The 57,671-nt window shown below is 42.6% G+C and carries 45 protein-coding genes; 11 read left to right on the forward strand and 34 right to left on the reverse strand.

Annotated elements, in window-relative coordinates; translation table 11 throughout:
- Positions 1-372: 372 nt before the first annotated feature.
- A complete protein-coding gene (locus tag DRB05_RS01925; RefSeq protein ID WP_128725437.1) occupies positions 373-819 on the reverse strand; it encodes an Hsp20 family protein in 447 nt (148 codons plus the stop codon).
- Positions 820-1,782: 963 nt separating this feature from the next.
- On the opposite strand from DRB05_RS01925, the gene DRB05_RS22710 reads away from it, so the two are divergent.
- Both DRB05_RS22710 and DRB05_RS01935 read left to right on the forward strand, forming a co-directional pair.
- On the forward strand, positions 1,783-1,941 hold the full coding sequence (locus DRB05_RS22710; RefSeq protein WP_162847776.1) for a hypothetical protein: 159 nt from the start codon (positions 1,783-1,785) through the stop codon (positions 1,939-1,941).
- 55 nt (positions 1,942-1,996) lie between these two features.
- A complete protein-coding gene (locus DRB05_RS01935) occupies positions 1,997-2,248 on the forward strand; it encodes a TIGR03643 family protein (RefSeq protein WP_128725483.1) in 252 nt (83 codons plus the stop codon).
- Between the two features lie 27 nt (positions 2,249-2,275).
- Here the strand turns inward: DRB05_RS01935 and DRB05_RS01940 are convergent, their stop codons facing one another.
- The 3 genes from DRB05_RS01940 to DRB05_RS01950 form a co-directional block, all read right to left on the reverse strand.
- A complete protein-coding gene (locus DRB05_RS01940; protein WP_128725438.1) occupies positions 2,276-2,821 on the reverse strand; it encodes a GNAT family N-acetyltransferase in 546 nt (181 codons plus the stop codon).
- 64 nt (positions 2,822-2,885) lie between these two features.
- Positions 2,886-4,940, reverse strand: coding sequence for a S9 family peptidase (locus DRB05_RS01945; RefSeq protein ID WP_128725439.1), 2,055 nt, complete (start codon positions 4,938-4,940; stop codon positions 2,886-2,888).
- A 134-nt stretch (positions 4,941-5,074) separates the two neighbouring features.
- Complete coding sequence (locus DRB05_RS01950) at positions 5,075-5,380, reverse strand: hypothetical protein (RefSeq protein ID WP_128725440.1); 306 nt, start codon at positions 5,378-5,380, stop codon at positions 5,075-5,077.
- A gap of 96 nt (positions 5,381-5,476) precedes the next feature.
- Between DRB05_RS01950 and DRB05_RS01955 the strand changes: the two genes are divergently transcribed.
- Positions 5,477-6,382 carry a LysR family transcriptional regulator gene (locus DRB05_RS01955; RefSeq protein ID WP_128725441.1) on the forward strand — a complete coding sequence of 302 codons (906 nt, stop codon included), beginning with the start codon at positions 5,477-5,479 and terminating at the stop codon, positions 6,380-6,382.
- Here the strand turns inward: DRB05_RS01955 and DRB05_RS01960 are convergent.
- Positions 6,365-8,965 (reverse strand): TonB-dependent receptor, encoded by a 2,601-nt coding sequence (locus tag DRB05_RS01960; RefSeq protein ID WP_128725442.1) that lies wholly within the window; start codon positions 8,963-8,965, stop codon positions 6,365-6,367. The two genes, DRB05_RS01955 and DRB05_RS01960, sit on opposite strands and share 18 nt — an antisense overlap.
- Before the next feature lie 99 nt (positions 8,966-9,064).
- On the opposite strand from DRB05_RS01960, the gene DRB05_RS01965 reads away from it, so the two are divergent.
- Entirely contained in the window at positions 9,065-11,170 is a 2,106-nt protein-coding gene (locus DRB05_RS01965) for a winged helix-turn-helix domain-containing protein (protein WP_128725443.1), read from the forward strand.
- Positions 11,171-11,207: 37 nt separating this feature from the next.
- Here the strand turns inward: DRB05_RS01965 and DRB05_RS01970 are convergent, their stop codons facing one another.
- From DRB05_RS01970 to DRB05_RS01985, 4 genes are all read right to left on the reverse strand, one after another.
- On the reverse strand, positions 11,208-12,488 hold the full coding sequence (locus DRB05_RS01970) for a TonB family protein (RefSeq protein WP_240036187.1): 1,281 nt from the start codon (positions 12,486-12,488) through the stop codon (positions 11,208-11,210).
- Between the two features lie 306 nt (positions 12,489-12,794).
- Entirely contained in the window at positions 12,795-15,371 is a 2,577-nt protein-coding gene (locus DRB05_RS01975) for a TonB-dependent receptor (RefSeq protein WP_128725445.1), read from the reverse strand.
- A gap of 443 nt (positions 15,372-15,814) precedes the next feature.
- Positions 15,815-17,041 carry a threonine/serine exporter family protein gene (locus DRB05_RS01980; RefSeq protein ID WP_128725446.1) on the reverse strand — a complete coding sequence of 409 codons (1,227 nt, stop codon included), beginning with the start codon at positions 17,039-17,041 and terminating at the stop codon, positions 15,815-15,817.
- Positions 17,042-17,373: 332 nt separating this feature from the next.
- On the reverse strand, positions 17,374-18,384 hold the full coding sequence (locus DRB05_RS01985; protein ID WP_128725447.1) for a LacI family DNA-binding transcriptional regulator: 1,011 nt from the start codon (positions 18,382-18,384) through the stop codon (positions 17,374-17,376).
- Between the two features lie 173 nt (positions 18,385-18,557).
- Here DRB05_RS01985 and DRB05_RS01990 point away from each other — a divergent pair, with 173 nt between their 5' ends.
- Entirely contained in the window at positions 18,558-21,005 is a 2,448-nt protein-coding gene (locus DRB05_RS01990) for a prolyl oligopeptidase family serine peptidase (RefSeq protein ID WP_209319229.1), read from the forward strand.
- Positions 21,006-21,341: 336 nt separating this feature from the next.
- Positions 21,342-21,950 carry a MarC family protein gene (locus DRB05_RS01995; RefSeq protein ID WP_128725449.1) on the forward strand — a complete coding sequence of 203 codons (609 nt, stop codon included), beginning with the start codon at positions 21,342-21,344 and terminating at the stop codon, positions 21,948-21,950.
- A gap of 82 nt (positions 21,951-22,032) precedes the next feature.
- On the opposite strand, the gene DRB05_RS02000 is transcribed toward DRB05_RS01995, so the two are convergent.
- Complete coding sequence (locus DRB05_RS02000; RefSeq protein ID WP_128725450.1) at positions 22,033-22,881, reverse strand: DMT family transporter; 849 nt, start codon at positions 22,879-22,881, stop codon at positions 22,033-22,035.
- Positions 22,882-23,066: 185 nt separating this feature from the next.
- A complete protein-coding gene (locus DRB05_RS02005; protein WP_128725451.1) occupies positions 23,067-23,849 on the reverse strand; it encodes a Rossmann-like fold-containing protein in 783 nt (260 codons plus the stop codon).
- On the opposite strand from DRB05_RS02005, the gene DRB05_RS22875 reads away from it, so the two are divergent.
- Complete coding sequence (locus tag DRB05_RS22875; protein WP_240036188.1) at positions 23,848-24,111, forward strand: hypothetical protein; 264 nt, start codon at positions 23,848-23,850, stop codon at positions 24,109-24,111. The two genes, DRB05_RS02005 and DRB05_RS22875, sit on opposite strands and share 2 nt — an antisense overlap.
- Before the next feature lie 79 nt (positions 24,112-24,190).
- Here the strand turns inward: DRB05_RS22875 and DRB05_RS22880 are convergent, their stop codons facing one another.
- From DRB05_RS22880 to DRB05_RS02025, 4 genes are all read right to left on the reverse strand, one after another.
- Entirely contained in the window at positions 24,191-24,361 is a 171-nt protein-coding gene (locus DRB05_RS22880; protein ID WP_239966246.1) for a hypothetical protein, read from the reverse strand.
- A 52-nt stretch (positions 24,362-24,413) separates the two neighbouring features.
- Complete coding sequence (locus DRB05_RS02015; protein WP_128725452.1) at positions 24,414-25,496, reverse strand: methyl-accepting chemotaxis protein; 1,083 nt, start codon at positions 25,494-25,496, stop codon at positions 24,414-24,416.
- 174 nt (positions 25,497-25,670) lie between these two features.
- Entirely contained in the window at positions 25,671-26,477 is an 807-nt protein-coding gene (locus DRB05_RS02020; RefSeq protein ID WP_240036189.1) for a GGDEF domain-containing protein, read from the reverse strand.
- Positions 26,478-26,578: 101 nt separating this feature from the next.
- Complete coding sequence (locus tag DRB05_RS02025) at positions 26,579-27,001, reverse strand: DUF3429 domain-containing protein (protein WP_128725453.1); 423 nt, start codon at positions 26,999-27,001, stop codon at positions 26,579-26,581.
- A 229-nt stretch (positions 27,002-27,230) separates the two neighbouring features.
- On the opposite strand from DRB05_RS02025, the gene ahpC reads away from it, so the two are divergent.
- The 3 genes from ahpC to DRB05_RS02040 all read left to right on the forward strand — a co-directional run bounded on the left by ahpC (position 27,231) and on the right by DRB05_RS02040 (position 30,686).
- Positions 27,231-27,800, forward strand: a complete 570-nt coding sequence (gene ahpC / locus DRB05_RS02030; protein ID WP_128725454.1) for an alkyl hydroperoxide reductase subunit C — start codon at positions 27,231-27,233, stop codon at positions 27,798-27,800.
- A gap of 106 nt (positions 27,801-27,906) precedes the next feature.
- Positions 27,907-29,475, forward strand: a complete 1,569-nt coding sequence (gene ahpF / locus DRB05_RS02035) for an alkyl hydroperoxide reductase subunit F (protein ID WP_128725455.1) — start codon at positions 27,907-27,909, stop codon at positions 29,473-29,475.
- Positions 29,476-30,287: 812 nt separating this feature from the next.
- Positions 30,288-30,686, forward strand: a complete 399-nt coding sequence (locus tag DRB05_RS02040; protein WP_128725456.1) for a DUF4177 domain-containing protein — start codon at positions 30,288-30,290, stop codon at positions 30,684-30,686.
- A gap of 50 nt (positions 30,687-30,736) precedes the next feature.
- Here DRB05_RS02040 and DRB05_RS02045 read toward each other — a convergent pair whose 3' ends face one another.
- On the reverse strand, positions 30,737-31,225 hold the full coding sequence (locus tag DRB05_RS02045; protein ID WP_128725457.1) for a DM13 domain-containing protein: 489 nt from the start codon (positions 31,223-31,225) through the stop codon (positions 30,737-30,739).
- A gap of 641 nt (positions 31,226-31,866) precedes the next feature.
- Between DRB05_RS02045 and DRB05_RS02050 the strand changes: the two genes are divergently transcribed.
- Positions 31,867-33,441, forward strand: a complete 1,575-nt coding sequence (locus tag DRB05_RS02050; RefSeq protein WP_128725458.1) for a lytic polysaccharide monooxygenase — start codon at positions 31,867-31,869, stop codon at positions 33,439-33,441.
- 91 nt (positions 33,442-33,532) lie between these two features.
- Here DRB05_RS02050 and DRB05_RS02055 read toward each other — a convergent pair whose 3' ends face one another.
- The 18 genes from DRB05_RS02055 to DRB05_RS02140 form a co-directional block, all read right to left on the reverse strand.
- Positions 33,533-34,069: a YaeQ family protein gene (locus DRB05_RS02055; protein ID WP_128725459.1), complete on the reverse strand. Its 537-nt coding sequence runs from the start codon at positions 34,067-34,069 to the stop codon at positions 33,533-33,535.
- A 133-nt stretch (positions 34,070-34,202) separates the two neighbouring features.
- The gene (locus tag DRB05_RS02060) at positions 34,203-36,884 is read right to left on the reverse strand and encodes a leucine-rich repeat domain-containing protein (RefSeq protein ID WP_128725460.1); all 2,682 of its coding nucleotides are present in this window, start codon (positions 36,882-36,884) and stop codon (positions 34,203-34,205) included.
- A 278-nt stretch (positions 36,885-37,162) separates the two neighbouring features.
- Positions 37,163-38,299 (reverse strand): hypothetical protein, encoded by a 1,137-nt coding sequence (locus DRB05_RS02065; protein WP_128725461.1) that lies wholly within the window; start codon positions 38,297-38,299, stop codon positions 37,163-37,165.
- A gap of 108 nt (positions 38,300-38,407) precedes the next feature.
- Positions 38,408-39,916: a hypothetical protein gene (locus DRB05_RS02070; RefSeq protein WP_128725462.1), complete on the reverse strand. Its 1,509-nt coding sequence runs from the start codon at positions 39,914-39,916 to the stop codon at positions 38,408-38,410.
- 11 nt (positions 39,917-39,927) lie between these two features.
- Positions 39,928-40,767, reverse strand: coding sequence for a GEVED domain-containing protein (locus DRB05_RS02075; RefSeq protein WP_128725463.1), 840 nt, complete (start codon positions 40,765-40,767; stop codon positions 39,928-39,930).
- Positions 40,768-40,778: 11 nt separating this feature from the next.
- On the reverse strand, positions 40,779-42,026 hold the full coding sequence (locus DRB05_RS02080; protein WP_128725464.1) for an internalin: 1,248 nt from the start codon (positions 42,024-42,026) through the stop codon (positions 40,779-40,781).
- A 57-nt stretch (positions 42,027-42,083) separates the two neighbouring features.
- Positions 42,084-44,030, reverse strand: coding sequence for a Hint domain-containing protein (locus DRB05_RS02085; protein ID WP_128725465.1), 1,947 nt, complete (start codon positions 44,028-44,030; stop codon positions 42,084-42,086).
- Positions 44,031-44,040: 10 nt separating this feature from the next.
- Positions 44,041-47,718, reverse strand: a complete 3,678-nt coding sequence (locus tag DRB05_RS02090) for a PKD domain-containing protein (RefSeq protein WP_128725466.1) — start codon at positions 47,716-47,718, stop codon at positions 44,041-44,043.
- Positions 47,719-48,222: 504 nt separating this feature from the next.
- The gene (locus DRB05_RS02095; protein ID WP_128725467.1) at positions 48,223-48,759 is read right to left on the reverse strand and encodes a hypothetical protein; all 537 of its coding nucleotides are present in this window, start codon (positions 48,757-48,759) and stop codon (positions 48,223-48,225) included.
- 291 nt (positions 48,760-49,050) lie between these two features.
- A complete protein-coding gene (locus tag DRB05_RS02100) occupies positions 49,051-50,286 on the reverse strand; it encodes an ABC transporter permease (RefSeq protein ID WP_128725468.1) in 1,236 nt (411 codons plus the stop codon).
- Complete coding sequence (locus DRB05_RS02105; protein WP_128725469.1) at positions 50,286-51,476, reverse strand: HlyD family efflux transporter periplasmic adaptor subunit; 1,191 nt, start codon at positions 51,474-51,476, stop codon at positions 50,286-50,288. Before DRB05_RS02105 ends, DRB05_RS02100 begins: the two co-directional genes overlap by 1 nt.
- Positions 51,473-52,627, reverse strand: a complete 1,155-nt coding sequence (locus DRB05_RS02110; RefSeq protein WP_128725470.1) for an HlyD family efflux transporter periplasmic adaptor subunit — start codon at positions 52,625-52,627, stop codon at positions 51,473-51,475. Before DRB05_RS02110 ends, DRB05_RS02105 begins: the two co-directional genes overlap by 4 nt.
- Positions 52,617-53,567 (reverse strand): HlyD family efflux transporter periplasmic adaptor subunit, encoded by a 951-nt coding sequence (locus tag DRB05_RS02115; protein WP_128725471.1) that lies wholly within the window; start codon positions 53,565-53,567, stop codon positions 52,617-52,619. The genes DRB05_RS02110 and DRB05_RS02115 overlap by 11 nt, the downstream gene beginning before the upstream one ends.
- Positions 53,549-54,235, reverse strand: a complete 687-nt coding sequence (locus DRB05_RS02120; protein WP_128725472.1) for an ABC transporter ATP-binding protein — start codon at positions 54,233-54,235, stop codon at positions 53,549-53,551. Before DRB05_RS02120 ends, DRB05_RS02115 begins: the two co-directional genes overlap by 19 nt.
- A 274-nt stretch (positions 54,236-54,509) precedes the next feature.
- On the reverse strand, positions 54,510-54,938 hold the full coding sequence (locus tag DRB05_RS02125) for an arsenate reductase family protein (protein WP_128725473.1): 429 nt from the start codon (positions 54,936-54,938) through the stop codon (positions 54,510-54,512).
- 96 nt (positions 54,939-55,034) lie between these two features.
- Entirely contained in the window at positions 55,035-56,054 is a 1,020-nt protein-coding gene (gene arsB / locus DRB05_RS02130) for an ACR3 family arsenite efflux transporter (RefSeq protein ID WP_128725474.1), read from the reverse strand.
- A gap of 9 nt (positions 56,055-56,063) precedes the next feature.
- Positions 56,064-56,780 carry an arsenical resistance protein ArsH gene (arsH, locus tag DRB05_RS02135; protein ID WP_193554550.1) on the reverse strand — a complete coding sequence of 239 codons (717 nt, stop codon included), beginning with the start codon at positions 56,778-56,780 and terminating at the stop codon, positions 56,064-56,066.
- Between the two features lie 169 nt (positions 56,781-56,949).
- A complete protein-coding gene (locus tag DRB05_RS02140) occupies positions 56,950-57,282 on the reverse strand; it encodes a metalloregulator ArsR/SmtB family transcription factor (RefSeq protein ID WP_128725476.1) in 333 nt (110 codons plus the stop codon).
- Positions 57,283-57,671: the final 389 nt, after the last annotated feature.

A 57,671-nucleotide genomic window follows, 5' to 3' on the forward strand; every position in this document is an offset into this window, starting at 1 on the left:
CTCGGCAACATTGATAGTGTGATTACGTCAAAATCGCTTGGTACTTATACCGTCAGTATCCCTTGGTAATCACACTAATTTAGCTAATTTAGCTAATTTAGCTAATTCATGTTTTTAAACTCATCTTAAATTATTCCCTTATCTAGCCAGAGCGTTTTGGAGATAACTGCGTTTCCTGCTCGCACTAAGATGCCTACACTTTTTAGGCAAGGCGAATTGAGCTGGCGATTGGAACTGAGCTTAACACAGCTAGCTCAAAACGTACTCAACACTATAAAATGGGTAAACTAGCAACTCAAAACAAAAAAGTCGCCCGAAGGCGACTTGGAAACGTGACATCATGTAAAAACAGGGGGAAGTGACCTCAATCGATTATTTATTTTCGATGAGATTGCTTTTGCCAATTTCAATCTTTCTTGGCTTAAGTGCTTCTGGAATTTCGCGCTCAAGGTCAATGACTAACAGGCCGTTTTCAAGTCCTGCGGCAATCACCTTGACGTGATCGCCAAGCTGGAATTTGCGCTCAAAGTTACGCTCTGCGATACCTTGATGGATAAATTTACGCTCAGCTTTGTCTTCTTTGTTTTGCTTTTCGCCTTTGACTGTCAGAGTATTGTTTTCTGACTCAAGGCTCAGCTCTTGCTCGGTAAATCCAGCAACAGCCATGGTAATTTGGTATTTGTCTTCACCGGTGGCTTCGATGTTATATGGCGGAAAGCTTGGCTGCTTTTCGTTGCGTGATGCCGCATCCATTAACTGTGCTAAATGGTCAAAACCGATGAATGAACGATAAAGTGGAGATAGGTCTACTGTACGCATAATTTGTATCCTCATAAAGCGATAATTAAGCTATTTATTGCTTCATAAGAAGCCAATAAATAGCATATAAAACATTTACTTAGTTTGGGTTGGGACCCTGTCGGCGTCCTCACAATACTATCTATGGACGAGGCAAATCTTTTTCAAGAAACTTTTTTAAAAAAGTTTTTATTTACCTGAATTTTATAAGATTCTTTTTCAAGAAAATTGTCTTTGTAGGTAAAGAAGCACCATCTGATATCTCTCTTTTAGTGCATTAATGATCCACTGTTCAGGTTATTTAGCGCTTCAGTTTTGCGGTCGCAACATAGATTTTTTGATAAAATCCTATGCCTCAGTTTCAGCTTCCTCGATGACAACAAAAGTATCTTGCGGCGCTTTATAAGAATGCCCACCACAAGCTGAGTTGCATTCTTTGTTAAGTGTCGAGAGTAAACCAAATCTAGCTACTATGATTTAGTGTGCCTCATACTTGGAGCTTTGAGCACTGTATTAGCGTGGAAAATCGCATCCAACTTTTTAGTATTTCTTTTATATAGTCCTTCAAAACATTGTTGAATAACCGCTGCTAACGTTTTGCTGGCCTTTCTGGAGTGACAATTTTGACTGAAAAATAGGCGCGCCAACGTGTATATACAGCCAGTATAATCCGCTGAGAAAATCTGATAGTCGCCTTAAAATGCTTGATGCGCTAACTTTTTCTCGACTAATTTCCATAATTCGTTGATGGCAACGGCTGCCGCTTCTAAAAACGGCTGGCATGTGTGCTCATTAGCAATTGCACCTGTCGCGAAAAAAGTGGGCGTATTGTGGCGTTGGCAAACAAGATGTTTTCTACCACTTTTGCAGACCTAGTTTAGACAACAAGGCCAGTAGTTGAACAACATGTTTTATTTTCAAGACTATTTACTTTATCTCGTTACATTGTCACATTAAAAATTGATTTAGATGAAGGTGCAGCTAATGAAATATGATAAGAAAAGTACTAATCGAAAAGTTGGTTTAGGGATTGCTGTCGGGGTTGGGATTGGCACAGCCGTGGGCGTTGCATCTGGGCAAATCATGTATGCTTTGCCTATCGGCATTGCCATAGGAATAGTTGTCGGCCGTAAGTATTTTTAATCGAACGAGCTACTCGCTACGTATCTTTGCTTTTAATCAATACAAGATAAAGCAAGTGCAATTTAGTGACTCAGAAATTTCCAGGATCATAGAAATGGCGTGGGAAGATAGAACGCCATTTGAAGCTATCGAGCGACAGTTTGAACTGAGTGAGCCAGAAGTGATCAAATTGATGCGTAGTAGCCTAAAGCCCAGTAGTTTTAGACTATGGAGGCAACGAGTAAGTGGGCGCAACACAAAGCATATTAAACTTAGAAGCAAAGCGGTTAATCGCGGGTATTGCAAAACCCAATACAAACACAGGTAACGCTTTATCTAGACCCTCGTCTTTGCTTTATTGAAGGTCGCTAGCGAGTAAGCCGTAGAGTACTGAGTCTGAAATTTCACCAGCGATTTCCCAGCGAGCGCGTAAGTGGCCTTCTTTAGTAAATCCAAGCTTTGTGAGTACTTTGGTTGAGCCAATATTAGCGGGATCAATCTCTGCTTCAATACGCCTCAACTTCAGTGTTGAGAAAGCACAGTCAATGAGCGCGGAGCCCGCTTCTTGAATGACACCTTGCCCCCAGTGAGATTTGGCAATACCAAAGCCAATTTCGGCGCGACGTGACTCTTTATCCCAGCTAAACAGTAAACATTTACCAATTACTGTTTCATCACTTTTTGAAACAATGGCCAGTGCGATCGCTTGTTGCGTAGTTAAATCTTCGCGTGATTGCTTGATAAATTGCGTTGCATCGTCAAGGCTATCCCAAGGTGGTGTGTTCCAATAGCGCATGACGTCTGCGTCTGAAAATATGGCAAATAGCGCTTCGGCGTCTTCTGAGTTTAAGGGTCTAAGTGTGAATCGCTCGGTGTCGAGTTGGATTGTAGTTAATTGCAATATCTTTTTTCCTTGATAAAAAGGGCGCAAATTCGCGCCCTCAAACAATAAGCCGCTTGCTTACTTATTTATTTGCGTCTTTAACGGCTTTTAGCTTCGCCGCGTGGTCAATTTCATAATCTGGCATGTCTTTTTTGCCTTCGATTAGGTAGTTGTCCATCCAGCGCATTAAGCGCAGGCTGTAATCGTATTGAGCCGCTGCTTTGCGGTTACCGTGACCTTCGCCTGGATAGTAAACTAGACGTACGTCTTTACCTTGCACTTTCATGTAGCGATATAGCTCCATAGATTGCGCTGGGTGTACACGCGGGTCATCTTTACCATGCATAATTAGTAATGGCGTCTTCGATTGACCAGCCCAGTAAATCGGACTGCGCTCTAAGTACCACTGCCACTTATCCCAAGGGTAAGAGCGAGCGTGGACTAAGTACATTTCGTTTGAGATATCGGTAGTACCAAACTTAGAAAGTTGGTTAGTTACGCCAACAAACATCACGCTTGCTGCGAAGTGCTCAGTGAGTTTTGTAGCACCCCAAGCAGAGGCATAACCGCCGTAAGAGCCACCGGTAATACCAACACGTTTAGTGTCTACTAAACCTGTGTTGACTAAGTATTCTTTCATATCTACCAAGTCGTCAAATTCTTTACCTGCGTAGTCGCCTTGGCCAAGTTTTGAGTAATCAACGCCTTTACCTGTCGAACCACGGTAGTTTGGATAGAATACCGCATAGCCACGTGCCGCACCCATTTGACCTGGATCTGAATAACTTGTTAGCCAACCATTTTTATCGTGGCTTTCTGGGCCACCGTGCACTGACATGATCAGTGGGTAACGTGTACCTTCTTGATAATCAAGTGGATAAATTAATACGCCACCAATTTCAACGCCATCACGGGCTTTGAAGTTAACTGCCTCTTGCTTTGCAAAACGTTTGTTATCCAACCATGGGTTAGAATTCGATAGACGAGTCGCTTTACTCGAGCGGATCATAAACACCTCATTTGGGTGCTTAGCGGTGTTTGCACGTAGGGCAATGGTTTTGTCTGAATCAGAGATAGATAGATTCGATGCAATAAACTTACCTTCTTTGATAAGTTTCTTGTATTTGTTCGAGCCAACTTTAATTTGGCCAACAAAACTTTCAGTGCCGACGTTTGCGACAAAAGTCAGCTGGTTTTTCCGGTTTGACCACTCAAAGTCAGCGATGTGACCCATAAAGTTCGGGATCCACTCTTCTACTTTGCCACTTTGTGCATCGGCAAGGTATAAGCGACCAGTTGCAGGGTCATGCTTATCTTCAGCGCCTAAAATCGCGATGTATTTACCATCGTGTGAAAACTCTGCAGTACCAAGCTTACCTTCTGTTTTGAATGAAGTGGTAATTTGTTGTGTTTTCGCATCAAGTACATGCCATTGTGACTTCATATACTTGTCATCAATGAGCGCTGTTGGCTGCGTTTTTACAAGTAATTTAGAGGCATCGTCAGCCCAGTTGATTTCACTCACATAGGCTTCGATGTCCAGTATCGCAGGGGTCAGCGGTTTTTCTGATGCTGCAAGATCAATGATATGAAGCTGTTTGTTTTTTAAACCCAGTTCATACACTTCAGCCATAAAGCCAAGCTTTTTCAGCTCTTTTTCTGACTTATCAGCAGCTGGCATTGCAAGGATTGCAACCTGTTTACCGTCAGGGCTTAGGCTATAAGCCGAGATCCCAGTTCCTTTTAGTGAAAGCACTTTCTGTGCTTCCCCACCGTTTACCGCGATGCGATAAAGAGCGCGTTGCTTGTCTTCTTTTTTCTTGGTAAGGAAATAAATAAATTGACCGTCGGATGACCAAGAGATGCTTGAGATACTCACTTTGCCTGTGATAAATGGGCGCTCTACACCTTCGTCGTCAACCACATAAAGTTCACTGTAATTGGAACCATTTTGGTCAATGTAAAGCTCACGTGGTACCGAGCGGGTAAAAGCAACGAGTTCGCCGTCAGGACTCACCGACGTTGAGCTTACCGATTGGATCTTTGGGATGTCTTCAATGGTGATGGTATCGCTTGCGAGGCTCGCAGCACTGGTGAAGCCCATTGCTAAAGCCAAAGCAGACTTAAGTAGTTTCATTATTTATCCTAAATTTTCATTCACTTGTTGTAACTTCAAGATGAAGTTTTTAGGCATTCTACTTGTCACTAGAATAAAAACCAATGTTTGCGATTAATTGTCGGTTAAGCCTGATAAAGCGAAGAAGCTATCTTTTATAGGCCAAAATTCAGCGCGCCTGAATAATCAGTCTGAAACGACATAAGGTGATTAAGTGCATACGAAATGTTGCCTTTGTCATCCATAATGTAGATAGAAGCACCGCAGTGTTTGCAAAAACCATGCTCTTGGATGGTTTGATCTTTCGAATGTGGCACCACAAATCGTTCGAGAGATTTACAAGGGTTTTCGATAAGACCGTGAGCCTGAATAAACTGCACACCAGTGCATATTTCGTTGACTGTTGTTGTAGTGAAAATACGATAGTGGATCTGAGCGCAGTGGCACGATGTGGTGATCATGTTGATGTCCTTAATTTTCTTTTGAGGTAAGTTTACTTTTTATTTGTAGTTAATATATATTCATTTGGTGTAAAGACTTTTTCCTAAGAGGAAAGAATGAGAAAGGAATACGATAAACTTCACCTACTTAAAATATTGTGTTGTGTCGCTGAGCTGCGCTCCTTTAGTCGAGCAGCAGAACAGCTCGGTACCACGACATCAGCGGTGAGCAAATCGATAGCACAGCTAGAATCGTCATACGGACAAGTACTTCTAAATCGAACAACTCGCAGACTCGCATTGTCTGATGCCGGTAAGTTGGTTTATGAAAAAGGGAAAAAGATCCTTCGCGCGCTACGCGATTTGGAAGAAGAAGTCGAACAGGTTGGTGTGCATCAATCCGGGCATCTAAAAATTACCTTTCCGAATACGATAGGTCGTATGCTATTGAGCCAAATCTGTATCGATTTTCAAAAGCGCTATCCACAAATAAAACTTGAGCTGATGTTTACCGCAGCAAATCAGGATTTAATCGAAGACGAGATTGATGTGGCTTTTAGGCTGTCTGCTGCACTCAAAGATAGTCAATTTTATGTCTTGAAATTAATCAATATAAACTCGACTTTTGTTGCTGCTCCCAGTTATTTGGCGGCACACGGGAAACCCGAGCAGTTGGACGAACTGAGTAGGCATAACATGTTGTTATCAAAGCTTAATCATGTTGAAGATAGTTGGCATGACGGAACCCGGAGTTACGCTTTGCAAGGTAATTTGATAGCGAATAGTCGCTTTCACATTCGAGAGGCGGTGTTGGCAGGATTGGGGATTGCCATGCTACCGTCTTATTTCTGTCAACGAGATATCGATTCGGGCGCTTTGGTTGAGCTGTTTCCCGATCAAAAAAGGCCCGAAGTTACTTTGCATGCCATATATAAAGTGAAACGAGAGCACTCTGCCAAGCTGGACCTATTCTTAGGGTTTTTACAGGCGCAGTTATCATGCAAATCAGAATTGGTATCTTAGCCCCACGTAGTAGCGCCGACCGTTCACATATACCCCTGTTGGTGCATACTCGTTGCGATCATAGGTGTATATTTGTTCGTCGGTTAAATTAATAAACTCAAATTGCGCATCGAGGTTATCACTCAATTTCACCGTGAGGCTACCGTCTAATTGGCCGTAATTATCCATCATGGTCTCGCCTACACCGGTGGCAAACTGGGTTCGATAATTATAGCTAAGCCGTGCGCTAAATTGGTGGTTCTCGTAGTAAGCGGTAAGGTTAGCGCTGTGTTTTGAGGTGCCAGGCACTTTGTCCTGTAAGCCAACGTCAGCGTTGTCACGTTCGCCATCAACGTAGGTGTAATTGGCGATTAGCCCAAATCCGTACGCAAGTGTTTGCTGGTAACTTAGTTCAACGCCACGGATGCTGCCGCCAGCGCCATTACTGGGCCTATCGATAGACATCAAAATGCCTTCATGACGTTCAAGTTTTCTCTCAAATTCAATAAAAGACTCCACATCCTTGTTAAATAAGGCGATTGAGGCGAGTCCTGCATCGTCAAAGTACCACTCAAGGCTGGCATCAAACTGCGCCGCTCTATATGGATCTAGACTGGCGTTACCACCTTGTCCTTGAGCTTGGGTCACGTTGTAATTGGTTGAGGGCATAAGGTGATGAAATTGCGCTCGTGACATGACGCGCGCAACGGAAAAACGGCCAACCAGACTTTCGCTTAAATCAAACTTGATATTGGCGCTGGGTAGAATATCGATGTAATCCCGAGATTCTTCATGCCAAACATAGCTGTCGGGCGCTTCGATGGGGGAGGCGACACGTTTAAATGCGGCAGAGTCTTGAAAGGTTTTGACCACCCGTACCCCAATGTTGGCTGCATGGGATTCACCAGCGAGTTGCATTTGACCGTAAGCGGCGGCGGTTTTTTCTGTAATATGAAAACGACTGGCTTTTTCTATCTCTTGTTCAAAATTGAGCGTATCGAAGTCTTTGGCGAGCAGCGTAATATCGGCATAACTGTAGTTTTTTAAGGTGTTTGCACTACCTACGCCGCGCAAATAATCAACTACAAAAGTGCCCGGATAGGCGGCCAGTGTAGTGCCAAGCTCGCCGGCTAGACCATCAAGCCCTCCATCTTTGGAGCGATAGCGCAAAAAGTCCCGTTGATGGTCCTTGAGTTTAATGCCAAATTTAATCGCGTCGACCTGTTTAAAGTCGATATCGTACGCAAAATCGGCTTGCGCGAAGTATGATTTATCTTTGCCATCTTGGCTGTCATTTCGAGCTTCGGTGATAAACCAGCTCGGTGCATCTAACGGTGAAATCCCATAACTTGCGACGATGTTCTTTCGCATTGACGTATCAACATGAAAGCGGGTGTTAGCAGAAAACTGTGACGTGATGTCTTCTGTAGTGCCACCTGAGCCGTGGCTTAGACCTACTTGAAATTGGCTCGACCAATAAATACCGTTATAGACTAAGTCTAGATGAGCACTTTTAGTGCTGATCTGCGAGTCTCGCCAAATGGCTTCCATGCTGGTATTGAACGGCGCAGCTGTGGGTAAATAGTGGGCGCCCACCAAAGTATCATCTTGTACGTGTAAATCGGTTACCCCGCCGCCTAGGTCAATAGACTTTGCACTTTGCCAGAGAAAGTTTTGATTGTTGTTGTCTGCGTTTAGATGAGAATAAAGTAAGTGGCTATTTAACCTAAGCCGTGGGGAAAGCTGGAACGCGGCATTGACTGTATAAGCCTGCAATTCTCTTTGCTGCTGAAAAATTGCCGAACCCCCACCTCCTGGAAACCACAACGTCTGGCTTTTATCTTGTGGGGTCTGCTGGGTGGCATACCAAGTATCACCTTCACCTAGGTATAATGTCCTATCGTGCCATCCCCACGATTCTAGGCCGTCGCGTCTGAGGCTGCGATCTCGTCGTGTTGCGGTAAAAAGCACAGCATAGTCGCCAGTTTCGCTATGGTAGTTATAAATTGCAGATAATTGTGGGTCGAGTTTATCGCTCAAGTCACTGTATTGGAACTGGGCTGTAATAACGCCATAGCCTGAAGGCGTAAGCAGAGGGTCGCGGGTTTTTATATTGATTGCACCACCTAACGAACCTTCATCCTGCATAGCTTGTGGTGTTTTGAACACCTCAAGACTAGAGACGATTTCACTGGGTAATAAGGTAAAATTAAAACCTCGGCTTGGCTGACTTGAGATCCACCAATCAGCGGAGGCGAGATATTGACCATTCAAATAGGTTCTATTTTGCTCGGGGGTTGTGCCTCGCACGCCGATCCGCTCACCCTCACCTTGTGCTCGAGAGAGTGAGATACCGGTGATCCGTTGCAGCGCCTCTGCGACGTTTTTATCTGGAAACTTACCTATGTCTTCAGCACTGATCGTATCTGAAACTTGTTGATTGTGGCGTTTATTACTGAGAGACTTGACAACGCTGTCATGGAAGGCACGGATTTCGATGCGTTCTATGGTATTTTCAGCTGTCTGATTTTGCTCAACGGCATCACTTGCAGCTGTGATAAAGAATGCGCTACAAGAAACTGTTCGGATGAGAAATTCTGACATTGTGCTCAACTTATAATACGAGTAAGTTACCTTTAGTTGATACTCATAATACGCTTTTATTACGAGCCTAACCATAGTTTTACAAATTTTTAGTAGTTGATGGTTGAAAACTTAGATAAACGTTTTTTAATCAATGAGATACTTGTCGACCTAAGCAATTTATCTGTGTGTGTTGACGGTTCTTGGAGAAGCATCGAAGCGAAGCATGCGGCATTATTGCGTCTATTGATTGCTAACAAGGGACAGGTTGTTACCAGAGACGCCATCTTAGATATCGTATGGCCCGGTACTATCGTCAGTGATAACTCTGTTAGCCAGCTGGTAGTACAGCTACGTAAGCTGCTTGGTGACAGTTCAAACGAGCCAAAAATAATTAAAACGGTACCACGTCTAGGTTATCAATGTATTGCACAAATAAAAAAAGCCCCGACGCTACTTGAGCAAGTAGAGGAGCTGTCTCGCGGGCGTGGCGCGCAATTTGCGCTGCTCGGTTTTTTTATGGGTCTTGTGGTGACTTTGCTTGGCGTTTTTATTGCCAAGCAATGGCAAAGTGAATTGCAACAGCAGCCCATCACCGCAACTCGGATCACGTCCTCACCGGGTGCTGAAGTCTTTGTGCGCTTTTCTCCAAATGGTAACTATTTAGCCTACAGTTATTTAGCTGAGGGAGCCGATCAATTTGATTTGGCGGTCTATGATCTTGAGACTAAAACAACCCATACGATAAAAAGCAGCGGTTATAGTGAAGAGTCAGCAAGTTGGTCTTTAGATGGTAACTGGCTGATTTATTCGCGCTCGGATCCGGTTTCCTGTGAAGTACGGGCGTTACACGTTAAAGGTCCAATAGAAATGTGGCGACTAGCGCGCGATAGCGTGCTTGGCAGCTGTAATAGTGCACAAGACTCAGCGCCTTGGCTAGAATATCGAGCGGGCCATTTTATCACTAAGTCTTGGGATAAAGCTGGGGCCTATTTGCAATCTGTAGCGGTCACTTTCGCGGATAATCATCCTAAAGTGCTCAACACCACGGCCTTGCCTATTCGCGACGTAACACATTATCAAGTTAACCAACAAGCGCTGTTGTATCAGGTAAAAGAGCAAGGCGTTTATCGCCTAAATCTGGGGCAACTTGGGGACTCTGAAAGTCAAACCACCACACTCTCCAAGCAGTCTTTTTCGGCATTAAGCCATGGTTATCAAGACGATACGGTTATTATCGCCAAACAAAATTTGAGTGTTCTTAAAGGTCGTGAGCAACAGTTGTTATACGCCGGATTTGGTGCGATATCTGAGATTGATGTCAATACGCGCTTGCGTGCTTCGGCGCACACTGAGGGCGTGGCTGAAATTAACTTTTATCGGCTTGCTGTAGATGCACAAGGCGAAGCGCTGCAAAAGCAGTTAACGTCGCCCGCTAGAATGGACCTACTTGCCGCTTTATCTGATGATGGCGCACATTTTGTTTATACCTCGGTGACAGCCAAAAATAATGATGCACCACAATTTGAGCTGTGGCACAAACATGCTTTTCGGCCAACGTCGAGTTTGCTTGGTACGATGCCGATGGGAGAAGTGCCTATTTTGCTATTGCTGTCACCAAATAACGAATATCTCGCCGTGTTATCAAAGTCGCACAAAGTGTATCTAATAAGCTCGTTTACTAAAGAGGTGAAAAAGGTAGTTGATAACTTTGCCGAAATTGCCGACTTGCATTGGTCACAGGATGGCAGAGACCTGTATTATCGAGCGAAGCTCTCAACTGAAGCCAAGTGGCAGGCGTGGCAATTTACCGTATCTCAAGGGCGTAGTGAGCAACAGCCTTTTGTGACTCATTCGTCTGATTTACCCCTGACTCAGAAGAACGCAAGCTTTGTGGGGTACAAAGAACAAGTTAGGGAATACCTAGTTGCTGCGCTGGCTGAAACAATTGATGTAGAGCAGTTACGTGGGTCTTTATCTCTTTACCAGCCAGCAGTATACCGAGACGGGGTCTACTTTGTACTGAAAAGAGGCCACCAATTGGTGCTTTATCGCTATTTAAGTAGTGAAAACAAGGTCGAAGAAATTCAACCAATTGGGTTACACCTTTATGCGGGGTTTACCGAGTTACAGGTATTATCAAGCTTTGATGGCAGTCAGGTAGTATTCAATCGGATCAACAACTATGAAAGTGACATTGTATTACTGGAGTACGGTGACCGATGAAGACAGTAATGTTACGAAGCTCAGTGTAGATAAAAAGTTAGTTAGCTAGCTTTTGCTGGAATGAGCGTATTGCTTTACTACTCCAATTTCGCTGTGATGCCGACTTCAATGCTTGTGAGGCAAGCTTTTTGGCTTCTATCTGATTGTCTGTAAGCTTGGCAGACAGTAGAAGCAGTTCAGGGTGTTCGGGATCGATGGTGAGACCATGACGCAGCCAAGTTTTGGCCTGAGTTTTGTCCTTGAGACGAGTTAGATAAGTGTTTGCTAATAAAAGTGTGGAGCGCAAATGGCCATTATTCGAGGCCTCGGTAAGTACTTTTAGCGCACGTGGAGTATCTTGCTGCTCTTCGTTTGTGAGCAGTGATCTTGCTAAGCGATATTTTGCGATATCCATGGTTTGTGCTGCATGTTCTAGCCAAAGTACACTAAGTCGATGTTCTCCCACATTGATAAGCTGAGTCGCTAAGCGATATTGTGCCAAGTCCAAGCCATTTTTGGCTGCGGCTAAATATAATTCATTTTGTGGCTCTTCAGATCGCCAGTGATAGCGCAGTAGCTGATACGCGTTGTAATCTTTCATACTCAACCAGTTAGCAATATAGTATTGTACTTGCGCCACACCACGCTCTGCCGCATCGATATTCTGCTTAAGCTGTTTTTCGTAGGCCTTTTTTTGAATGGCTAAGGTTTCGCGGTATTGCTCGCCTTTATACGTCGCAAAATGGTAAATCAAGGTGTGTGCTTGCTTTGGACCCGTATATCGCCACTTCTCTACCGCATTTAACAGGCTAGCGGTGAATATATGCTTGGGGTAGCTATCTACGACCTCAATATTGATTGCCTTACCGCTTTGGTCGATATCAAACTCTAACCAAACCCAGCCCTCAATTCCTTGTCGTACGGCCTCATCAGGGTAGTCAGGCAATACATCGTGAGTTTTACTCGGCGTAGAAATGATATTGGGTTGTTTGAGTCGGGCAAGCGTTGAGTCAAGTAAGTAGGTATCTGCCAAACGGTTTTTTTGAAGTGTTACGAAATCCTTTAGACCACTCTGGTCATCGGACTGCTGCAAAACGAGTTGCGCAGTTTGAAAGGCTTCTGCAATACCGAATTCTTTAGCCAATGAAAACCAAGCAAAGGCATTTGCGGCACTTTGCTGGGTTCCTTGACCGTACAAATACATCACCCCAAGATTATACATGGCGTCTGCATTACCTAATTGAGCTAGGCGATTGAATTCAGAAAATGCATGCGTGAACTCTTCATTCTGATAGGCGAGGGTAGCATCGTAAAGATCGGCTTTTGTCAGCCAGCTCATGCTTAGAAAAAATGAAAAAATAAGCCCAGAAATGAGATTGTTGCGCATTTTATTGATTACTCATCCTCGGACTGCTCTTTGGGGTTGCTATGGTCATTTTGAAAAGGCTATATAACCACAATATAAGGGAAATTTAAATAATAAAAGCTGATAGCAAACGCTATCAGCTTTTTGGAACTCCGGGCAGGGAGTTTACTAAGTCGAACCTGTGTTAGCTTGGAAGCGACTTAATTCGAGTCATGAAACTATTTCTTTACAGCTAATAAGACCAGATTTAGCAGCAAAAGTTTCATTCGCTATTCGGTGTTAGAAGTTAAATCTAACCCCCGCGCTAAAGCGCCTTCCATCGGCATAGACACCTGTTAGTGCCTGCTCAACTCCCTTTTCCTGATAGCTAAATGTATGTTCATCCGTCAAGTTGATGGCCTCAAGAATAAATGCCACATTCTCATTGTAGTTATAGGTGAGGTTGGCATCTACTTGACCATAATCGTCAATGTATCCTGGCCAGTCGCGACCTGTATCATACCCTGTTCTGAAGTTGTATGAGATACGGGCACTAATGAATTCGTTTTCATAATAAGAACTCAAGTTAACGGTATGCTCAGAGTTGCCTGGGATAGTGATGTCGTTACCTTCATCATCTTTGGCTTCACCGTCTACATAGGTATAGTTAGCTGCAACGCCAAAACCTTCGTATAGCTCTTGTTGATAACCCACTTCTAGGCCTTGAATGCGGCCTGCTTTCCCATTAACAGGGCGGCTGATCAGCACTTCTTTACCTTCGTGAGTTTCAAGTGCTGGTTGGCTCTCGATAAACGACTGAATGTCTTTGTAGAAAAATACCGCAGAAAACAGACCTGCGTCACTAAAGTACCACTCGATACCGGTATCAAACTGCGTCGCTCGATATGGGTCGATGTCAGGATTACCACCAGTGCCAGTTTGTGTTTCTAGGTTGTATGAAGTTGATGCCGTCATATCGGCGTAATCTGGGCGAGACATAACTCGTGCGGCAGAAAAACGCATTAATAAATCGTCATCTAAGTCAATCGCCAAGTTAATGCTCGGAAGAATGTCGAAGTAGTCCTTTTCTTCCGTTGTCCATACCTCAGCACCGGACTCACCTGCAAACGCGGATGAGGTTTGCTTGGTATTTACAAGTCTTACACCTAAATTACCGCGTAGGCCATCTGCATCCAGGTTCGCTTTAATGTAGCCTGCGGTAATTTTTTCATTGATATCGAAAGTACTGGCCTTCAACACTCGGTAATTCCAACCCAGCGCATCACCTTCTTGGCGTATTTTATCTGAATCAGTAATTGCATAGCTGCGCGTTGTGCCCGATGAGCCTATGCCTGATAGGTAATCAGATGGCATGGCTTTAGAGTAGTCAGCTAGACTCCAGTTTAAGTCGGTACGATTGTCCGTTGTGTGCTTAGTATTAAAACGACTGTGATCACGGTATTTAAAGCCGACTTTTATCTGGCTGAAGATAGCAACATCAATTGGACGCTTAAAATCGGCTTGAAAGTAAGTTTCATCATCTTTCGCGTCATTGCTGTCATAGCGTAAAAAGCCTAAATTCCATTTATCACCATCGTTTGGATCGGCAGTGTAACTGGTCTTTACGTCTTCCTCTTGTGACGCATCAAAGCTGTGAATATAGTTACCTTCCCAACCAACGGAGCGATCCGCTTGTGAACCCCCCGAACCTTCTGTGTAACCTAAGTGATATGAAGATTCCCAAAGTTGCCCTTGATGCTCAACTTTTAAGTCGTACGATTTGGTTTTGAGCTCAGAGTTACGTACTTTGGTCTCATCCAGAATGTTATTCCCATCTGGAGATAATCCAAGTGTACCGCCGACGGCCATCTTTCCAACTACGGGGTGGTCGATAACGGTAATGTCAGTGTATTGTGAGCCGCCGTAACCGGGTAACCAGAGGAAGTTTTGGTTTTCATTATCGGCTTCAAGCGTAGAGTCTAACGCATTGAATACAATGTCCATATTTTCACTTGGACGATATTGCAAGGCGAGGTTTATACCCGTGCGCACGCGCTGCTGTGAGAACATAGCTGAGCCACCACCGCCAGGGCTGTAGACATTGTCGACGACGGTACCGTCTTCAAGTGTGATATCACGATAGGTCCAAGACCATGCTTCAATACCATCACGGCGTAAGTTACGCTCTTGGCGCACAACGGAAAGTAAGGCGCCAAAAGACTCATCATCGGTCTTAAAGTTGTACATAGCAGAAAGTTGCGGGTCGGTTTCACCTGATACTTCGCTGTGCTGTGCGATAATTGAACCTGCAATCTTATTTGCTTCTAAATCAAGCGGCTTACGAGTTCTCACAATCACGGTTCCACCAATAGAGCCTTCGTCAATATCGGCTTCGGGTGATTTGTAAACTTCAAGCCCAGAAATGATTTCAGAGGGTAACATCGTATAGTTAAAACCACGGCTCGCCGCTGAGTTGGTCCACCAATCCGCAGAACCAACGGCTTGACCATTCAATAAGGTCCGGTTTTGGCTTTCACCTGTGCCTCGAATACTAACGCGTTCACCTTCACCAAAACTACGGGTGATTGAAACACCAGTAATTCGTTGTAGTGATTCGGCAACGTTTTGATCTGGAAATTTGCCAATGTCCTCGGCTGTTACTGCATCGACAATGGCGTCAGAGTATCTTTTTGTATTGAGTGATTGAACAACGCTACCACGGATCCCTCTGACTTGAATAACTTCAACGTCACCATTTTTAGCTGCTTTTTGATTATTGCTTTCTTCAGCGAGTGCTAGACCCGGTGCAAAAAGTACCGAGCCGAGCAAAGATTGGCTGATTAATACAGCCAGTTTTTTCTTATTATTGCGAAACATACATTCCCCTTGAGTGCATATACCAATTAGCCTTAATACTTGCTCAGTTTGAAGGAGTAAATCTGACGCTAACAGCGTTAAAAATTTCTTATTTAGAGCAACTAAATAGCAAAATTTTTGCCTTGTTATCGACAAGGTTTTCTCGCCTCAAAATAGACCACTTAATTAAGATAATTGGTATTACTTGTGATTGAGAGGTTGACCTCGAGAAAGATTAAACACCAGCGGGGTTTGTTAAATCTTGAATTGAAATGAATAGTTATGAATTTAACGATTTTCTAGTTTAATTATCTTTATTTAATTGAAATATATGGATATAAAATAATTTAAGTTGGAAGTTTTGTGGTTTAAGTTAAGTTTACTGGAATGGTTTTGCTTGATTTTTTGTTAACATTCACAACTACAAAGAACTGGAAAGTTGCCTTTCCAGTTCTTTTCGAATGTTATAAGCTCTTTTTAGGTGGCAGCACAACGTTTGAGAAGATGAGGCCAGCGATAAGAGACATAAATATTAAGAAGGTTTGTTGGCCAATATGATCCGCATGAACAAAACTTTGACCTTCGATCAATGAATTAAGTCCAATATAGGTTTTAGAACCAGGGACCAACACAATCAAACCTTGCATCGCCACAATGGACGCTGGGGCATTTACCACACGGTTAAAGATATTACTAAAGACACCCACTGCAAATGCACCAACAAAAGTACCAAGTGCGTAATCAAAGTAAACCGCAGAACTGATACTGGCTGCGTAGGCGATAAAGCCTGATGCGAGTGACCAACTTGCATGGCGTAGTTTTGTTCTAAAGATAACAACTAGGCTGCTACAAAGTAATAGTACTGCAAGCCAAGCTGTCCAGCGCGGTAATGGTGATGGTTGTATAAAATCAACTTGACCAAAAAACGCAAAACCTAAACTGATCCCCAAAAATGCACCGAAGTAGAGCTTAAAGAGCAACATAATAGAGTCCATGACTCTTGCGGTACCTGACACTAAGTGCCGAGCCGATAATTCAGCAAATCCAAGTGCCAGCGCCAAGCCAGGTATAAACACGATAATGGCTGAAAGTACTACCAAACGGATGTTGACCTGCGGGTCAATGTACACAGACACTGCGCAAGCAGCAACCGCTGATACGATGGCGACCAAAGGTTCAAGCATATGTGTTACGCGTTTGGAAATACTCGCCCAAAGCACGAATATGTAGACCACAAGCGATATTAGTGCTGACCACCAAACGTCATTCCAGCTAGTTCCCATCAGCATCGCAAACGCACCACTTGAGGTTGCAAATGCAAGACCCGTCATTAACTTATTATATGGGGGACTTGCATGCAAAATGGCTTCAAGGTTTTGTTCGGCTTCTTGGATTGAAAGCTCACCAGATAATACGCGTGTTGCGACGTCATCCGTATCTGCCAATGAACCTAAATCATGATCGCCGGGATCAACACGTGCCACATGGGTATATTCTTCTTCATGACCTTCGGTCCAAATTACAAAAGTGACCGATGTCGGAGACATAACAAAGGAAGACTTTAGCCCTAAGTGAGTGGCTATTTCCATTAAATGTGCTTCGAGTCGATAGGCAGGGGTACCGTATTTGTGAAGCATTTTGCCTAACTTCACAATAAAGCGGCGTTTCTCTGTGAAGGTTGCGTTATTCAACGAAAAAGAACCTTAAATGTGTAATGCCAATTCTACTGAATGAAGCGAATTGGCGAAAATGTTAAAAAAGTATGGTGTTTGAAATTAAAAAAATCAAACAGAGCTCATCATGGGTACGCGCTGCTAGTAAGATACATATCACTCTAGATTTTAGTGATGTTTTTGCTCACGAATTTGATATTCGCAACAGACTATTTGCATAGGTAAATTTGGCGGCCAAGATTGCTGCGAATTCTATCCAGATTCTCAGTAATGTCTATAGTTTTGGCCGCAAATATTTGCATTTTTTATAAACAGGTATCAGCGCTACATTTATTGCTAAGTGCTAAGAGTTACGATGATTCTCTGATCTGTAATGACACATCCACTAGGGTTCTAACGGCAGGTTGCGATTTGTTTAAAATTTCGGATAGTGTATGGCATGTTCGCTTACCTATATCGTCGGCATCAATTCTGACACTCGTTAATGCGGGTTTCATAAGTTGAGAGTCTTGCAAGTCATCAAAACCGACAACTTTGATGTCCTCGCCAGGCACCAGTCCGTGTTCGCGCATGGCTTCAATTGCACCGTATGCTATGACGTCACTAAAGCAAACGATAGCTTTTATCTCTTTATGGTTAGCAATGAGGGTATTAAACGCTTCTCGGCCCCCTTGACGATTGGTTGGAGCAGCGATTGCGGGTTGCGCTTCATTTAATCCATTGAGCTTTAAAGCGCTTTGGAAGCCAGATAGTCGCTCATGGTAATCTGAAATTTCGGGAGTACCACCTAGAAAAGCAATGTCTTTTATGCCTTGCTCAATGAGGTGGGTCGTTGCTAGGTGAGTCCCTTTTTTATTGTCAGGTAGAATACAGGGGGCTTTAGCAAAGGCCACTTCACGCATAATGGTAATAACTGGAAATCCAGAGTCAGCCAGTTGATCCAGCCACTCTCGTGGGGTACTTGGTGCAGGCACCATAACAAAGGCACAAACATTGTATTCTTTTAGTGTGTTTACGACTTGGCGCTGGCGACTAAAATCTTCACCTGTATTTACCAGCATAGGCACCATACCTAATGCGTAAATATGCTTTTCTAATCCGACGGCAAGCTGAGCAGAGTACGGGTTAGTTAAGTCGTTGATAACAAGCGCAACAAGATTAGACTTTTTACTACGTAGCGCTGCTGCATCGCGATTATAAACGTAACCCAGTTTTTCGATTGCTTTTAGTACTTTCTCTTTGCTTTTATCGCTGACTTTATCACTATGGGTTAGGACAAGGGATACTGTTGATTTAGAAACTTGTGCCTCTTCGGCAACATCAAAAATGGTAACCTTAGCGAGTTTTTTATCGTTGTTCATGCTAATTCGTATCAATTATGGCTGGTTAAGTGACTAAGTGTACATCAAGTTTTCATCGCATTAAATCGCAAATCTATGCACATTTCCCGATAATCGTTATATGATCACCCGCTAAACGCCGAAGATAGGTAAATACAGTGAAATTATTAAAACAAATCACATTTATCATATTAATGACCGCCGTATCATATACGGTATGTGCACAAGAGCAGGGCTACATGACACCTTCGCCAGAGCTGGCAAAGCTTGTCGATGCGCCATTGATCCCAACCTCTAAATTGAGTGCGAATGGCAATTGGTTGGCATTGTTACAGCGCAATAGGGTGCTTACGCTCGAAGAGCTTGGGCAGCCAGAACAAGCGCTTGCTGGGATAAAGTTCAATCCGAAAACCTTTATGAGGACCTCCAGCCGCCAATATAGTTCTATTGAGTTTAAACATGTGGCAACCGGTGCTTTAGTTAAAGTGACAGGTCTACCAAAAGGCAAGATCAAGTCGCCAAGCTGGAGTGCAGATAGCCGCTATCTTGCGTTTATTCTTGAACAAGAGAATAGTGCTACGCTTTGGACTTACGATATTGAGCAGCGTAATCTTAAGCAGCTCACTCAATCAACATTAAATGGCGTGGTGACTTCAACTCCGTACCGCTGGCTGCCAGATAGCACAGCAATTATTGCGAATATTGCTATTAATCATGGCAAACAACCAAGCGCAAAAGATAAATCTAGCTTAACGCCAATCGTACAAACCACATCAGGTAAAAAAGCATCAACACGCACTTATCAGAATTTATTGTCTAGTCCTTACGATATTCAGCTATTTAAGTTCTATTCTGAGGGACAGTTAATTAAGCTAAACCTGAATGCTAATGCGCAGCAAATTGGTAACCCAACATACCTTAAACACTTCTCGGTTTCGCCAGACTCTACCAATCTAGTGGTTGGTATGATGGCCGATCCTTTTTCATTCCAAGTGCCTTACAGCCGCTTTCCAGCGGTATGGCAAGTGTGGGGAATGCGCGGTTATCCATTATTTGAAGTTACAAGGCAGCCACTAGCCGACGCACTGCCTGCGGGCTTTGATAGCGTGAGAGAAGGGCCGCGAAAGATCCAGTGGCGTGACGACCATGGCGCGACGCTAATATGGGCCGAAGCGCAAGATGGTGGGGATATGAGTGCGAAGGTTGACTATCATGACCACCTTTATACGATTAGTTCGCCATTCAAAAAAGAACCTGAACTTTTCGCAAAAGTAGAACGTCGTTTTTCGAGTATTGAATGGGCCGATAATAATGTTGCGATTTTGAATGAATGGCGCTTTGCCGATCGCAGTGTCCGTTCGTCAGTATTTTCTCCGCGTAATCCAGAGCAAAATCGAGTGGTGTTCTCAGAGCGCAGTTATAATGATGCATACAAAGATCCTGGCAACTTTGTATATGAAAATAGTGATTTAGGTTCAAGAGTATTGAAGCTAGTTGGAGGCAGGTATTTGTTTTTAACGGGCAACGGTGCATCTGAGAAAGGCAACATTCCTTTTTTAGATCGTTTTGACGTAAAAACCAACACTTCAACTCGTATTTGGCAGTCGAGCGAACCTTATTACGAAAGAGTGCGTGCAATGTTAGATGACGAAGGTATGCGCTTTATTACCGTGCGTGAGTCACGCCAAGAACAACCTAACTTTTTTGTCCGTGATTTGCAGTTTGATACTTTGGAGCAGCTAACTAAGTTTGCGCACCCTTATCCTGCATTTAAAGGCGTTGTAAAAGAGCAAATCAAGTACAAACGTGATGATGGCGTTGAGCTGTCTGGTAATCTTTATCTTCCCACTGATTATGACCCATCAAAAGGTCGTATACCTGTGCTGATGTGGGCTTATCCGCTTGAGTTTAAAGATAAAGCCGTTGCTTCGCAGGTGCGCGAATCACCTTACCAATTTCCATATATTGGCTATTGGGGACCAATGCCGTATTTAGCAAAAGGTATTGCAGTTTTTGATGATCCGACGATGCCGATAATTGGGGCAGGTGACGCGCAACCAAATGATACATTTAGGCAGCAATTGGTTGCCAGTGCAAAGGCAGCTGTTGATACCTTAGTAGAAAAAGGGATAGCAGATCCTAAGCGCATTGCGATTGCAGGGCATTCTTATGGAGCATTTATGGTGGCTAACTTACTCGCCCATAGTGACTTGTTTGCCACTGGCATTGCGCGAAGCGGGGCATATAATCGCACCTTGACGCCGTTTGGTTTTCAGGGGGAGCCGCGTAACTTCTGGGAAGCGCAAAACGTCTATGCCAACATGTCGCCTTTTTTCCACGCGGAAAAAATCAACGAACCTATGTTGATGATCCATGGAGAGGAAGATCCAAATTCAGGTACTTTTCCTATGCAATCTAAACGTATGTTTGCTGCAATGAATGGCTTAGGTGGTAATGCAAGGCTAGTGATGTTGCCAGAAGAAGGCCATGGCTATAAAGCACGTGAAAGTATTTTACATGTACTTTGGGAGCAAGAGCAGTGGCTTGATACCTATTTGTTTCCAAAAGAAAAGCAAGAAGATATGGAAGTGTCTCCGACAGAGCCGATTGCTATTTCAACGCAAGCTATTGTTGAGCAGTAAACTCTTTAAGTTAAGCGCTGTACTGCGCTTAGATTAAAACTAAGTAACCTGAACTCTGGATGAAAAGTTAGTTAATAAACTAAAATATCCATGGTTGAAAGTGTAATATCGCTCTAGCAAGATGTTGTTTTTTAATACAAGGCAAATTTGTATGTCAGTAGCTTGTCTATTGCAAACAGATTTAACTCTGTAGTAAGGGGTAACAGCTGCTAGAAAACATGTTGTTATGATGAGTTCAGGTTAATTATTGTTTTTTAGAATGTCAGAAGCTGGATCGAGTTTCTCGTGGTCAATGATAGAGAACAGATATGAACACCGTGCTAAAGGTAGTACACAATGATTGATTTACTCGCTACATTTATTTTCTTTTTTGCTGTTATAGATCCCATCGGGACAGTCCCTGTTTTTATTGCTGTTACTAAAAACTATGACGAAGTACAAAAACGGAAAATAGCCCTTTTTGCCACGCTTGTATCTGCGGCAATTCTGGTCTTTTTTGTTGTTGCAGGTGAACTTATTCTAACTGCAATGGGAATACCTCTGTCTGCCTTTCAGATTGCGGGTGGAATTGTGCTGTTTCTTTTTGCATTGTCGATGATCTTCGGTGAAAGTAAGCCTGAAGAAGAGGTGAGAATGGTCAAAAGTCATAATGATACGGCTATTTTCCCTTTGGCTGTGCCGTCAATAGCTGGCCCAGGTGCAATGCTTGCTGCTGTTTTATTAACAGAAAATGCTAGATTCAATATTTGGGAACAAGTGCAGACGGTTGCTATGATGCTGTTAGTTTTAGCCATAGTGTGTGTGTTGATGTTATGTGCCAGCTTCATGCACCGCATTATTGGTAATGGTGGTGCGAGTGTTATCAGCCGAGTAATGGGATTGATCCTAGCATCCGTCGCGACGACAAATACGCTTTCAGGCTTAAAAGCATATTTTGGATTATAAGTAATCTAGATGATCAGCTTACTTTCTCGTTCGCTTGGAGAGCAGAAGAGGCTTCGTTATCGAAGCCTTCCTTTCTGTGAATTCACTCTTTGCTCGATACTGAGCTGCCAACAGATGCTGTGATCACCATAAAAATGGCAAGCCATTGCCAAACGGTCAGTAACTCTCCAAGAATTAAAAAGCCGGCCAACGCCGCAACCGCAGGTTCAACACTCATTAAAATACTAAACCCTTGTGCAGGTATTTTTCGAAGTGCTACCATTTCAAGGCTATAAGGCAGGGCACTGGATAATAAACCAATCGCGATACCTAATGGGATCAGTGACCAATCAAGCAGTGCAGCACCTTGTGAAACCATACCAAACGGCACGATAGCAAGGGCCGCAACCGTCATGCCGATTGCCACAGTCACCCCGCCGGAACTTTCATTGCCTGAGCGCTTACCATAGAGAATATATCCCGCCCAACAAGCGCCAGCAACCAAGGCTAAAGCAACGCCGACTGGGTCTAAACCATTGACATCGCCAAGATCTGGTAACAATAACAAGATCCCTAAAATAGCAAATGCAACCCACAAATAATCACGTTTCCGTTTAGATGAAAACAGCGCTACGGCAAGCGGCCCGGTAAACTCTAATGCCACACCAATACCAATAGGAATACGCTCAATGGCGTAGTAAAAGGTGATATTCATTCCGCCCAAGCATAGACCATAAACGATAAGTGGTCGCCAGTTTGCTGGTAAATGACGCCAAGGTTTGAACACCAAACATAAAATAAGAGCTGAAAATCCAAGGCGATATGCTGTGGTACCCTCGGGTCCAACAAACGGAAATAACTGCTTGGCAATAGAGGCACCGGATTGAATGGTGACCATAGCGCAAAGCAGGCATAAAATCGCAATGACAAAGTCGCGGCTAAGTAGTGGCATTGAGACCCCAATAAGATAAATAACAAGCTTAAAAATGGCGATATAAGGCTAGTCTAATCGTGTCTAAATAATGGCTCAATTACTTTTGTATATTTTATGCCTTTCTTGGTTTTTGAAATGGTTATTTGTTGATTTATTTACTTTTGATTTTCAGGGTTTTCTTTTTGTTATCGTTCAAATTTTGTTTACGTACTCAGGTAGTTGAGCCAAGCACTTTCATGCCTTTGCATATTTTTATGCTTTTTCGAGTCCAAGTGCGCGAGCTTATCGCTGTCATTGATAAAAGGGCCCGCTCTACAAATGGTGCAGTAATCATCACTCAAATAATTAGGTACTTTGAGCTTTTCTTTGATGGCGTGAGCTGGGTTAACAGACCAATAATAGCTAATACCGCTGGTGTCTTTTACGTGTTTATCACGGTCGACATTACGAATTTGATATTCTGGGAACTGTGAAATCTCAAATCGAGATTGGCCGAGGTAATATTGTTCAAGTCCGTTGATCAGGCTGCCTTCTAAATTCCACTCAATATATGGCTTTACGTCTTTTGAGGTAATGATCCCGAGCTGAGCGCCCTTTGGGTCAAGTGCATAAGCCGTTGCGTTTATTAAGAATTCTCGCAGTAATTTCCGATTGAGGCTGTTAACGCTCAAGGTCTGGTTTTGGAAGCTTTCAAACGAATCAAATGCAGGAATGAGAGGAAATTGAAAAATAACTGCATCAAAGGCATGCGGCGACACTTTTTGCCAACAATGTGCCTCAGTGACATCAAATTGAGTCACTACATTAACCCCTAAATCATGCAGCTTATCAAATGCGTTATCTTGATATTTATGCTTAAGTTCATTTTCACTATCGTACACACTGGCAGTAAGGTGGGCTGGCGCACAATGTTTTGCTAATGAATATGAAAAGCTTAAATCGCCATCGCCAACGGTAAGAATACGCCAGTTTTTATCGAGTATCATGAAACAGTCTAAATCAGTAAAAGGAGGAGTTTATCAAACTAGGCAGTTATCTTGTAGCAATTGGCTCTTTTCTGAAGGATTTATTAGTTTAAAACCAACTAGACAAAATACACCAGTCAAAAACCAAACACCTCCAGCCACAATTGCAAAACTGGTGGTTTTTTCGGGGAAAACTATGGCTAGCGGCAGTGTAATTGCTCCCCTTACTAAACATAACGTTGAAATAGTAAAGATGGCGGGGCGAAGCATAGTTAATGGTTGATCCACTTGAGGGTGGAAAGTGCGTAGGCGGCAGTGGTTAGAAATAATGCAGAGATAAAAACGGTTGCTGTCGGCGCATACTAAGTGCCAGCGATGGCGGAGTCGATAATATCTGTTGGGGCAAGTTGCGCACGATAGCAACTAGCACCCAAATAAATACATGAAAGATGTGCAACTGCGGTAAAAATAGCAATACCCGCGAATGTTGAAAGGAAAATACAGCTTATCAGTCGTTTCGTGTGGTCTTGCATTGATTTCCTTTACGTTAAGCGGGTAAATTGAAAAGCCCTGTAGTGCTTCTTATCAATGCCCTAGTTGATCGAGTAAGTCCATTACTTCAACGCTGGCATGTTCCATTTGGTTAAGCTGTTTAACTGCGCCTTGAGAATCGCCTGCTTTAAACTTTTTCATTGCTTCTACACCAGCTCTATGGACTTCTTTATGCGGAGCTTCTAGGCGTTTAAACGCGTTGTGACCGCCAAACTTTTGGGCGCCATCGCCACCAAACCACTTACCTAAGCGGCACATCGTATGATCGGCAAAGTCGCTGATATTTTTATGGCTATTACCAATAATCACGTTGTATACGTCTCCTTTCCAAACGACATGATCAAGCTTTACGGTCTGGATAAAGGTTTGAGTAGTAGAGACCAAAATGGTGTCTTTCATTGAATCACAACAACTTACAATCCCTTCGTATTCATCGTTTAGGTGTCCAATACTGTCAGATAGCGTGATATTAGACGCTTGAATTTCTTCTACAGCACTCACTGTTGTGTGAGTTGTATCGATGATTTTTTTGACTAAATCGGAGACTTCGTTAGCGGATTCATTGGTATTGGTTGCCAGTGCGCGCACCTCATCGGCGACAACCGAAAAGCCACGGCCTGCTTCACCTGCTCGGGCGGCTTCAATAGCAGCATTGAGCGCTAGCAGATTCGTTTGATCTGAAATTTTTGAAATCGTCGTAACAAAGGTATTAATGCTATCAGCCATCTGTGATAAGCCAGAAATATTGCTAGTCATTTTTTCCATATTGCTGCCGAGCTGCTCCATTCCAGCCAGTATTTTACGCAATGCGGTTTCAGATTTAGAAAAGGCGGAGTTTACTTGCTCAATTGAATGGCTTTCTTCTTCAATACTCATAAAGCTTGCAAGAACAGTTTCTCGTATTCCCTGCACTTGGCTTAATCCATTCAACGCACACTGCAGTAGCTGATTGTCAGTATTATCATTGAGCGCAGCTTGTGTACCTACGATTTCCTGCTTTAATGCCTCATTTTCAGAGGTTAACTGCGCATTAGCCTGTTTTAAACTGGCAACCTCTTGTTGCGCGGCTAATAAGGCTTGTTGGGTTTCATTGTTTGTAAATAATCTTGCAAACATGCTGGCTTACCTTGTAACTTTATTTTAACGCAAGCTTAGCAATCATTCTGCCATAGTGCTACCTCTTTGAGCTTTAAAAAACGTATAAATTTAGAGAAGTTAGTGTAGAATTTGGATTAGGTTTCTGGGCGCTAAGCACCATTGAGATTCTGTCAATAAATCCGTGCTAATGCATCATCCTCTAGCACTGGATCTGAGTGATTTTCCACGTTTATCGCCATACATATGCTCATCGGCTTCGTGGATGATGAGATCTGCTTGTTTAGCTGGGTCAACTTTGACCACTCCAATACTGACGTTAATTTTGTAATCGTCTAATCCCTTTAATAGTGCCGCTCTCACTTCGTCTGTATCTGGAAGCACCGCATTAATATAGGCAATAAATTCGTCACCTCCGATACGAAAGCTGTGATCTAAGCCAAAGTACTCTTTCATATTTTGAGTAAATTTAATTAAAACTTCATCACCAATATGATGACCATAGTTATCGTTGACTTGTTTAAAATTATCTAAGTCTAGATAGAGCAGCCATTGATTATCAAAGCGATGTGCTTGTAAGCCTTCAAAACATGCGCGGCGACTACCAACGCCGGTCATCACATCATGATTTGCCTCATACCGCATCCGCTCTTCTAATAGCTTTCTTCTTTCTACTTCTTTCTTTAGCTCTGTAATACTGGCTCTTTTATTGGTGATCATACAATAAAAGCCAAAGCTGATGAGTAAAAAGCCGATATTTTTCAAAGATGTGTCAAAGCTTAGTAAGGGGATGGAAAAACCGTCGGTAAAATTATCAATAATATCAAGGAGTAGTCCCACACAATACACAAGTAGTGCGAGGCGCAAGAATTGGCTTGCGATTTCTTTGGTGATCAAGTTGAATAAAGTGAAGGAGATACCAAACCAAAATAGCTCTTCGTAGCTCTCGTATTCGTAATGACCGATATAGTACATGTAGCCACCAAAAGCGATGATGGCCACCCATATTACCAGCGGCAGCAAAGTCGTTCTTATCAAAGCGCTGTGACCCTTGGTGATATATATCTTTAGTTATAGTTAATTGAGCTTCAGAAGCAAGTTACTTATGTGTTTAACTCAAGTGCTTGAGCAATCATAAATAGATGGCTAACAAAGACGAGAGAAGTCAATACCGTTCGCATTTTTTGATAGTCTTTATGGTAGTCTCCCCAGCGCGGTGAACTGCGCTCTATAAAATATACAAGCCAATATGCGATAGCGAGATATAGTAGCAGCCATTGTGGTGATACGACACTAAGTAGTGGGTAAGGGATCACGACGATCACGGCAAGTATCGCTTGTTTATAGGTTTGCTCCCCCGCACGCCATAAGTTTCCCGCCATAAAAGCAAGAATCCCCAGACTATAAAATTGAAATGCATAAAGCACATCGTTTGACGCACCTGTCATTAATGTCCACGCGATACAAGCTAAAAAAGGAAGGAAGCCAAAGTAACCAAGTTGAATATGATTGAAGTACGGGTGCATAGTCACGCTCTGCTGTATTTAATTGCTGGGATCATACCGTAATTAACATATTTTTATACTCTTATACTGAATTAGTTGATCACTCAAAAAGCTACTATCAGTTTTTTCGATTACAGTGATTCAAACAATCCATTTTATTTAATCATTACTTCCCCTTATCTTTGTACTCAAGCCAAGGCGAATAACAATCGCCAATATTAATTCAAACTAAACAACAGTGAGGAAAGCGATGAGCACTTCATTAATCAACACAAAAATTCAACCATTCAACGCAACAGCATACCATGGTGGCGACTTCGTAGAAGTTTCTGAGCAGGACCTTTTAGGTAAATGGTCAATCGTATTTTTCTACCCTGCTGATTTCACTTTTGTATGTCCAACAGAGCTTGGTGATTTAGCTGATTATTACGCACAGCTACAAGAAATGGGTGTAGAAGTTTACTCTGTATCAACAGACACACATTTCACACACAAAGCATGGCACGATGCGTCAGAAACGATTAAGAAAATTCAATTCCCAATGATTGGTGACCCAACAGGCCGTATTACTCGCAACTTCGGTGTAATGATCGAAGAAGAAGGATTAGCACTTCGTGGTACTTTTGTAATCAACCCTGAGGGTGAAATCAAAGTTATCGAAACGCATGACCTAGGTATTGGCCGCAGCGCTAAAGAGCTAGTACGTAAAGTACAAGCTGCTCAATACATCGCATCTCATGATGGTGAAGTATGTCCTGCGTCTTGGCAGCCAGGTGAAGAAACATTAGCACCTTCACTAGATCTAGTTGGCAAAATCTAAATTGTCATAGGGAGTGCTGCATGCACTCCCAAATAAACCATCCAGATGAACTAAATTCATCGTTTTTGCGAATTTTTACTGTAGTTTCTGCAGAGGGTTACCTTATATGTTAGACAACCAAATTAAAACTCAACTACAAAGCCACTTTAGCTCTCTACAACGTCCGATTGAACTCGTCATTAGTCTTGATGACAGTAAAAAATCGCAAGAGCTAAAAGGGTTGGCGCAAGATTTAGCGTCTCTGAGCGATAAAATTTCACTATCTGAATCCAGTGAAGGCGAACGGGTGCCACAAATGTCAGTTCGCGGCGTAGACACAAAGAGTGAAATTACGTTTGCAGGCGTACCCATGGGGCATGAATTTACTAGCTTGGTTCTTGCATTATTGCACTCAGGCGGGCATGCCACTAAAGCATCGGCAGACGATCTCGAACTGATCAAGGGTATTGATAACCCATTGAACTTTGAGGTTTACATCTCACTGAGTTGCCAAACCTGTCCACAAGTCGTGCAGGCACTGAATCTCATGGCGGCTGTTAATCCAAATATTACCACTACCATGATTGATGGTGCCTTGTTTCAAGAAGAAGTGGAATCGCGCAACATCATGGCTGTGCCAACCGTATACTTAAATGGTGAGCAATTCAGTCAAGGCGCAGTAAGCCTAAGCGATATTTTACTTAAACTTGATACTAAAGCTGGCGAAAAACAAGCAGCTGTACTTAACAGCAAAGACGTGTTTGATGTGCTGGTTGTAGGTGGCGGTCCGGCTGGTGCATCAGCTGCTATTTATGCCGCTCGTAAAGGGCTAAACACAGGAGTAGTTGCGGAGCGCTTTGGCGGTCAAGTTGCCGATACTCTGGGTATTGAGAACTTTATTTCAGTGCAAAAAACGGAAGGTCCTAAGCTGGTTGCACAGTTAGAAGAGCATGTTAACCAGTATGGCGTTGATGTGATGAAGAATCAGCGTGCAGCGGCAATTAACAAAGGTGAAACCATTGATATCACGCTTGAAAGCGGTGCGGTATTAAGGGCCAAATCTCTAGTATTGGCAACCGGTGCGCGATGGAGAAGCATGAATGTACCAGGCGAAACCGAGTACAAGGGTCGAGGTGTAGCATATTGCCCACATTGTGATGGTCCGTTATTTAAGGGGAAACCTGTTGCTGTCATTGGTGGTGGTAACTCAGGCATAGAAGCGGCCATCGACTTGGCAAATATAGTGGAACACGTCACGGTATTAGAATTTGCTGATACGCTCAGAGCTGACGAAGTGCTCATCAAAAAGGCGAAAAGCCTTGCTAACGTTACCATTATTAAAAACGCACAAACCACTGAAATCGTTGGAGATGGTAATAAAGTAACCGCTCTTAACTATATAGACAGGGTAAGCGGTGACACTCATTCGTTAGCATTGGCTGGCATTTTTGTCCAAATTGGATTGGTACCAAATACTGAATGGTTAAAGTCGAGTGAAGTTGCACTTAGCCGCTTTGGTGAAATCGAAATTGACAGCAAAGGGGCGACTAGTTTAGCTGGCGTTTACGCCGCAGGCGACGCAACCAACACGCCGTTTAAGCAAATTATTATTGCGATGGGTGGGGGAGCGACGGCAAGCTTAGGCGCTTTTGATTATCTAATTCGATTAGGGCAAGACGACGAGCAAGCTGCTTAATTATTCGCATTACTGGAAAGAATCATTGCAACTATACACCCATGCAATGCTCCCAAGCCACACTCTAGCAGTGTGGCTTTTTTTTGGCTTATAGTCAGAAGGCTCGATGCTACTTTGTATTCTATTTTAGTCTTTACGATAGTGGCTTTTAGATAAACTTACCCTGTTGATTAGGCTGGTAATATTTTCTCTCGCAGGCCGTTAAATAAACGAAGCTTACGAGCGACAAAAAACATAAGATCGCTGCGTAAAGCAGCTCCTACCTCAAAGTGCAATTTGCCGTGTGGGAGGTGGTTTATCCGGCGAGAAGTTACTCGCTTAGCAGAGTCGATGGTCGGTTGGTTTAGGAATACAAGATCGCTGCGTAAAGCAGCTCCTACCCTATGTGTAGTGGGCTTTGTGGGAGGTGGTTTATCCGGCGAGAAGTTACTCGCTTAGCAGAGTAGATGGCCGGTTGGTTTAGGAATACAAGATCGCTGCGTAAAGCAGCTCCTACCTCAAAGTGCAATGGACTGTTTGGGAGGTGGTTTATCCGGCGAGAAGTTACTTGCTTAGCAGAGTGGATGGTCGGTTAGTTAAGGAATACAAGATCGCTGCGTAAAGCAGCTCCCACCTCAAAGTGCAATGGGCTGTATGGGGCGCGATTTATCCGGCGAGATCAAGGTGTAGTGAGCCGTCAAAACAATATAAAAACCTTTAATTGGCCGTGCTGCCGCCTTTTTGTCGCCACACTTTCGCTTATTTGGCGTTTTAAGCTCTGCATTTTTAGGGTATTAATTAATAACGTAAAGGGATCGATGTGAGTGTAAAAAATGAAAATTGATGCAGCTTTGATAATCAGGCACCGAATACTCAAGGGGTGGACACAAGAGCAATTGGCTGGTGCTTCAGGTTTAAGCAAAAGAACCATTCAGAGGGTCGAAAGAGAGGCGAGTGCTTCCATGGAAACTCAGAAGGCACTAGCTGCCACGTTTAATTTAGATTACGCAAGTCTTACTCTTAAGGAGGCTAGAGTGATGAAAAAATATGAATATAAAACAGTTGAATTACCATTTAAATTGCGCTTTTTTAAATCTGGGACACCAGACGTGCAGTCGCTATTAAATGCTGAAGGGCAAAATGGCTGGCAATTAAAACAGGTTGTTATTCCTGCTTCAGGCTTTGGTGAATCTGATTCCATGGTTGTTATTTTGGAGCGAGAGACAGAATAACTGAGCTGGCGTTGACTCGTTTTTTTGCCTGTCACACCATCAATTCAAGTTTATTTACTACCTGTGGGTTGTAATGGTGCTGCGGAGATAAACTGCTCAAAATGTTCACACCAAATAATAGCACTCTGAAACTGAGTCAGATCAACTTTGCGATACTTAGGCAATACAAACTGTGAAAATTGATTAATGTTAGCTATTTCTATCATGGTATGTTTTTGCGCTTTAAAGTCGGCTTCCGTCTCAATAAATGTCTTGGCGAGATAAAGGCGATAATCAGGTCCTGGAGCTATCTCACCCACGAATGCAATGTGGTTATTAGTAAAATAGATCTCACCAGTGGCGTAGTGTAATGCGTCTGAATCTTTAAGCTCCTTCTTGAATTGGCCTTTGTATGTTGCGGCTTTACTTATCTCAAGTATTTCCGTGTGCTTAGCCGCCGGAGGTTGTGTCATTATCGGTAAAGTGTACACACCCATAATAAACCCTGTGATAAACACCACAATGAGCAAAAGTAACGTAAATAGCGTTCGCAAAATCATTTCCAAGTAAGCAGTAAAATCAAAGTATAGCCAAATTATAAGACTCTAGTACAAAAAGTGAGTGCGTAAAAAGGATTGTTTTTAATATTTTTGATAGGAACAAAGTGTTTTTATTAAATGTAATTTAGGACCCGGTGTAGATAAAACTTTACACTGAGTAGCATCTTCTGATTGTTAAATATTAGGGAATAAAGTATTTCAATTGTTTTGATTATTGTAATAGTCAAAGTAAACAGGTGTTTAGGTCAGAGTTATGGCGTGAAGGTGTTTTTGATCTAGCTATAAAGTATTGAATGTAATTAATAATCTCACCTATTGTTATTGATTTTTACTTAGGTAAAATGCCTCGAATTCGAGTTGATGCTCATAATAAAATTAACTTGGATACTTTTTTATTACAAAAAAATTAAGGCGAGCATGCCATGGACGTGCAATAGCTTATCAGTTGTTAAAAAATGACAGCGTTGTTTTTTACTGCCGAAGGACAGTGGCGTGACCAAGGTAAGTTGTGTTTATCAACGAGTAAAATCTTAGTGCGCAGAGTAAGATTGAATTTCGTGTGACAAGCAACTACAGATTCTCGCTCATTCTAATCTTAATCGAAGTGGCGGTAGTTACTTCTCTAATACGAGTAGAAGAAAATGAAAAACTCTATGTTAACAGTCAGTATTGCCATGGCACTTGGCATGGCAGCATCGAACGCATTTGCACATGGTTATATGGATAGCCCAAAGGCAAGGCAGGCTATTTGTGAGGAGCAGGGCGGATTTTGGTGGCCAAAAGATGGAAGTAATATCCCAAACGCGGCATGTCGAGCAGCTTACCTAGCATCTGAGCATGTGCAGTTTGTTCAAAAGCATGAGTTTGCAGCGAATGTTACCGATTACTTTAATCTGCAAGCTGTACAGGCTGCTGTTCCTGACGGACAACTTTGTGCTGGTGGCGATAGAAATAAAGCGGGCATGAATATCGCGTCGAGTGAGTGGCAAAGGACCGTGATAACGCCAGATGCTCAAAACCAAATCAAAGTTAGATTTCGCGCAACAACGCCTCATAATCCCAGCTTTTGGCAATTTTATCTTACCAAACCGGAAGCGGATATTCGCTCAAAGCCCCTAGGGTGGCAAGATTTAGAGCTGGTGCAAGAGTATGGCAATGTTGATTTTTTCGTTGCGCCAGATGGTAAACGCTATTATGAAATGCAGGTCGCGGTGCCGAGTAAATTTAGAGGAGATGCTATCTTATATACGCGTTGGCAGCGTGATGATGTTGTAGGTGAAGGCTTTTACAATTGTAGCGACGTCACCATAGTACGAGATACTACACCGACTGAGCCGGTCAGTTGGACGTCTGCTGGATTCTTTATCAAACAAGGTCAACTGGCCAGTGTAGGCGATACGGTATGGCTACGGGTTTTTGATGGTAATGGCCAAGAATTGGTACAAGAAAAGCTGCTCATAACACAAAGCAATATCAATCATTGGGTTGCGCAATTTTCCAGTACACTTAATAATAATCATGCGAATACGTTACAAATTGGCGTACAACAAAGTGACGGAAATATTGTATTTGATGCTGCGCAACTCGCTGCTAATCAGCTATTTGTCAGTGATCCCCAGTACACTTTTAACCTTTCAATTTTAGCTAAGCCACAAAACCGTGCTCCTGTGGTTCATACCCCCGCCGCTATCACGCTAAAAGAGAGCTCAAGTACATCACTTCATGTTCATGCGTTTGATGATGACAAAGATCCGCTTACCTTTGCATGGCAGATACCATCGCCACTGAACTACAGCGGTAGCGGTGCAACTATCACGTTGACTGCGCCTGAGGTTCAGCAAAATACCGACTATCAAGGGCAAGTAACCGTCTCTGATGGCACATTTGAGAAAACTGTTAGCTTTACTATCACAGTGACTAACCAAAGTACACCGCCAAATGATGACACGTGGCGTGCCGATCAAGTATATACCGCTGGCGATATCGCAGTGTATCAGGGCAAAAGCTATCGCGCTAAATGGTGGGTAAAAGGTCAAAAGCCCGATCAAAGTGATGCGTGGGAGCTGGTAGACAAGTCCGATGCTAGTAACACATGGAATGCCAATAAGGCATATACCGGCGGCGACAGAGTAAGTTATCAAGGTGTTGAATATCAAGCGCGCTGGTGGACCCGTGGTGAGCAACCAGACACTACTTCCGTATGGCGTAAGCTTTAATGTAAAGTCCCTCTAACAAATCACTGGCAGATATTGCTGCCAGTGAGATAAAATTTTCAATGATTTACATCATCTAACACAGAGCAGAATGTTACATCAGCTGCTGCGGTTTGATTTCAATATTAGTGCTATCAGAGCTTACCCATACTTCGCCATCTTGAATAGTAATGGTAAGCTTAATACTGCGATCTGCTAACCGGGCTAAAGCCTGAGTCGCGCTATAATCCAAACTGAAAATACTTAGATTTTTAAAGTCGTATAATTTAGGCTGATGTTTTTGCCACCAAATCGCCTGATTATTTTCGCCATAAGTATAGAGGACCACTTGCTTTGATTTATTACACGCTTTTTTAAGGCGCTTCTCATCGGGCAGTCCTAGTTCAATCCAAAGCTCAATCTCTTCGCTGTAATTCTTAACCCATAGTTCAGGTTCATCGTCAGCGCATAAGCCTTTAGTAAACTCAAGTCCCTCACACGCATTTAGTGCATAGGCAAGTAAACGGATCATTAACCGTTGTTCGTTTTCAGAAGGGTGTTGAGCTAGTGTTAAATTAAAGTCTTGGTAAACATGTCTGTCCATATCACTGAGTGATAGTTGGGCTTTAATGATGGTGGATTTGAGCGCCATAAATTTGCTTAAAAAATTTTTGCGCTAGTATAGCGGGTCGAGATAACAATTTACAGAATGTGATTGTGGAAATGAAACACAGCCTCGCAATGAGGCTGTGTTTATTTGAGAAGCTTAATGCTTAGCGTTAATATTAATTACAGCTAGTCGAGATATGCCAAATATTGGGCAAAGACTCTTTTAGTTTGCTTACTTGAGCACAGTCGACATTTGGATTTCTATATAAACTTAGATATTCTAGATTGGTCAAATCGAATAGCGGTGACAGATCCGAAATGTTGGTATTGTCCAACTCTAAACGAGTAAGTTCGGCGTAATTTTTAATTGAACCATAGTTTGTCAGCTTGGTACCATTCAAGTCCAAATAAGTTAAAGTAGTAGGCAAGCCAAAAAGCGTGAAGTCATATACGGTTTGGCTATTTGTATTTAACTCAAATGAGGTCAATGATTGAGGAAGTGTAGCTTTAGCCGTTAGTTCACCTGTGAGTCTATAGATATCTAGACTCTGTAAGGTGTGGAGCTGAGCTAAGCTAGGGTCTCGTAACAACGAACTATTAACCGAGCCATCCAGTCTTAAAGTCTTAATTGCTTCAAACTGTGTAATTCCATTTAATGATTCAATTGCTGAGCCATTACAATAGAGTGAGGTATTACGTACTGCATCTTGATACCTTTGATCTACAATACACTGTTTAAATGCCGCATCTGTAATTAAGCTCAAATCGACCGGCTTCATAATACAGTTATAGTTAGAAAGGTTTGTTGTCACACCATCGAGAGATGTTAATAGCTCCTGATCATCACAGTAAATGGCACTACTTTGTATTTCAAGTCTTTCCAGATTGTTTAAACTGGCAAGCATGTCAGCTCTAAAAAACTCGGAAAAGTTTTTTAATGTTAATGATTTAAGTTTAGTTAACGATGCTATCTCAGAGATATCAGTCGCTTTAGAATAGTAAATCCACAGGGTTTCTAAATTTTCAAATTGAGATATCTGAGTGATATCTTCTAGCTCTTTAAAGCCGCTGATCTTGAACGATTTCAAGCTCGAGTTTGAACCTAGAGAATCGAGAGTTGTGATTTTCTCTTCATTACCATAATAGTGGCCTTTTGATAATTCAACTGATTCGAGCGCGGGCAAGTTAGTCAAGTTCACCATGTTTGAATAGCTGCTGCTCTTCACGTTTAGTGTTTTTAAGCTTGGTAATGTTGCTTCATTTGAAGCCTCAAATAAATTAACTTCTAGATTAAGTGTTTCTAATGCTTGCATTTTACTTAACGTATCTAGTGCAAAGTTTGAGTAATCGCTGTCGACGGTGAGGTTGCGCATATTTTCAAGCTCAGACAATGCGCTAAAATCCGCGGTACTATCCAATTCATGAATATACAATTCGGTTAGGTTTGGTGTGAAACTTAGCCAGCCTAGATCATTAACGTTACGTAACTGATCGAGCTTCAATGATGTTAACTTCTGCATCGCTTGTAAAAAGCTAAGAGAAGAAAGGTTTAACCTCTCCAAAGACAAGGATTGCAGTTCCGTAAAAGTTGATAGCTCATTGACATTATCAACGTTTAAATTGTTTAATGACAGGGATGTCAGCTTCGTATTACCACTGATGTCCGCGATATCAAACTCAGCATTATTATAATAACTACCAAGACCTAGTTTTTCCAACTCACTAAACTTTTCTAAGAATGAGAAATCTTCAATCTGCGTTCTGTTGAGTACGAGTGTTGTCAGATTTGTTTTGGCTTCTATTGCTGTTGAGTCAGCGGCTTCGATATTGTCAAGTGTTAATGCTGTGAGGTTAGGTATAGAGCTTAAAAATGACAGTGAGTCGAGATCGTTTATATATGTCAAAGATAAACTTTGCACGTTACTAAAGCGTTTTAGGGTATTTTTATCATCAATGCTTAGAGTACGTAAAGCCAAACGAGTGAGCTTGTCACTTGGAAGTTGACTAAGTTGTATCGTTTCATATTGGTTACTGTAGTTGTCTATTTCAAGCGTATGAAGCTGTGCAAAGCCTGATAGATCTAACATCTGGAACGCTAGCTGTTTACCAAAAATATCTTCTTTGTTTTCAACAATAGACAACGACTCAAGTTTATTGAGCTTACTAATTTGTTCTAAATGTGCATAATTATTTGAGTTGTCCTGGGCTTCGGCAAACGCGTTATCGAGCTTTAACGCGGTGAGCGTAGAAATTTGAGCTAACTCTTCGAGATTATCCAATTCTGCGTTTTTAATAGATACCGTAGATAAACCACTAATACCAGAGAGCCCTGCTAATGTTGCAATTGGGTAGTCTGTACAGTCAACAACTGAAATACCTACGTCTTGATGTGTATCTGATAAACATTGCGCCAGCGCTGTGTCAGAAATCGTTAAGCTTGAAAGTGGAGCGTAAGCACTTAGGTTGACAGTTAATTCTTGTGAGCTTGAGTCCCCTTTATCGTCTGTCGCAGTTAACTTAAACGTTAACGTGGTCGCTTCATTGATGTCAGGTGCCCGAAATTCGAGCGTTTCGCTATTATCATTTATCAGCTCGACTGTTGTTCCTGCCGTTTGCTCCCACAGCAAAGTTTCAATCGCACCATCTTCATCTGTTACGGTCGCAACGGCTGTGATTGAGTCTCTTTCCATTGCTGTAATTGGTGCTAGGCTTGCAATTACTGGGGCTTTGTTAGTAGGTGTGACTGGTTTGTCAGTTCCTGTATCATTGCTGTCGCTGCCACTTCCACCGCCACATGCGGCTAGAGTTGATGCAAGCAATGAAGTTACGATTCCTTTGTATATAGCGCTTTTGATCATCTTAATATCTTGTTTTATTGAATAGTCAGAAAGCGTAGAAGTGTACTTTATTTAAATACTTGTTTCCAATAGTTACACATGTTTTTTAGCAATGGTATAGCTATGCGCTTTAGGTATGGACTTTAAAAACAAAAAATCAATAAACTAAAAGGGATCGGTACATTTTGCTGGAGTCGTTATAACTCATTGATAATTAAAACGAGAAGCGAGGCTATATAGCCTCATTGGTTGGAAAACAAAATAATAAGGAGGAGCGGATAACGGAATAACCGTGTTGTTTAATCAACGTTTGCAATTGCCGATTCAATGCGGTTCTCGCATAGAGTTGTGCCAGGCAATGTTGCACAATACTCACCAGCTTGCTCAAGTCCAATGCGCTGAGAGTTGCGGGCTGTAATGCGAGCTGTAAGCTGCTCAATTTCAAGTGGGTCGTCAGACACGGCTTTAAACGCATTTAATCTCTCTATTTCATCATAAACGAGATCTTGGTAACTCCTAAGTCTTGCCGATAGTGCAATATAGCGATTAGATATTCCTGTCAGGCCTGCGTAAGCCAAATCATAATGGCCAGAATCTTCATAGTCTTCGACTTCATATTTCAATATATTCAAATGCTCGTCTTTAAGGTCGTTAACGTAGTTCCCACCATCAAGTAAGTAGCTAAACAAACTGTCGGCATATGTTATACAAGGAGTTAGATTATCGGTCTTACAGTGCATGGTGCCATTTTTAGTTAGCCTTGCCAGTTCTGGTGTCATGCCGCCATCGGTGTTTACTTGAATTGTATAAACGGCATCTTGCGTTGCATCTTGAAATACTTTGGTCTTGGTGAAGGTTTTGCTGAAGAAAAGAAATTTCACTTTTATTTTGGTCTGAAACCACTCGTATTTAGTACGATCTTTGAAGTGAAGCTTAGCTGTGACATAAATACGTGATCCGAGTTTGATATTGTGAATAAAACTATCTCCGCAACGACTCCTTACTTGATTGGGATCTGTGCTAAGTAACTCAAGTATGGTAGGTTTAGTCGTTCGATTTTCAAAGTTATAGCTTCCTTTTTCATAAGTTAACTCGACCGCAGAAGCTGCAGAATTTCGATTCTTGGTTACTTTCCTGCGCATAGAAAACTTAGCTGAACCACCGAAAATAACTAAATTTATACCCGCTTTTACACTCCCAGTGATGGTATTGATCATTGTATCGGAGTCAAAGTCGCCGCGATAAGCTAAATCGCCCAGACTGCCACCTTGAAATTGCCACTGACCATCTAGGCATGATTCAAGTGGTATGCCTAGTTTCTGTTCAAATCCCTGTCCCAATTGCTCTTTTTCTGTATTTAGCGAGTAGTAGGTGTGTGTATTTGCGTTAAAGCTCAACAGGCCACAGAGCACTATGGGTATGATTCTCAAGTGCATACATAAATTCCTGTAAATGGTTTGCTGTGGAAAAGGGCGAGAAAATAGCTACATCTGGTAAAATAACTACTATCTTTTCGCCCAAATGAACAAATTGAGTATTAGTTCCTAATTCTCAAAAGCCGTTCCATAGGTGGGGAGCGCTGTTTTACAGGGCAACCATACCATGACACCTGAAGCCGGGTCGTTAGCGTCAACGAATGATGGTGCCCAACCTAGCTTTCTGAATCCGAGTGAGACATGATTTTCTTCAACACCAAAGTTTGCTGTTGCTTCTCGTGCATTTTCACACTTGAAATATTGCGTCATGTTATCCGCTGGTATATTCAAATCAGCCAGTGTGTAATTGCGAATGCAACCAACACCGTTACCACTACAAGTGTTGAGGTAGTCATTCCACGCATCGGTACAAGCTGTTCCATAAGGGTTATCACGACAAATCCTAGCATACTGCTCGTAGATCCAAGCGTTGTTATACGCTGCTTCTTGGACTCCTTCCGCTTTTTGACGTTGTACATCCGTCATCCAGCTAGCGTATTGCGCAAGTACACCACGCGCACGGTGCTCATGATTAACCGATTTTTTGAATTGGTCTTCGAGCCATAAAGTACGGTAGGTGGTTTCAAAGCGAATATCTTTATTACCCGAATCTAAACGACGTACATCTTGTGAACTGATCTCGTAAGGCGTTGCCTTGTAACGCACTACGTTGTAATCAGATAGCGCATTAAACTGATCACCAAAGTCATTCTTCGCGTAATTCACAGCTTGTTCAAATAGGGTAAAACAAGGCTCGTAGTTATCGAGCGAACAAGTGATGATATTGTTAGGAATTATACTGAGGAGTTGCTTTGGATCACCGCCTTTTTGTAAAGCTCTGACAGTAATGCGCACACTTTTCTTGAGGTCTTCATCAATATAATTAAGCTTACCATCAACACTAATGCCTATATTACCAGCACCGTAGCTTACACCCAAGTAACCGCCAATTTCGCTTTTATGTTGTTCACTTAAGTACTCGATTTTCATGTTGATTAAGAGTTGTGCGCCATACTCAATTTCACTGATAAATGCGTCACCCGCCAAGCTCATTAGCTTGCTTTGATATTCATTTGCTAGCGTATTGCCTGACGGCGTCAAGGTGTAACCTAGATTGGCGTCTACTGGCTTTAGTACACGTTTTTTTGGTGTCAGTGATGCTTGAAAAGTATAAGTATTAGAAAACTCTGTAGATGACATCTCTTTGGCTAAATGACCACCTGCTTTTACTCGAATAACAGGAAAGCCAACATCAACATCAACATTACCGTTGAGTTGACGGAGCACTTCGTCGTAACTGCCATTGTTGACAAGTTCAAATTGCACGCGGGTGTTACCCAATGTTTCAACGGTTTGACCCGCAACAGTTTGGACATTCAAGAAGCGTTTTTGATCGCTATTGTAGGCTGTACCTAGCACAACATGGTCATTCATCAGACCTGGAATTTCACTTTGGAATGTATTTACATTTTGTGCTTTTTGCATTAACGCGGCTTCATTTACAAAGTCCGAATCCGCGAATGCGAAAGGTGCCGTACTGGCCATTAACGCCGCGATAGTATGTTTATATAAATTCATGTTGCCACCTATTACTTCACGTAAAGGAGGTAATCTTCTACCTCACCAGAGTCTACTTCTTTACACGCGTCATTACTGCCACCGAGGTAATCCATGGTGACACGCATTTTCGTCATGCCCTTTTTTGCGCTTGCAGGCGGTGTGATCTCGACTTGCATTGCTTGCTCTGATACCCCTGCAAACAGGATTTCCTTGGCATCTTTAAAATCACCGTCTTGATTCCAGTCGATAAATACGTGCCAAGTTTCAGGATATGTTTCTGTACCACTAAATCCGGGTGTTAACGTGAGCTGGTAGCTTTTATCAACGTAAATCTTTGCCGTATCACCGATATAGTTGCTATAGAAAGTATTGCTACTGGTATTCTCGATATTGGAAAACTTAACCGATTTGATGAACTCATAGGCCCGCTCGCGAGATTTAGTTGCGCAGTAATTTGGAATGGGTGGTGCAACTAAGACGGCACTGACGCGATAGTCTGAAGGGATCTGCAAACATGTTGTAGTCGGTGACTTCCCTGCAAACCAATTCTTTGGATTTGCATTATCTTCATCACCAAAAGTAAAGTATTTAGCATCCGCTCTTAATACACTGTTTTTATACAGCATTACTTTTTTGAGATTGGCGATTTTCTCTTCATTTGGGATTGGAGTCGTGGGGTCAAAGATATTATCTGAAACCTCTACTAATAGCCCTGGATAACACTTTTCTAGCCATTGGAAACGACCAAGCGCTTGCTGAGGCGTGAGGACATCTCTAGATTCAAATAAAGTCGAGCTTGCCTCTGCAGGCGGCGTGATAGTCGCTGCGAGTGATGCAACAAATGTGCTGGTTAGCATGACTTTTAACATAGTCTTATTCCTTATAATTCTAGCCATTTACGGTCATACTGATGAACGCGATTGCGAGTCTGTAGCTCTCTATCGCGGCAGTAGTTTCCAATGGGGTTGCGCTTACAATAATCTACAGCGTCTGCGAGAATAAATGAGTTAAAGAGCGCATTATCACGAATGGTTTCCAATGCGGTTCTGTGCTCATTACTAAGCTCACTTGCGTAATAATTGAGCAGGTTATCTGCACGGCGGTTATCAAGGATTGCTTGTACCCAATCATCACTCATGTTTTTCAGTGCAAGTTTGGTAAGAATACTCTTTGCTGGATAGACATCGTCAGGAACAAGCGCTGAAAGGCTAGGCCCTGAGTCGGTATAGCTATTGGTCAACACTCGACTGACGTTGTACTTGTCTAATGTATCAAATTGAGTGATATAGTTGGTTTTGATGTAATTAATGCTATTTTTAAATACATCAAAACATGGTGTAGGATTTTCCATCGTACAGTTGACGAGCTGGTTTGGAATTACCTTCAACAGCTCAGTCGGATCACCACCGAGTTGTAACGCTGAAACCGTGATTTTAATATTACGCTTTACGTCCTCATCGACTTTTTGCAATTTGCCGCTGACGCTGACTTTACCTGCCCAATCAACCCCAAGCTGGCCACCCCACTTGACTTTATCTTCGTCATTTTTGTATTGGAACTTCAGGTTGATCATCACTTGAGAGCCGTACTCAATCGCTGATACAAACTCATTACCAATATTATTGAATTTATCTCCAGGGTTTGCATTAGCCAAATCCAGCGCGGCTTGGGTTGGCTTAAATCCGGTTTGAGGATTGGCAACCAGTAATCGCTTTTTAGGTTTTAGTGACAGGAATAATGTATAAGTTCCAGTATAGTTATCTGCGGCATTTTGCTTGGAGTAGCTGGCGCCAACACCCACTTTAATTACGGGGACATCTAGTGCTGCACCTAAGTTACCATCTAACATACTAGATAGTTGGCTGTAGCTCATATCAACACCGACAACAAAATCCATTTCGGTATTGCCATACGTTTCATCGACTTGACCAAGCACGCTTTGCAGCGCATAAAAGCCTTCTTTTTCACTATGGTATGCGGTACCTAGTGTGACTGAATCTAAATTAGAGTTGCTTGCTTGAGTAGCAAAGTCAGAATTGTCTATTTGATCAGCCGTTGCTGCAAAACTACAGGCAAAAAGACCCGCTACCCCCATGGCGCGTGCCAATGGAGAATATGTAAATTTCATATTGAATTCCTTACAGAGAAGTATGGCCTTTCAAACAGAAAGGCCCAGCTGTCTTGATTAGTTCAAACTGTTGATGTAGTCAGTTTTCCACTTTTCAGGTAAACGCTGCAGTATCTCTTCTTCCGACATACGAATATTCTGATCTTTGTAGTTAAACTCGTCTTGAGTCGCTAAATCACCTACTGCCATACCGTTTGCAAACATGGCAAAATTACGAGATTCAGCAAACTTTGAATCAGCTGTAGGCGCTAGTTTCAAATTGTAGATTTTGTCTTTGTATTTCTCTTTTGTTACATCCGTCACAATTACAGAACCTGTCTCTGTAAGAATACGGTCGCCTGCTTTAAGCTCTTTTGCCCAAATAACACCTTTATTTGAAGTTGAAATTGGGTGGGTTTCAGTCATTAAAATGTCTGAACCATCTGCGCCTTTGATGCGATACATCTTAATTGCTTCTATCCCTACAGATACATCAACAACCTGCATTGGTTCTTTAACTGCGGCGTTTGAAGCAAGCGCACCTAACACTAGATCTCCTTTACCAATATTTTCAATGGCGAGCTGCGAACCGTCAGCCATCGTGATCAGGGTACCCTTAGCTAAACAGCTGTAACCTAGTTTCATCATAGGTAGTACTTCACTGTAAAAGTTACCAAAGCGAGTTGATGCCTCAGAAGTAAGTGAAACTTGGAAGGCGACAGGACCGCGTCGACCAGTTTTGAAGTAAGGGTTTCCTTTCACTGCAAACGTCATATACCAGTTTGCCGTAGCAATATTTGAAAATAGTTTTGCATTACCAAAACGACCTTCATCGCGGGGGATGTTCCAACGAATAATGGATTCTTTGTTCACAGTGTCGACTTCAAACTCTAAATAGTCTGAAAACTGCTTAATTGAATTATTAATGCCACGATAGCTTTGTTTTGTTGCGCCACCGTACACTCCTTCTTGCAAATAAATGTTGGTCGGCTCATCTATACCGTTAGGCAAATCACCTGTAGTTGGGTAGATCTCTAAGATTTCATGAGGAACACGTAGCTCACCATTAAATGGAATATTTACATCGGTAATTTCGTTCGGATCACCCACTTGATCTGGCATATAATCACAGTCTGCATGGTTACGGTTTAAACACACCTTGATCACCGCATCGTTGTTTTTATCGATAGGTGCTGTGGCGTTATACTTTGGACGCCCATCAAATACTGCGGGCATAATACTCATTTCAGATGCAACTTTATTGTTCGCATCGTTGCTTGCAATTGCGCCATAGACTGCCTCTGCGTGTTCCCATGAAAAAGGATACTCGGTATATTTTATGGTAGAGCTTATCGAGCCGTCTTCGTGTTCAAGTTCAACGTAGGAGCTTGCATAAAGTGTGTCGATGTTAGGGAAGTTTGCTTTCAATGACTTAAGTGAAATAGTTGAGACTGCAGTCGTATCTTTACCATCAAGCACATTCAATGTGGAGCCAAGTGGCGCAAGCTGATTACCTTGTCCATCTTCAAGCAGTAGATCGATGTAGGTCGCTTGCGTACCACCAAAGCGTGTGCTTTTTGCTCTTACAATGACGTATGGTTCATTGGTATCTGCAGAAATGGCGATGTTCATATCAAGAAAGAAATGTGCTTCTTTAATGATGTCTACCTCAGTTTCACTCACTGGCGGTGGTGTTGTTTGTATACTGTTCTTTGCCATCAGCTGCTGTTGTTTGGCAACCTCTAATGTTTTATGCAATTGTGGAAATTTACTTTCATCACGGCCAGCTAAATTCAAGCGAGACTTCGCTAGTTGATAATGTTGTGGATTGCTCATATCCAATCTGCGGATCCCGAATTCATCAGGAGTTGTAATGGCCTGACCGTTTAACGTAGCAGGGCCTGACTTCAACGCGGCTACCTCGATGTCAACTGAGGACTCAAAGGTATTTGTTGCCGCTACCGCATTACTCACCGCGAGCGCAACTGCGAGAGGTATAAATATCTTCTTATTAAATTTGTTCATTTGATTTTCCTTAATTTTTATGGATTTCTACTAGGTAGTCTTCAATTTCTCCGCTTCCCGAGGTAGCGGCACTGCTATAGTCAGAGCAAGGATCAATACTATTTACTCTGCTAAATCCGTAATACTGCAAAATTCTCATCCGAGTTGTCGTGACGGGCTGTGACAACTTATTACTTGGAATGCTGAACTCACCTTCAACATAGCCTTTGCCAAAGTCTTGATTGGTTTGATCAAAGTCCATGATAAGCAGCTCAGATTTGTTGTTACGCCAGTCACCATCACCAAATTGACCGTCGCCGTTTAAATCAATCCAGACGTGGTAGTTCTCTGCAAATTTTTCGCTGCCGGCATAGCCCGCTTCAAAACGGTAAGTATTGTTTTGAGTGGCGTACAATTTGATTGGGTTGTTAGGGTTTATCACACCAGGCTGCTGCGCATTGCTAAACGGCCCGTCTTGGTTGAACGTCACAGTATTAATGTGCTCATAGTCTGTGATCCCAGTTGCTACGCAATATTCAACAGGTTGGGTTAGTTTCAGTTCCAATAACATATTTTTAGTGCCAGTGACTCGGTCTCCCCAGTCATCCCACCAAGGTTTGTCGTAACTGATTGTTAGGCTGGCGGTATAGGTGCCAGCAGTTTGATACGTATGTTCCGCATCTTGGCCGAAATTGCCACTCTGATTGTGCGTTACTCCGTCCCCGAAATCCCATTCTAGAGTGATACGAGGGTTCCAAGCGGTATTATCTGGTTTGGCTGTTGTGTTATTAAAAGTTACCTTAAATGTACCATCTGCTTGTTCGCTCACCGTGAAATTGACCTGTGGGGTGAAGCTACTCTCACCAATTTTGATGGTTTCATTTACGGATTTTTCGCCGTCGGCATGGCTTATTGTCAGTGTAATGGTGTACTCTCCATCAGTTTGGTAGGTATGCTGAGTATTTTGAACAGAAGAAGTCGTGCCATCTCCAAATTGCCACTGTACCGTGCTACCTTGAGGCATAACGCTTTGATTGGTGTCTACATAGACAGTGTTACCCGACTTGCGCGGAGTAAATCTTGCGGTGATCGTAGTATTGAACTGAACTTGTTTCATCCAGCTACCAATTTCGCTATTGAATCTATCGTATGCCTTTAGATTTACAGCATAGCTACCAGCCTTAGCATATTGATGTGAGGGGGATTTTACAGAGCTGGTTGTACCATCTCCAAACTCCCACTTCCAACGTTTAACACGCGCATCAACGGTACTGTTATCGAAGTTAATGACGTTGACACCTTGGTTGGCAGTGATTCTCAGTTCAACAGGGTCCTTATTTTCAACGAGTTTGACTGTGTAATCCTCAACTTCGCCCCAAGACATATCACCACAGGCCGATTTAACGATACCAAATGACACCATAGTGCGAACACGATAGCTCTCGTTGAGCTCGCCGCTTAAGGATATTTCACCCGTTAATTGAGTTTTATTGCTTCCTGATAGCACCAGCTCATCGGTTTTATGGAATAAACCGTCGTTATTTTTGTCCAACCACACATAGAAGTTCTTGGTTTTATCTTGAGTATCTGGGTGTGGCGCTGCGACTAGGGTTACTGTTAGCGCTTTGCCATCTTTGACTTCTATTATGTCTTGAGAGTAATCGCTATAATTACTAGAAGTAGAGTCATTTTTGTAATCGTTAAATGAAACCGACGAAAGATAATATTTACTATGGTTTACCCCTTGAGCTGAGCAGTAGCTGTCAAACACTTCAATTGGGAGCACAAAAGTGTCAATCAGGCCTGATGGAGCTGTTGCGGTCAGTGCTACATTAAATACACCTGTGGTGGCAAAGTTATGTGTTGGCTCAAATGCACTACTTTGTGCGCTGCCATCACCAAAGTTCCAATTCCATTGCCAACCATCACGGTTGGAAATCGTTACCTGCTGACCATCTTTCCGCGTTAAGTTCTTGAAATCGAGCGTTAGGAATTTACGTTCAAAACCAAGTTCACTTTCTAGCCCACTATTTACTTTTAAGTTTATCCCCACTTGAGCAAAAGCTTTGCGTACATGATTTTGTAATTCTGTGGCTTGCCAGTCAGCACCATCTTGTTTTTTTATCCCATCTTGACGCAGTTTGTCACTTACAGTATGAGTTTGTCGCATTACACAGTCTGCAGCCGTTAGGTAGGTGCTATTCCCGGTCCAACAGCTTTTATTGGCATTGGCGAACAAAATAAAGGCATATTTTGTGTTCCAAGGTGAGGTCTCACCGTCAACTGTAGCCGTTGTTAAATAATGAAACGCTTTGTTAAATACCCCTGCACCATGGTGTGAGGTAATGGAGTCATCATAGTCATCAATGTGATCAATTGAGTTGCCATCTAATTTGGGATTTTCAAAATAGCGTAATGCGTCATCATGGCGAAATGTCTCGTGGTTACTTTTCCAATCATTTGTTCCAGAGTAGAAGAATTCGGCAGCTTCGCCCGCCATATCAGAAAACGCTTCATTGATGGCGCGTGCTTGACCGGTCAACATTGATTTTGGTGTACTGGAGCCGTACTCCTCCGTAAAGCCATGGGCAATTTCATGTGCGACTACATCCAAAGAGACCATTGGGTAGAAGAGATAATCTCCATCGCCAAAATAGACTTCACCGTTTTCATAAAACGCTTGGTCCATGTTGAGTCCGTAGTGAACATTTTGAATTATCTTCTTATTAAAGTAGGGCTTGTGGCCTAAGTAATCCTCAAACATCAAGCTAGCGATTTGTCCGTGATGATGGGCATCGTTCAGTGCTGAGCGGGCACCATGATAATCTTTGTAATCGTTACGGGTCGAATTCGAGCAATCGTAGCGGTAGGGTGAGTCAACCTGTGCTGTACTGTGATTGTAGTTTCTTGTTTCGACATTTTGTGCATCGAATAAGCAGTAAGTTTGTTGAGCGTTCGCTTCCATCGCCACAACGAATGTCTTAGGTGGGTATGAAACGTAATCTGCTTGCTTATAATCCGGACGTGCAACTTTATCATTGCCTGAAGGACCACTGCCTCCTTCATGCACTGCTCGTTGCAATACATCTGCTTGGAAAATAACTTCATTTGAGGTTAAATCGATAAAAGATAGAATGCGCTGCGGTTTAAACGGCCCGGACTGAAAGTCGGTGAAAAAACTCAGCTTTGCCGCGTGCCGTGCTTTGCCAGTAGTATCAATGTAAATGACTTCTTCAACGGAGCTGCGTCGGTAGATCCTTGGTCGCTCAGCTGGAAATTCTGTGATGGCGGATTCTAGTGCTGCGTCAAGCTGATCCTGAGATGCGGGGGATAAATTAGGCAAGTCTTTTGCGACATTGACGATAAGGTCGCCATATACTTGCTCAACAGCACCACTTTCATCGGTAAGGACTACAAAGTCATGATTCCAAATAGGAATATTCTTATATTTCTGAGTGATTGTATGACTTCTTTTGTCACCATCTTGACTTTGACTAAATGCAAGAGAGTGTCCTGCATATTGCGCAGCAAATGTCTTAAGCATTAATAAATAGTTTTGGTCATGACTTGGAGCATTATTTGCGGTGGCTTGGTGTAATGATGTTGGTGCAATTTTTTGCGTGTCATTGAACAAAGAAACCCGCTCAGTGGCATGACAGTGCAAACTGATTGCCGATGCTAAAACGCACAGAGACTTTAACCCTTGCATGTTAACTCCATAATAATATTGAAGATTCCTTCCCACTTAAGCGCAACCTCTCAAAGAATGAGACATCAGGATGGAAAAGTGTGGCTGATTTAGTGCTTTTACTTTGAGCACGGGCTCTAAGGTAATAAAGAATTTCAAATAAATAAATAACAAAAAATAAACAAATGTATAACCTAATGTTTCCACTGGAAATTTAGGGGGAAATTTTACTTTTTGTTATTTTTGACTAATTACAGGGTATTGTTGAGGAAAGTTGAACTTTTGCTTGTGCAAGACGAAGTCGAGTAAACGATGTAAAGTGCAGGGAATTATATACTGTTATGATATATATAGTAAAATTTGGCGCTACGGTCAGCTAATCTGGCTACATTAAAAGGAGCTTTGATGCGGTTTAGATGAAATAAAATAAATAAAGGATGTCTTTATATATGGGATAATCCCAAGATAACTTTTCTAGTAAAAAGTACCTAACGGGGTTCATCTCGCTAGGTACTTTTTGTTACGTTATTGAACAGTAACGTTTATGTAGTTAGTTTCAAATGGTGCAATTTCTATGGTTCCGGTCGCATAGACTTCTTTACCCACATCTTCACCTTTTATTTTTATGTAATACTGTCCAGCAGGGATAACAATATCTGTATAGTAATGTGTACCAAAGTGGATCGAATCGCCTTCTACTAACCAACCTTCAGGGGAAACTTCGTATAGATAGCCTTCGCACTTTATTTTGCCAATTCGCGGATGTTTGCATTCGTTAAACTTAAGTCTGGTTTTTCCACTTGGATTTTTTGCCGTTTTTACAAATGCAAATGAGCCATAGTCTCGAGCCGTTTTGGTCGCTTGATGAGGCCACACTTTTTCTTTGTTGACAGAATAATCATTACTAGAACCACTACTCGTTGCTGAAACAACGGTTCCTGAACTGCCAAAAATACCATTAATAGCACCGTCTACACCATCATTCACGACGCGGTTGATATCATTACTTTTACAAGCAGTGAGAGAGGCGAGAGAAAGCGCGATAAGCGTTACTTTTTTCATTATTTGTCCTTGAAGTTCCATTCTCAGCAGCATTTTACTGTGTCAGCGATTTTTGCAAAGCTTAACTAGTTAACTATTTATTAAGCCGAAAACCAACACAAATCATACGAGCATTCAGTGCTCCAATAATGCTTCCTGTTATTTTTGAGTTAAATCGGATAAAAGTTTACCTTGTGACGAAAAAAAGTCCAACAAAAAGCATGCTATATAATGACTTTGTTCATAAAACAGCATGAGAAAAAGTCATTTAGGTTTAAAATAAAGGAGGGGCAACACTATCCTCCAGGTTGATTAGTCACTTTGCAGTGCTTCGATTGGGTCAAGCTTTGAAGCTTTGATGGCCGGATATACTCCAAATGTTAAACCGACTAGGGCACAAATACTAAAAGATAGGAAAATCGCGTTTAAAGACCAAGACACCGCCCAGTTTGAGTAAAATGCAATTATCTCTGAAAGTAAAATACCAAACACCACACCGAGTAATCCGCCTAATATCGAGATGGTAAAGCTCTCAGTAATAAACTGGACTTGAATATTTTTCCGAGTGGCGCCTATTGCTCGTAATAGACCAATTTCTTTGGTTCGTTCAAGTACGGTTGCGAGCATGATATTCATAATACCAATACCACCAACAAGGAGTGATATACCCGCAACGCAAGACATCACCATATTAAAAATGGCCTGCGTTTGCTTTTGCTGAGCAAGCAAAGCAGCGGGAATAGTCAGTCTGTAGTCATCGATATCGCTATGGCGGTTAGTTAAAATGTTAGTGATAGCTTGAGATGCCAAAATTGGACTCTGAGATTTGTCGATGGCAAGTTTCAGTTCGGTAACTTCAGGCTCAAGTAATCCCTTATTAAAGCGATGAATGGCGGTCGTTAGCGGAACAAAGATACGGCTTTGCTCGCCTCCTAATGCAACGCCTTGAAACTCCTTTTTGTTCAGGTGCGGTGCTTGCAAAATGCCAACCACCTCAAACCATAAATGATTGATTTTTACTTGTTGACCAACAGCGCTCCCGAGGGGAAAGAGGGTTTTTGCGGTATTTGCGCCGAGCAACGCAACCTGCCGATATTCCTTGCTATCTTCAGCATTTAGCAGGCGACCCGCTGCGAGTTCATAATGCGCAAGGCTAAAATAGTTTGCTGTTACGCCCGCAGCTTCTCCTTCGAAGCTGCCGAATTCGCTAAATATCTGGTAGGTATCCACCAGTCGTTCAGCCGAAAAGTCGGTCACAAAGGGCAGGGCGTCGACAATCACTTGGCCGTCTAATAGATTAAGACCTTGCGAGTATTTTCGTTGTTCCTTTAGGTCATTATCTTCAATGTCCTTGGCACTGACAATAACATTATTGATCCCCATAGAATCGATCATTTTGAGCGCTTCACGTTCAGCACCTTCACCGATGTTTAACATTGCAATAACGGCACCCACACCGAAAATCATCCCGAGCAAGGTCAATAGAGTTCTGAGCTTATGCTGCTTTAGTTGTGCAATGGCGTCGGTAAATAAATCCAAATATTTCATTACAGTTCCTTATTCGCGACGAGTGCAATTTGTTGCTTGGGAGACAAGCCTGCCAGTACTTCAGTATGGCTTAGGTTGCTTTGGCCTAATTCCACTTTTACGCGTTTAAACTGGCTACCGTCTTTAACTTGAACAAAAAATGCGTTGTTCTCATTGATCACGCTATGTTTAGGCACGAGTAAGGCTTGTTTATTTTCTTGGACAAGTACTGTAGCGAGTACTTTATTGCCAGGCTTGAAGTGGGCTGGAGTCTTATCAAGACTCGCGATGATCTCATAGTATTTTTGTGGATCTCCACGGCGAATAGATTGTGGGTAAGGTGATACCTTCGTGACTTTACCATCAAAGCGCTCATCGCTATTGGAGAGCAGAGTAAACTCAACCTTTTGGCCAATCGCAAGGCCAAGTGCTTCTTTTTCATGCACGAAAAGCTTAGCTTGTAGGGATGAAATGTCTGGTAACCCCCCGATCTTTTGCCCAGGCCATAGCGCTTGGCCTGATTTGGGTTTTTCTCCACGCCAATCGGCACTGAGGGTAAGTAAGCCATCATGTGGCGCGATGACTTCAAGCGCGTCTAAGTTTGCGTTGTACATCGCAATTTTGCTTTCGTGTTGTTTTGACTGCAGCTTTAACAATTCCATTTCTCCAAGGGCAGAAGATGAAAACTGCTCTGTCTGCCAGCCAAAATAAGCTTCTTTTGCATTGAGATATTCAACATTTTGCATTTGATCTAAAATGTCGAGCTTTGAGCGGATCCGTTCATCGTCAACTGAAAAGGTCTCGGCAAAGTGTTTCTCCTCACTGACGATAACCTTGTCGCTATCCAAATGGGACTTTCTCGTGGTTAAATCACTATCGGTGACAGTGATATCTTGTGCGACTTTGCCTTTGTCGAATTCACTAAAGCGTTTTCGTCTTTCTAATTGACTGCCATCGAAGCGGGCAATAACATCGCCTTTTTTCACCTGAGTGTACTCAGGCATGATCCATGCGAGCGTCTGAGCCCCTCTCGCGGAGGTTGGCGCGGATATGACGGTTTCACTTTTGGCTTCTAATTCGCCTTCTGCATCCACTGTGATCGAAAATGGCTTAGGCTCTACGGTATATAGTAGTTGCGCTGGCTGCTCAGGTGCTTCTTGGCAGCCAAGTAACCATAGTGGGACAATGATTGCGAGTAATGTTTTTCTCATAGCTTTACCTCCGTTCCTTGACTAATGCCAGAAGTAACGATGGCAAGCGTCGGTGTGGTATAAGAGACGGTGACTTCTTTTTCTCCGCTATTTGTGTCTATAAACACTTTATCCGCACTTTGTCTTAATGCGTTTAATGGCACGGTCAAGGCGTTATCGAGTTGTGCTGTCACTATCTCTACACGAGCGGTCAATCCCGGTCGCAGCTTTTCAGTATCGATTTTGTCGAGCTCAATAATGGCATCAACAATGCGGCTTTTATCTTGATGTGACTTTTCCCTAAAGGCTTTTCCTATTTCAATGAGTGTCCCACCGACAACATATCCATCGGCACTGTCTATGGTAACTTTTACTGCTTGTCCCAATTTTATCCGTCCAAAATCGGCTTCTTTAATTTGTGCTTTTACCTGCATTTGTTCAATAACTGATAGCTCAACAACAGGTTGACCAAACTGCATGGACTCGCCAACACTGGGCTTTTCACCTTCCCAGTTTGCGCGATATGCAACTAACCCATCCATTGGCGCTTTTACTTGTAAACGCGCTATGTCACGTTTTAGTTCTTTCACTTCAGCATCCATTCGTGCAACCTTACTTCTTGCCATTTGGATACTCAGCTCTTTGTTGTTTAGATGAAAAGCGAGTTTACTGTGGGCAAGCTCTAAATCATTAGTGGCAATGGTGAAGTCGATTTGCGCCTTTTTTCGGTCGTTGTCTGAGCGTGAGTTATCTACTATTTCTGCGCGTCGTTTTGCCTTATCGAAGTTCATTTTTGCTTCAGCGAGTGCGAGTTTGTATTCTTCTTCTTGCTTCTCGACTTGAGCTTGTTTATTTTCTAGCTCTTTTTTCGCTTGGCTTAACTTCGAATTGTACTCCATCAAGCGATCTCTTACGGTTTGATCGTCAAACGATACGACGATTTGGCCTTTCTGAACCGAGGTGTTTTCAGGCATTAACTGTTTAACCTTGTACTGCCACATACGCTTGATTGAAGGAGGGGCTATCAAAGCGCGACTTTTTGACTCTAATTCACCATTCGCTTCTACTGTGATAGTGATTGGCTGTGCCTTTACGATATGTACATCGCGGGGGGCTTGGCTACAGCCAAGTAAATAGAGTGGAATGATGACTGCCAGCAACTTAACTTTCATTTTTCTCTCCTGGCAAAGTGATGCTTCCGCTCATGCCTGGTAGTAGTGGCAAATCGGTGTTAAATGTGAATTTAGCTCGGTAATACATACCTTGGCCCCAATCTTGGCGCTTTTCAGGCTGTGTTGATAGCTCAATGAGGGTACTAGGCGTTGATGAGGAGCGAAAGGCGTCAAATTTTAAATCGGCGATTTGACCCTCTTTAATACCAATAGCATCTACTTCATGGATCCATGCTTCTAGATACAGACCCGCTGTAGAAGGGATTTCAGCTACTTTCCAACCCGGTTGTATTGTTGCGCCAGCAAACAACTTGTTGCCATTCCAAGGGTGTTCAGCATACAGAATAGGGCCGCTATTACTGGCCGTTAGACTCATTTTTTCCAGCTGCTCTTGGTTGTGTGTGAGGCTTGCTTCTAACCGCTTTATTTCCAGTCGCTGTTTCTGAGTATTTGCTTTTGCTTCAGTTTCGGCCTTGCTTAAACTTACTTCAGCTTTGTGGTTTTCGATAATCGCCTTTTCTAATGTCAGCTGATGTTGCTCGTAGTCGTAGGTGCTGATATTGGCTTTTGGCACGTTTGCATCAATTTTGGCTCTTTCAACGAGCAAAGTGGTTTTTTTCAACTGGAACTGAGCTTCGAGTATCTTTTGGGCGCCGTCTTGCTCAATTCGTTTGTACTCATCTTTTGCAGCATCAAGTGCAACTTTATCTTGGTCGATTGAGGTCGCGATAGAGCCAGAATCGTAGACAACCACAATATCACCTTTGTTGGCAACTTCTCCCTCGGGCAGCATCCACTGGATTTGAGTCTTCCAAGAGTCACTCATCGGTGCGTGAAAGACCTGCGTTTCACCTGCTTTAATAACACCTGAGACGATAATTGGTTTGGCAAAAGCCTGCAAAGAGGTGAGTAGGGCGATGCTTATAATATAACTGCGCATTGGCTATCCTCCACTTTCTCGCCATCTTTCATTCTGATGATACGCTCGGCATATGCCGCAATATCGTCTTCATGCGTTACCATTACAATAGTGTGGCCTTGCTGGTGTAGTAGACATAGTAATTCCATGATTTCATGCGAGGTTTTACTATCTAAGTTACCGGTTGGTTCATCGGCAAAAATAACTTTCGGCTCATTGATAAGAGCCCGAGCAATAGCAACTCGTTGGCGTTGTCCTCCAGACATTTCGAAGGGTTTGTGATGTGCTCTGCTATCAAGGCCTACCTTTTTTAGCATGGCAAGCCCGCGACTTTTTGCCTCTGATGGGGAAGTGTCAGTGTACCTTAGCGGTAAGATGACATTTTCTAGTGCGGTCAGGCGGGTAAGTAGATGGAATGTTTGAAAGATAAAGCCAATTTTTTGATTTCTAATTTGTGACAATGCTTCATCTTCCACCGCTTGAATTTCCTGGTCTGCAAGATAGTAAGCACCAGAGGTTGGAGAGTCTAAGCAACCAAGGATATTCATTAATGTAGACTTTCCAGAGCCAGATGATCCCATCACTGCAACAAATTCACCTTCCATTACTGCTAGAGAAACGGATTTTAGTGCGTGCACTTGGGTTTCTCCGCTTCCGTAAACGCGGCTTAAGTTTTCGACCCTGATCATTATTAATTGTAATCCCTTGTTTTTATTGTTTTCTACTCATGGTTTAGAGGTGTTTAACCTTGTACCTGAATTTGAGTGTAGTGATTGTTAGGGGTAGAGTAAACCGAGAAGGTACAAGACGAAAAGGGATTTAAGGTAAAAAGTTGTTTTTGGATACTATACATTATTAACAGTGCCAAGAAAAATTGGCTGCCAAGTTCATATACGAAGCAGCTCTTCGATAATTACCATTACACTTAGTGTTGCTAACACCCTAGCTTGTGCTGACAGGAGCCTATAACGCCTTTGTTTTTAGCGCGCCATATTCGTCCAAAACTTGCTCGCCATCTTCCTTAAAATACGGACCCATAGGCCATTTATCGAGTAACGCTAACACCGATTCGCTTGGTCGACATAACTTCACGCCTTTAGGTGAGCAGACGATTGGCCGGTTTACTAGTACCGGATACTTAAGCATGGCTGTTATTAGGGCTTCATCCGATACTCCAGCCTCAAGCAGCCCAAGCTTGCGGGCTGGAGATTTTGTTACTCTTAGTGCTTCACGCGGTGAAATATCGGCCGCAGCGAAAAGTCCTAAAAGCTGGTTACGTGTCCATCCTTCCTTTAAGTATTCAACGATAATTGGCGTATACCCAGCATCTCGAATAATCTTTAATACGTTCCTTGAAGTACCACAGTCTGGGTTGTGGTGAATGACTATCATAACTCAACCTTTTTCATAAAAATTAAAGTTAATTACCACCCAATTTAGACTCAGCTTGCAGCAAATAGGGATGTGTAAATTGGTATCATTGAGCGTTTACTCTGTGAACCAATGTCGCGTATGGTTTGCAAGCCACACCAGTGAAAGCATGACGGGAACTTCGACTAAAACTCCAACAACTGTGGCTAATGCTGCACCTGAATTTAGCCCAAAAACCGAAATTGCAACGGCTACTGCTAACTCAAAAAAATTAGATGTGCCTATCATGCAAGCAGGTGCAGCTATGCTATGTGGCAGCTTCATTTGTTTTGCCATAAAATAAGCAATAGCAAATATACCGTAGGTTTGAATAAGTAAAGGAATGGCGATGAGTATAATTGCTTGTGGTTTGTCCAAAATAGTCTTTGATTGAAATCCGAACAACAACACAACAGTTGCCAATAAGCCAACGATTGACCAAGGTTTCATAGTTGCTAAAAATTGCTTTAATCGAGAGTGGTCATTTGCGTCGTCGAGCTTCTTTCGAGTGATTGCACCAATCACCAGAGGAATTAGCACGTAGAGGACGACAGACAGAAATAGTGTTGTCCAAGGGACTGTAATATCAGTCACGCCTAGTAAAAAGCCTGCGATAGGCGCAAAAGCAAATATCATAATAATATCATTGACCGATACTTGCACTAGCGTGTAGTTTGCGTCGCCTTTAGTGAGTTGGCTCCAGACAAACACCATCGCTGTGCATGGTGCAACACCCAGCAGTATCATGCCTGCGATATATTCTGTTGCTGTTTGTGGGTCTACCCAATCAGCAAATATCCCCTTAAAGAATAGCCAGCCAAGAAATGCCATGGTAAATGGTTTTATTAGCCAATTAATGATCAGTGTGAGGGCGAGGCCTTTGGGTTTTTTACCTACATCTTTCAGTGAAGAAAAGTCAATTTGCACCATCATGGGGTAAATCATTAACCAAATAAGCACCGCAATAACTAAGTTGACGTGCGCATATTCAATACCAGCTATAATAGCAAATGCATCCGGTACAATACTTCCAAATAAGATACCTACCACAATGGCAATACCTACCCACACCGACAAATAGCGTTCGAATAAGCCCATGTTACCTCCTTAGATATCACCTTGGTTAACGCGCTGACTTAATTGCTCTGCGGATTCAACGCGTTCTGAATAGCGGTTGACGAAGTAGTCCTTATTATCGCGAAGTAATAACGTGAACTTTATCAACTCCTCCATTACATCGACAATTCGGTTGTAATAAGAAGATGGCTTCATCCGATCATTTTCATCAAACTCAAGAAAGGCTTTTGCCACGCTGGATTGGTTAGGAATGGTGACCATGCGCATCCAACGACCAAGAACCCTTAACTGATTCACCACATTAAATGACTGAGAGCCACCGCATACCTGCATAACAGCTAATGTTTTCCCCTGGGTTGGGCGTACGGCACCTATACTCAGAGGGATCCAGTCAAGCTGACTTTTAAAAACACTTGTGATTGAGCCATGCCGTTCTGGTGAACACCATACTTGTCCTTCTGACCATATCATGAGCTCTCTAAGCTCTTGAACCTTGGGATGATTCTCATCACCTGTGTCAGTTTGTGGTAGACCTTCAGGATCAAAGATTTTTACCTCGGCTCCCATGTGTGTAAGCAGGCGAGCACTCTCTTCAATAACCAAGCGGCTAAACGAACGCTCTCGCAGTGAACCGTATAGCAAAAGTATGCGGGGAGCATGTTTTTTTTGGGTGCTAAGGCACTTGTCTAATGCTGGAATATCAAACTGTGATTTATCAATGTTCGGTAGTGTGTTATCCTGAAACATAATGTATTGTGCTCCTAATCTCGTTTATTTAGCTCAAAGTAGAGCAGGAGAGATGCATATACGTCATCGTAAGCCATTTGCTAATCCTACCCACCAAACTAAGCTTGTCTGGCTATTCGTTAACACCATAGTTGCTGAAAGAAGTAACTTTCATAGTCTTTATTTGCTACTAACAAGACGATGCTTGAGCTTTTGATGCATTTAGTTTTGCTAACGCCTCAGCAAAATAACTATGATTGTGTGCAACGGTTTGATTAATAACCTCCTTTGCCCATAAGGGGAGATCTTCATGAAGCCGGTAGTACACCCATTTTCCTCGGCGTTCATCCCGTAAAATATTACATTTTCGCAATTCTGCGAGGTGGCGTGAGACTTTGGGCTGATCTAACTCAAGTCCTGCCATAAGGTCGCAAACACATGCTTCTTCAAGTTGATTGATAATTAGAACTGATTTCAGTCGGGTGTCATCGGACAGGCATTTGAAAAACTGTAACGGATTCATGAATCATATCTCTTAAATCATATATGTGAAATATGATATATGTGATTTTTCATATGTCAACGTGTTTTATTTTTTAACTGAGTTTAGGACCGGAAGGAAATCAACTCATTACTTTTTCATGCGTTACCTTTTTATAGGAAAACCAATGAATTAACGATTACAGTGTGTTCGTGCAACTATGAATCTGTTAATAAAAGCGCAGTGGGCATCTTAGGATATTGCTTGTTGATCTCTTTACTATTTTCTATGACAAAGCACTTTGTATGTTAATTGGAGATTTTTGGTGATAGCGACTGGATAGTCAGCAAGCTCTGCTTCTTCTTTACACGCCTTGTGTTGAGACACTCGTAGCTATTCACAATGTAGTCGGGCATGAGTGGTATTTTAAC

The organism is Pseudoalteromonas sp. A757, assembly GCF_004103285.1.
GTDB lineage: Bacteria > Pseudomonadota > Gammaproteobacteria > Enterobacterales > Alteromonadaceae > Pseudoalteromonas > Pseudoalteromonas galatheae.

Bases quoted from the DNA above. Each gene is read 5' to 3' on its own strand.
- DRB05_RS01985 (WP_128725447.1), bottom strand. From the start codon at position 18,384: ATGAACAACGATAAAAAACTCGCTAAGGTTACCATTTTTGATGTTGCC.
- DRB05_RS02025 (WP_128725453.1), bottom strand. From the start codon at position 27,001: ATGCACCCGTACTTCAATCATATTCAACTTGGTTACTTTGGCTTCCTT.
- DRB05_RS02115 (WP_128725471.1), bottom strand. From the start codon at position 53,567: ATGCGCAGTTATATTATAAGCATCGCCCTACTCACCTCTTTGCAGGCT.
- DRB05_RS02095 (WP_128725467.1), bottom strand. From the start codon at position 48,759: ATGAAAAAAGTAACGCTTATCGCGCTTTCTCTCGCCTCTCTCACTGCT.
- DRB05_RS01995 (WP_128725449.1), top strand. From the start codon at position 21,342: ATGATTGATTTACTCGCTACATTTATTTTCTTTTTTGCTGTTATAGAT.
- DRB05_RS02090 (WP_128725466.1), bottom strand. From the start codon at position 47,718: ATGCAAGGGTTAAAGTCTCTGTGCGTTTTAGCATCGGCAATCAGTTTG.
- DRB05_RS02040 (WP_128725456.1), top strand. From the start codon at position 30,288: ATGAAAATTGATGCAGCTTTGATAATCAGGCACCGAATACTCAAGGGG.
- DRB05_RS02085 (WP_128725465.1), bottom strand. From the start codon at position 44,030: ATGAACAAATTTAATAAGAAGATATTTATACCTCTCGCAGTTGCGCTC.
- arsB (WP_128725474.1), bottom strand. From the start codon at position 56,054: ATGGGCTTATTCGAACGCTATTTGTCGGTGTGGGTAGGTATTGCCATT.
- DRB05_RS01950 (WP_128725440.1), bottom strand. From the start codon at position 5,380: ATGATCACCACATCGTGCCACTGCGCTCAGATCCACTATCGTATTTTC.
- DRB05_RS22710 (WP_162847776.1), top strand. From the start codon at position 1,783: ATGAAATATGATAAGAAAAGTACTAATCGAAAAGTTGGTTTAGGGATT.
- DRB05_RS02080 (WP_128725464.1), bottom strand. From the start codon at position 42,026: ATGAAATTTACATATTCTCCATTGGCACGCGCCATGGGGGTAGCGGGT.
- DRB05_RS01945 (WP_128725439.1), bottom strand. From the start codon at position 4,940: ATGAAACTACTTAAGTCTGCTTTGGCTTTAGCAATGGGCTTCACCAGT.
- DRB05_RS01925 (WP_128725437.1), bottom strand. From the start codon at position 819: ATGCGTACAGTAGACCTATCTCCACTTTATCGTTCATTCATCGGTTTT.
- DRB05_RS02055 (WP_128725459.1), bottom strand. From the start codon at position 34,069: ATGGCGCTCAAATCCACCATCATTAAAGCCCAACTATCACTCAGTGAT.
- ahpC (WP_128725454.1), top strand. From the start codon at position 27,231: ATGAGCACTTCATTAATCAACACAAAAATTCAACCATTCAACGCAACA.
- DRB05_RS01970 (WP_240036187.1), bottom strand. From the start codon at position 12,488: ATGAGCTGGCTGACAAAAGCCGATCTTTACGATGCTACCCTCGCCTAT.
- DRB05_RS02140 (WP_128725476.1), bottom strand. From the start codon at position 57,282: ATGAATCCGTTACAGTTTTTCAAATGCCTGTCCGATGACACCCGACTG.
- DRB05_RS02000 (WP_128725450.1), bottom strand. From the start codon at position 22,881: ATGCCACTACTTAGCCGCGACTTTGTCATTGCGATTTTATGCCTGCTT.
- DRB05_RS02075 (WP_128725463.1), bottom strand. From the start codon at position 40,767: ATGTTAAAAGTCATGCTAACCAGCACATTTGTTGCATCACTCGCAGCG.
- DRB05_RS01960 (WP_128725442.1), bottom strand. From the start codon at position 8,965: ATGTCAGAATTTCTCATCCGAACAGTTTCTTGTAGCGCATTCTTTATC.
- DRB05_RS22880 (WP_239966246.1), bottom strand. From the start codon at position 24,361: ATGCAAGACCACACGAAACGACTGATAAGCTGTATTTTCCTTTCAACA.
- DRB05_RS02005 (WP_128725451.1), bottom strand. From the start codon at position 23,849: ATGATACTCGATAAAAACTGGCGTATTCTTACCGTTGGCGATGGCGAT.
- DRB05_RS02120 (WP_128725472.1), bottom strand. From the start codon at position 54,235: ATGATCAGGGTCGAAAACTTAAGCCGCGTTTACGGAAGCGGAGAAACC.
- DRB05_RS02100 (WP_128725468.1), bottom strand. From the start codon at position 50,286: ATGAAATATTTGGATTTATTTACCGACGCCATTGCACAACTAAAGCAG.
- DRB05_RS01990 (WP_209319229.1), top strand. From the start codon at position 18,558: ATGACCGCCGTATCATATACGGTATGTGCACAAGAGCAGGGCTACATG.
- arsH (WP_193554550.1), bottom strand. From the start codon at position 56,780: ATGTTTCAGGATAACACACTACCGAACATTGATAAATCACAGTTTGAT.
- ahpF (WP_128725455.1), top strand. From the start codon at position 27,907: ATGTTAGACAACCAAATTAAAACTCAACTACAAAGCCACTTTAGCTCT.
- DRB05_RS02045 (WP_128725457.1), bottom strand. From the start codon at position 31,225: ATGATTTTGCGAACGCTATTTACGTTACTTTTGCTCATTGTGGTGTTT.
- DRB05_RS01965 (WP_128725443.1), top strand. From the start codon at position 9,065: ATGGTTGAAAACTTAGATAAACGTTTTTTAATCAATGAGATACTTGTC.
- DRB05_RS02070 (WP_128725462.1), bottom strand. From the start codon at position 39,916: ATGAATTTATATAAACATACTATCGCGGCGTTAATGGCCAGTACGGCA.
- DRB05_RS02015 (WP_128725452.1), bottom strand. From the start codon at position 25,496: ATGTTTGCAAGATTATTTACAAACAATGAAACCCAACAAGCCTTATTA.
- DRB05_RS02125 (WP_128725473.1), bottom strand. From the start codon at position 54,938: ATGATAGTCATTCACCACAACCCAGACTGTGGTACTTCAAGGAACGTA.
- DRB05_RS02105 (WP_128725469.1), bottom strand. From the start codon at position 51,476: ATGAGAAAAACATTACTCGCAATCATTGTCCCACTATGGTTACTTGGC.
- DRB05_RS02060 (WP_128725460.1), bottom strand. From the start codon at position 36,884: ATGATCAAAAGCGCTATATACAAAGGAATCGTAACTTCATTGCTTGCA.
- DRB05_RS02110 (WP_128725470.1), bottom strand. From the start codon at position 52,627: ATGAAAGTTAAGTTGCTGGCAGTCATCATTCCACTCTATTTACTTGGC.
- DRB05_RS02050 (WP_128725458.1), top strand. From the start codon at position 31,867: ATGAAAAACTCTATGTTAACAGTCAGTATTGCCATGGCACTTGGCATG.
- DRB05_RS22875 (WP_240036188.1), top strand. From the start codon at position 23,848: ATGAAACAGTCTAAATCAGTAAAAGGAGGAGTTTATCAAACTAGGCAG.
- DRB05_RS01975 (WP_128725445.1), bottom strand. From the start codon at position 15,371: ATGTTTCGCAATAATAAGAAAAAACTGGCTGTATTAATCAGCCAATCT.
- DRB05_RS01955 (WP_128725441.1), top strand. From the start codon at position 5,477: ATGAGAAAGGAATACGATAAACTTCACCTACTTAAAATATTGTGTTGT.
- DRB05_RS02065 (WP_128725461.1), bottom strand. From the start codon at position 38,299: ATGCACTTGAGAATCATACCCATAGTGCTCTGTGGCCTGTTGAGCTTT.